The 55131-nt window shown below is 73.5% G+C and carries 57 protein-coding genes, 2 tRNA genes and 1 riboswitch (1 of these 60 cut by a window edge); of the genes, 23 read left to right on the forward strand and 36 right to left on the reverse strand.

Features of this window, described 5'->3' with window-relative positions; all coding sequences use genetic code 11:
- The 5 genes from IFT45_RS00290 to IFT45_RS00310 form a co-directional block, all read right to left on the reverse strand.
- Positions 1 to 1456: amidohydrolase (locus tag IFT45_RS00290; protein WP_192126129.1), on the reverse strand; the 1456-nt coding region annotated here is incomplete at its 3' end.
- On the reverse strand, positions 1453 to 2070 hold the full coding sequence (locus tag IFT45_RS00295) for an FMN-binding negative transcriptional regulator (protein ID WP_192126131.1): 618 nt from the start codon (positions 2068 to 2070) through the stop codon (positions 1453 to 1455). The genes IFT45_RS00290 and IFT45_RS00295, both read right to left, overlap by 4 nt.
- Before the next feature lie 13 nt (positions 2071 to 2083).
- On the reverse strand, positions 2084 to 3058 hold the full coding sequence (locus tag IFT45_RS00300) for an Fpg/Nei family DNA glycosylase (protein WP_192126133.1): 975 nt from the start codon (positions 3056 to 3058) through the stop codon (positions 2084 to 2086).
- A 9-nt stretch (positions 3059 to 3067) separates the two neighbouring features.
- The gene (locus IFT45_RS00305) at positions 3068 to 3553 is read right to left on the reverse strand and encodes a ribose-5-phosphate isomerase (protein ID WP_056056463.1); all 486 of its coding nucleotides are present in this window, start codon (positions 3551 to 3553) and stop codon (positions 3068 to 3070) included.
- Between the two features lie 21 nt (positions 3554 to 3574).
- Positions 3575 to 4201, reverse strand: a complete 627-nt coding sequence (locus tag IFT45_RS00310) for a DsbA family protein (protein WP_056056464.1) — start codon at positions 4199 to 4201, stop codon at positions 3575 to 3577.
- 134 nt (positions 4202 to 4335) lie between these two features.
- Between IFT45_RS00310 and pepN the strand changes: the two genes are divergently transcribed.
- The 3 genes from pepN (at position 4336) to IFT45_RS00325 (ending at position 8531) form a co-directional block, all read left to right on the forward strand.
- Complete coding sequence (gene pepN, locus IFT45_RS00315; RefSeq protein ID WP_192126135.1) at positions 4336 to 6876, forward strand: aminopeptidase N; 2541 nt, start codon at positions 4336 to 4338, stop codon at positions 6874 to 6876.
- Positions 6877 to 6993: 117 nt separating this feature from the next.
- On the forward strand, positions 6994 to 8007 hold the full coding sequence (locus tag IFT45_RS00320) for a mechanosensitive ion channel family protein (RefSeq protein ID WP_244637578.1): 1014 nt from the start codon (positions 6994 to 6996) through the stop codon (positions 8005 to 8007).
- Positions 8004 to 8531 carry a globin gene (locus IFT45_RS00325; protein ID WP_192126137.1) on the forward strand — a complete coding sequence of 176 codons (528 nt, stop codon included), beginning with the start codon at positions 8004 to 8006 and terminating at the stop codon, positions 8529 to 8531. Before IFT45_RS00320 ends, IFT45_RS00325 begins: the two co-directional genes overlap by 4 nt.
- A gap of 82 nt (positions 8532 to 8613) precedes the next feature.
- On the opposite strand, the gene IFT45_RS00330 is transcribed toward IFT45_RS00325, so the two are convergent.
- Positions 8614 to 9285: a hypothetical protein gene (locus tag IFT45_RS00330; RefSeq protein WP_056056467.1), complete on the reverse strand. Its 672-nt coding sequence runs from the start codon at positions 9283 to 9285 to the stop codon at positions 8614 to 8616.
- Between the two features lie 21 nt (positions 9286 to 9306).
- Between IFT45_RS00330 and IFT45_RS00335 the strand changes: the two genes are divergently transcribed.
- Positions 9307 to 10197, forward strand: a complete 891-nt coding sequence (locus IFT45_RS00335; RefSeq protein ID WP_185233175.1) for an acyl-CoA thioesterase II — start codon at positions 9307 to 9309, stop codon at positions 10195 to 10197.
- Between the two features lie 43 nt (positions 10198 to 10240).
- On the opposite strand, the gene IFT45_RS00340 is transcribed toward IFT45_RS00335, so the two are convergent.
- The 6 genes from IFT45_RS00340 to msrA form a co-directional block, all read right to left on the reverse strand.
- On the reverse strand, positions 10241 to 10714 hold the full coding sequence (locus tag IFT45_RS00340; RefSeq protein ID WP_056056469.1) for a thioesterase family protein: 474 nt from the start codon (positions 10712 to 10714) through the stop codon (positions 10241 to 10243).
- A 1-nt stretch (position 10715) separates the two neighbouring features.
- Positions 10716 to 12401, reverse strand: a complete 1686-nt coding sequence (ettA, locus tag IFT45_RS00345) for an energy-dependent translational throttle protein EttA (RefSeq protein ID WP_056056470.1) — start codon at positions 12399 to 12401, stop codon at positions 10716 to 10718.
- A 98-nt stretch (positions 12402 to 12499) separates the two neighbouring features.
- Positions 12500 to 12964, reverse strand: a complete 465-nt coding sequence (locus tag IFT45_RS00350) for a hypothetical protein (protein WP_056056471.1) — start codon at positions 12962 to 12964, stop codon at positions 12500 to 12502.
- Positions 12965 to 13073: 109 nt separating this feature from the next.
- Entirely contained in the window at positions 13074 to 13664 is a 591-nt protein-coding gene (locus IFT45_RS00355) for a single-stranded DNA-binding protein (RefSeq protein WP_056056472.1), read from the reverse strand.
- A 114-nt stretch (positions 13665 to 13778) separates the two neighbouring features.
- Positions 13779 to 14009, reverse strand: coding sequence for a hypothetical protein (locus tag IFT45_RS00360; RefSeq protein WP_056056473.1), 231 nt, complete (start codon positions 14007 to 14009; stop codon positions 13779 to 13781).
- Positions 14010 to 14058: 49 nt separating this feature from the next.
- Positions 14059 to 14586 carry a peptide-methionine (S)-S-oxide reductase MsrA gene (gene msrA, locus IFT45_RS00365; RefSeq protein ID WP_056056474.1) on the reverse strand — a complete coding sequence of 176 codons (528 nt, stop codon included), beginning with the start codon at positions 14584 to 14586 and terminating at the stop codon, positions 14059 to 14061.
- Between the two features lie 96 nt (positions 14587 to 14682).
- Here msrA and IFT45_RS00370 point away from each other — a divergent pair, with 96 nt between their 5' ends.
- The 3 genes from IFT45_RS00370 (at position 14683) to IFT45_RS00380 (ending at position 17104) form a co-directional block, all read left to right on the forward strand.
- Complete coding sequence (locus tag IFT45_RS00370; RefSeq protein WP_192046053.1) at positions 14683 to 15702, forward strand: aldo/keto reductase; 1020 nt, start codon at positions 14683 to 14685, stop codon at positions 15700 to 15702.
- A 184-nt stretch (positions 15703 to 15886) separates the two neighbouring features.
- Entirely contained in the window at positions 15887 to 16177 is a 291-nt protein-coding gene (locus IFT45_RS00375) for a hypothetical protein (protein WP_082514516.1), read from the forward strand.
- A gap of 60 nt (positions 16178 to 16237) precedes the next feature.
- Entirely contained in the window at positions 16238 to 17104 is an 867-nt protein-coding gene (locus tag IFT45_RS00380; RefSeq protein WP_192046054.1) for a hypothetical protein, read from the forward strand.
- A gap of 95 nt (positions 17105 to 17199) precedes the next feature.
- Here the strand turns inward: IFT45_RS00380 and IFT45_RS00385 are convergent.
- From IFT45_RS00385 to IFT45_RS00395, 3 genes are all read right to left on the reverse strand, one after another.
- Positions 17200 to 17272, reverse strand: a tRNA-Arg gene (locus tag IFT45_RS00385).
- 25 nt (positions 17273 to 17297) lie between these two features.
- A complete protein-coding gene (locus IFT45_RS00390) occupies positions 17298 to 17558 on the reverse strand; it encodes a thioredoxin family protein (protein WP_056056477.1) in 261 nt (86 codons plus the stop codon).
- A gap of 65 nt (positions 17559 to 17623) precedes the next feature.
- The gene (locus IFT45_RS00395; protein WP_192046055.1) at positions 17624 to 17920 is read right to left on the reverse strand and encodes an oligoribonuclease; all 297 of its coding nucleotides are present in this window, start codon (positions 17918 to 17920) and stop codon (positions 17624 to 17626) included.
- A 104-nt stretch (positions 17921 to 18024) separates the two neighbouring features.
- On the opposite strand from IFT45_RS00395, the gene orn reads away from it, so the two are divergent.
- The 4 genes from orn to IFT45_RS00415 all read left to right on the forward strand — a co-directional run bounded on the left by orn (position 18025) and on the right by IFT45_RS00415 (position 19795).
- Complete coding sequence (gene orn, locus IFT45_RS00400) at positions 18025 to 18645, forward strand: oligoribonuclease (RefSeq protein WP_056056479.1); 621 nt, start codon at positions 18025 to 18027, stop codon at positions 18643 to 18645.
- 40 nt (positions 18646 to 18685) lie between these two features.
- A tRNA-His gene (locus tag IFT45_RS00405) sits at positions 18686 to 18758 on the forward strand.
- A gap of 349 nt (positions 18759 to 19107) precedes the next feature.
- Positions 19108 to 19383 (forward strand): hypothetical protein, encoded by a 276-nt coding sequence (locus tag IFT45_RS00410; protein WP_192126139.1) that lies wholly within the window; start codon positions 19108 to 19110, stop codon positions 19381 to 19383.
- A gap of 94 nt (positions 19384 to 19477) precedes the next feature.
- Complete coding sequence (locus tag IFT45_RS00415) at positions 19478 to 19795, forward strand: metallopeptidase family protein (protein WP_192046344.1); 318 nt, start codon at positions 19478 to 19480, stop codon at positions 19793 to 19795.
- 57 nt (positions 19796 to 19852) lie between these two features.
- Here the strand turns inward: IFT45_RS00415 and IFT45_RS00420 are convergent, their stop codons facing one another.
- The 4 genes from IFT45_RS00420 to IFT45_RS00435 form a co-directional block, all read right to left on the reverse strand.
- A complete protein-coding gene (locus IFT45_RS00420) occupies positions 19853 to 20476 on the reverse strand; it encodes a hypothetical protein (protein WP_244637579.1) in 624 nt (207 codons plus the stop codon).
- The gene (locus IFT45_RS00425) at positions 20469 to 21263 is read right to left on the reverse strand and encodes an energy-coupling factor transporter transmembrane protein EcfT (RefSeq protein ID WP_185233186.1); all 795 of its coding nucleotides are present in this window, start codon (positions 21261 to 21263) and stop codon (positions 20469 to 20471) included. The genes IFT45_RS00420 and IFT45_RS00425 overlap by 8 nt, the downstream gene beginning before the upstream one ends.
- Complete coding sequence (locus tag IFT45_RS00430) at positions 21260 to 22738, reverse strand: ATP-binding cassette domain-containing protein (protein ID WP_192126143.1); 1479 nt, start codon at positions 22736 to 22738, stop codon at positions 21260 to 21262. Before IFT45_RS00430 ends, IFT45_RS00425 begins: the two co-directional genes overlap by 4 nt.
- A 19-nt stretch (positions 22739 to 22757) precedes the next feature.
- A complete protein-coding gene (locus tag IFT45_RS00435) occupies positions 22758 to 23414 on the reverse strand; it encodes an ECF transporter S component (RefSeq protein WP_056056482.1) in 657 nt (218 codons plus the stop codon).
- Positions 23406 to 23516, reverse strand: a riboswitch (TPP riboswitch). Its footprint overlaps the gene before it by 9 nt.
- Before the next feature lie 68 nt (positions 23517 to 23584).
- On the opposite strand from IFT45_RS00435, the gene IFT45_RS00440 reads away from it, so the two are divergent.
- Both IFT45_RS00440 and IFT45_RS00445 read left to right on the forward strand, forming a co-directional pair.
- Positions 23585 to 23788, forward strand: coding sequence for a ribbon-helix-helix protein, CopG family (locus tag IFT45_RS00440; RefSeq protein WP_192126145.1), 204 nt, complete (start codon positions 23585 to 23587; stop codon positions 23786 to 23788).
- Positions 23785 to 24177 carry a type II toxin-antitoxin system death-on-curing family toxin gene (locus IFT45_RS00445; RefSeq protein ID WP_192126147.1) on the forward strand — a complete coding sequence of 131 codons (393 nt, stop codon included), beginning with the start codon at positions 23785 to 23787 and terminating at the stop codon, positions 24175 to 24177. Before IFT45_RS00440 ends, IFT45_RS00445 begins: the two co-directional genes overlap by 4 nt.
- Here the strand turns inward: IFT45_RS00445 and IFT45_RS00450 are convergent.
- Positions 24164 to 25123, reverse strand: coding sequence for an NAD-dependent epimerase/dehydratase family protein (locus IFT45_RS00450; RefSeq protein WP_192126149.1), 960 nt, complete (start codon positions 25121 to 25123; stop codon positions 24164 to 24166). The two genes, IFT45_RS00445 and IFT45_RS00450, sit on opposite strands and share 14 nt — an antisense overlap.
- A 271-nt stretch (positions 25124 to 25394) precedes the next feature.
- Between IFT45_RS00450 and IFT45_RS00455 the strand changes: the two genes are divergently transcribed.
- The 4 genes from IFT45_RS00455 (at position 25395) to treZ (ending at position 33459) form a co-directional block, all read left to right on the forward strand.
- Positions 25395 to 26915, forward strand: coding sequence for a S8 family serine peptidase (locus IFT45_RS00455; RefSeq protein WP_192126151.1), 1521 nt, complete (start codon positions 25395 to 25397; stop codon positions 26913 to 26915).
- 140 nt (positions 26916 to 27055) lie between these two features.
- Positions 27056 to 29254: a glycogen debranching protein GlgX gene (gene glgX / locus IFT45_RS00460; protein ID WP_082514519.1), complete on the forward strand. Its 2199-nt coding sequence runs from the start codon at positions 27056 to 27058 to the stop codon at positions 29252 to 29254.
- Positions 29251 to 31593, forward strand: a complete 2343-nt coding sequence (treY, locus tag IFT45_RS00465; protein WP_192126153.1) for a malto-oligosyltrehalose synthase — start codon at positions 29251 to 29253, stop codon at positions 31591 to 31593. The genes glgX and treY overlap by 4 nt, the downstream gene beginning before the upstream one ends.
- A 108-nt stretch (positions 31594 to 31701) precedes the next feature.
- Complete coding sequence (gene treZ / locus IFT45_RS00470) at positions 31702 to 33459, forward strand: malto-oligosyltrehalose trehalohydrolase (protein ID WP_056056486.1); 1758 nt, start codon at positions 31702 to 31704, stop codon at positions 33457 to 33459.
- A gap of 84 nt (positions 33460 to 33543) precedes the next feature.
- Here treZ and IFT45_RS00475 read toward each other — a convergent pair whose 3' ends face one another.
- From IFT45_RS00475 to IFT45_RS00500, 6 genes are all read right to left on the reverse strand, one after another.
- The gene (locus IFT45_RS00475; protein WP_167259698.1) at positions 33544 to 34353 is read right to left on the reverse strand and encodes a polyprenol monophosphomannose synthase; all 810 of its coding nucleotides are present in this window, start codon (positions 34351 to 34353) and stop codon (positions 33544 to 33546) included.
- Between the two features lie 121 nt (positions 34354 to 34474).
- Positions 34475 to 35197 (reverse strand): class F sortase, encoded by a 723-nt coding sequence (locus IFT45_RS00480; RefSeq protein WP_192126155.1) that lies wholly within the window; start codon positions 35195 to 35197, stop codon positions 34475 to 34477.
- Positions 35194 to 36363, reverse strand: a complete 1170-nt coding sequence (locus tag IFT45_RS00485; RefSeq protein ID WP_192126157.1) for a glycosyl hydrolase family 8 — start codon at positions 36361 to 36363, stop codon at positions 35194 to 35196. The genes IFT45_RS00480 and IFT45_RS00485 overlap by 4 nt, the downstream gene beginning before the upstream one ends.
- 73 nt (positions 36364 to 36436) lie before the next feature.
- On the reverse strand, positions 36437 to 37363 hold the full coding sequence (locus IFT45_RS00490) for a DUF4397 domain-containing protein (RefSeq protein WP_192126159.1): 927 nt from the start codon (positions 37361 to 37363) through the stop codon (positions 36437 to 36439).
- Positions 37364 to 37455: 92 nt separating this feature from the next.
- Positions 37456 to 39453: a glycosyltransferase family 39 protein gene (locus IFT45_RS00495; protein ID WP_192126161.1), complete on the reverse strand. Its 1998-nt coding sequence runs from the start codon at positions 39451 to 39453 to the stop codon at positions 37456 to 37458.
- Entirely contained in the window at positions 39450 to 40964 is a 1515-nt protein-coding gene (locus IFT45_RS00500; RefSeq protein ID WP_235491244.1) for a glycosyltransferase, read from the reverse strand. Before IFT45_RS00500 ends, IFT45_RS00495 begins: the two co-directional genes overlap by 4 nt.
- Before the next feature lie 265 nt (positions 40965 to 41229).
- Here IFT45_RS00500 and IFT45_RS00505 point away from each other — a divergent pair, with 265 nt between their 5' ends.
- Positions 41230 to 42234 (forward strand): aldo/keto reductase family protein, encoded by a 1005-nt coding sequence (locus tag IFT45_RS00505; RefSeq protein ID WP_056056491.1) that lies wholly within the window; start codon positions 41230 to 41232, stop codon positions 42232 to 42234.
- Between the two features lie 202 nt (positions 42235 to 42436).
- A complete protein-coding gene (locus tag IFT45_RS00510) occupies positions 42437 to 42988 on the forward strand; it encodes a YceI family protein (RefSeq protein WP_056056492.1) in 552 nt (183 codons plus the stop codon).
- A 31-nt stretch (positions 42989 to 43019) separates the two neighbouring features.
- On the opposite strand, the gene yidC is transcribed toward IFT45_RS00510, so the two are convergent.
- The gene (yidC, locus tag IFT45_RS00515; RefSeq protein WP_192126164.1) at positions 43020 to 43841 is read right to left on the reverse strand and encodes a membrane protein insertase YidC; all 822 of its coding nucleotides are present in this window, start codon (positions 43839 to 43841) and stop codon (positions 43020 to 43022) included.
- A gap of 72 nt (positions 43842 to 43913) precedes the next feature.
- On the reverse strand, positions 43914 to 44222 hold the full coding sequence (locus IFT45_RS00520) for a DUF6412 domain-containing protein (RefSeq protein ID WP_056056494.1): 309 nt from the start codon (positions 44220 to 44222) through the stop codon (positions 43914 to 43916).
- Between the two features lie 166 nt (positions 44223 to 44388).
- Here IFT45_RS00520 and IFT45_RS00525 point away from each other — a divergent pair, with 166 nt between their 5' ends.
- Entirely contained in the window at positions 44389 to 44946 is a 558-nt protein-coding gene (locus tag IFT45_RS00525; RefSeq protein WP_056056495.1) for a TIGR03086 family metal-binding protein, read from the forward strand.
- 112 nt (positions 44947 to 45058) lie between these two features.
- Positions 45059 to 46759: a long-chain-fatty-acid--CoA ligase gene (locus IFT45_RS00530; RefSeq protein WP_192126166.1), complete on the forward strand. Its 1701-nt coding sequence runs from the start codon at positions 45059 to 45061 to the stop codon at positions 46757 to 46759.
- Between the two features lie 12 nt (positions 46760 to 46771).
- Here IFT45_RS00530 and lepB read toward each other — a convergent pair whose 3' ends face one another.
- The 3 genes from lepB to IFT45_RS00545 all read right to left on the reverse strand — a co-directional run bounded on the left by lepB (position 46772) and on the right by IFT45_RS00545 (position 49374).
- Positions 46772 to 47407, reverse strand: a complete 636-nt coding sequence (lepB, locus tag IFT45_RS00535; RefSeq protein WP_192046069.1) for a signal peptidase I — start codon at positions 47405 to 47407, stop codon at positions 46772 to 46774.
- Between the two features lie 75 nt (positions 47408 to 47482).
- Positions 47483 to 48400 (reverse strand): oxygenase MpaB family protein, encoded by a 918-nt coding sequence (locus tag IFT45_RS00540; RefSeq protein WP_185233218.1) that lies wholly within the window; start codon positions 48398 to 48400, stop codon positions 47483 to 47485.
- Positions 48401 to 48555: 155 nt separating this feature from the next.
- On the reverse strand, positions 48556 to 49374 hold the full coding sequence (locus IFT45_RS00545) for an SDR family oxidoreductase (RefSeq protein WP_371810812.1): 819 nt from the start codon (positions 49372 to 49374) through the stop codon (positions 48556 to 48558).
- Between the two features lie 72 nt (positions 49375 to 49446).
- Between IFT45_RS00545 and IFT45_RS00550 the strand changes: the two genes are divergently transcribed.
- Complete coding sequence (locus IFT45_RS00550) at positions 49447 to 51129, forward strand: long-chain-fatty-acid--CoA ligase (RefSeq protein ID WP_192126170.1); 1683 nt, start codon at positions 49447 to 49449, stop codon at positions 51127 to 51129.
- Between the two features lie 103 nt (positions 51130 to 51232).
- On the opposite strand, the gene IFT45_RS00555 is transcribed toward IFT45_RS00550, so the two are convergent.
- The 5 genes from IFT45_RS00555 to IFT45_RS00575 form a co-directional block, all read right to left on the reverse strand.
- Positions 51233 to 52909, reverse strand: coding sequence for an AarF/ABC1/UbiB kinase family protein (locus IFT45_RS00555; RefSeq protein ID WP_056058831.1), 1677 nt, complete (start codon positions 52907 to 52909; stop codon positions 51233 to 51235).
- Positions 52910 to 52980: 71 nt separating this feature from the next.
- Complete coding sequence (locus IFT45_RS00560; RefSeq protein WP_244637581.1) at positions 52981 to 53514, reverse strand: PadR family transcriptional regulator; 534 nt, start codon at positions 53512 to 53514, stop codon at positions 52981 to 52983.
- A 179-nt stretch (positions 53515 to 53693) separates the two neighbouring features.
- Entirely contained in the window at positions 53694 to 53948 is a 255-nt protein-coding gene (locus tag IFT45_RS00565) for a hypothetical protein (protein ID WP_185233231.1), read from the reverse strand.
- The gene (locus IFT45_RS00570) at positions 53945 to 54244 is read right to left on the reverse strand and encodes a hypothetical protein (protein ID WP_156370048.1); all 300 of its coding nucleotides are present in this window, start codon (positions 54242 to 54244) and stop codon (positions 53945 to 53947) included. The genes IFT45_RS00565 and IFT45_RS00570 overlap by 4 nt, the downstream gene beginning before the upstream one ends.
- A 47-nt stretch (positions 54245 to 54291) precedes the next feature.
- Positions 54292 to 54741, reverse strand: coding sequence for an SRPBCC domain-containing protein (locus IFT45_RS00575; protein WP_192126172.1), 450 nt, complete (start codon positions 54739 to 54741; stop codon positions 54292 to 54294).
- 232 nt (positions 54742 to 54973) lie between these two features.
- Here IFT45_RS00575 and IFT45_RS00580 point away from each other — a divergent pair, with 232 nt between their 5' ends.
- Positions 54974 to 55131, forward strand: the 5' end (the start) of a protein-coding gene (locus IFT45_RS00580) for a DUF4184 family protein (protein ID WP_192126174.1). The gene runs 655 nt beyond the window's last position; the window shows 158 of its 813 coding nt (coding positions 1-158); it begins with the start codon at positions 54974 to 54976; the stop codon falls past the right edge of the window.

The raw sequence follows: 55131 nt of genomic DNA on the forward strand, positions 1-55131 counted from the left end.
CGACCGGGAACCCGCGCAGGTCGTCGGCCGCGAGCGGGTCGGCCTCCGTGACGACGAGGTCGGCGACACGGCCCCCACGGACGAGCCCCTGCCCGTCGACCGAGGCGAGCAGCGCGGCCCGTGCCCCGATCCGCTGCTCGGGGTGCCAGGCGGCACGGCCGTCGCGCGACCGCGAGACGGCGGCCGCCATCGTCACCCACGGGTCGAGCGGAGCCACCGGGGCGTCCGACCCGAGGCGCAGCTCGACGCCGGCCGCGACGAGCGACGCCAGCGCGAAGGCACGATCGGTGCGGCCGACCCAGAGGGCGTCCGCGACGTCGCGGTCGTCCATCGCGTGCTCGGGCTGCACGCTGGCGACGACGCCGAGGCATGCGAACCGCGCGACGTCGGCCCCGCTCAGCAGCTGCGCGTGCTCGACGCTGCCGCGGCAGCCCACGGCCTCGAACGCGTCGAGGGCCCGCTCGTTCGCCCGGTCGCCGATCGCGTGCACGGCCGGCACGAGGCCCGCCGAGGAGGCGCGGCGCATCCACGCGACGAGGTCGCCCTGGTCGTAGCTCGCGACCCCGCTCGCGCCCGGACCGCTCAGCCCCGGGTACGGGTCGTGGCACCACGCGGTGCGCGTGTTGAGCGACCCGTCGGTGATGATCTTCGCCGGCCCCACCGTGACGAGCCCCCGGGTGCCCGGTACCACGTCGCCCGTGCGGAGCCCCCGCTCGACGGCCGCCTCGAGGTCGTGGGGGTAGACGCCGCAGCGCACCCGCAGCTGGTCGACGCCGCCCCGGACGCGACGGGCCCAGCGGTCGAGCGAGAACGACATCTCGAGGTCGACGACGCCGACGACGCCGCGCGCCGCCGCGGCGGTGACGGCGTCGCCCACCCAGCCGTCGAGGACGGCGTCGCTGACCGCGCTGACGGCGGTCGACACGGCGAACGCGTCCTGCTCGCGCAGCAGGCCCGTCTCGTGGCCGGCGTGCCCGTGGGCGGCCAGCGCGGCGCTGTCGAGCCAGGCCGCGTGCAGGTCGGCGCTGACCAGCACGACCGGCACGTCGCCGCTGACGGCGTCGAGGAGCGCCCGGTGCGGCTGGTCGGGCCAGAGCGCGTCACGGAAGCCGTAGCCGACCAGGGGCTCCCCGGGCGCGGGCGGCGCCTCGCGGAGGCGCGCCCCGACGAGGGCCGCGGCCTCCGCGGCGCTGGTCGCCCCGCCGACGTCGAGGCGGCGGCGCACGAGCGCCCACTGGTCGAGGTGCGCGTGGGAGTCCCAGAGGCCGGGGCCGAGCCACCGGCCCTCGAGGTCGACGACCTCGGCGCCGACGGGCGACGCGAGCTCGCCCCGGGGCGCGAGCTCGACGACGACCCCGCCGTCGAGGAGGGCGTCGACGGGAGCGGAGCCGTCGGTGCCGACGAGGCGGGCGTTCGTCAGGAGGACGGCCCGCGCCTCCTCGGGCTCTGGGCTCATCGGGGGTGCACCCGGCGCATCTCGGCCGCGAGCGCCGGCTGCGCGTAGTGCTCGCCGTGCTCGAGCTCGGCGACGATGCGGTCGACGACCTCGGGCGGCTTGTTCTGGCTGAGCTTCAGGCGGGCGTCGAACCGGGTCACGCGGAGTCGGACGCCCACCGTGCCGCGGGCGACCCGGCGCGCCCCCTCCTCGTCGAGCTGCAGCGAGCTGGGCTCGGGCATCACGCGCTCGAAGTGGTCGACGAGCTCGCCGAGCACCCGGAAGTTCTCGTCGTCGGAGAGGATCTCGGGGGTGGCCCACAGATGGGCGGTGACGTGGTTCCAGGTCGGGATGATCTGCTCCGCCGGGTACCAGCCGGGCGAGACGTAGCCGTGCGGGCCCTGGACGATGATCATCACCTCGCCCTGGCCCAGCTCGAGGCTGCGCTCGTCGGGGCGGCCGACGTGGCTGACGAGCGAGAGCGACCCGTCGTCGGTCTCCTCGAGGACGACCGGGTAGTGCGACGCGACCAGGCCCTCCGCCGTGTGGGCCACGATCGTCGCCCAGGGGTTCTCGCGCACGAGGCGCGCGACCTCGGCGACGTCGGACAGCACGAAGTGCGGGGTGTGCCTCATGCGACCGAGCCTGTCAGACCTGGTCGACCGGGCACCAGTAGAGCTTCCGCCCCGCGGCCATCTCCATCACGACGTTCGTGCCGCAGACCCGGCAGGGCAGGCCCTCGCGGTGGTAGACCCAGTGGCGGTCGGCCCGGCTGCGCAGCGCCTTCGCGTGCTGCGCCTTCGTCAGGCCGTCCATCGTCATCATCTGGCCGAGCTCGACGCCGCTCTTCAGGAGCTTCGTCCAGTCCTTGTACAGGGCCCTCAGGACGTCCTCCGGCACCTGGTTGCCGGGGGTGTGCGGGTCGAGACGGGCGCGGAAGAGCAGCTCGGCCCGGTAGATGTTGCCGATGCCGCTCACGACGCTCTGGTCCATCAGCAGCAGGCCGATCGGCGTGCGCTTCTTCCGCACCGTCGTGACGAACCGGTCGCTGCCCTTCTTCGGGGAGTCGACCAGAGGGTCGGGGCCGAGCTTCGCGACGGCGGCGTCGACGCCCGCGTCGTCGAGGACCTCGCACTTGGTCGGGCCTCGCAGGTCGCCGACCGCCGTCTCGCTCAGCAGGCGCACCCGCACCTGGCCGACGGGCTCGGGCGGGAACGACTCGATGTCGTCCTCCGCCTTCTCCTGCTCGGCCATGCGCACGCGGCTGCGGCGCGGCGCCCCGATGCTCGCCATCGAGTGCTCGCCGTCGTCGTCGGGGGCGTTCTCGGCCTTGCGGGTGGCGGAACGCCGCGTGCGCGACTCCGCCATGGAGGCGCCGGTCGCGATGTCGCCCGCGAAGTCCCAGGCACCGTAGAGCCCGAGGTGCACGTGCAGCCAGAGCCCGTTGTCGAACTCGAGGAACATCTGCTTGCCGACCGCCTTCGCGTCGACCATGGTCGCGCCGTCGAGCCTCTCCGCACCGGCGGTGAAGCGGCCCTGGGGCGAGCTCACCGCGACGCGGTGGCCGACGAAGGTCTGGGCGAACTGGTTGGCGATGCGGTGGACGGAGTGGCCCTCGGGCACGCGTCGCCCCTAGTCGACCGGGTGGCCGGCGATGGCCCCGGTCGTCTCGTACTCCGCGAGCTGCGCGATGCGGCGGACGTGGCGCTCGTCGTGCGTGAACGGCTCGGCCACGAAGGCGTCGATGAAGGCCAGGGCCTCCTCCTCGGTGTGCTGGCGCGCACCGATGGCGATGACGTTGGCGTCGTTGTGCTGACGCGCCAGCTTCGCCGTGGAGTCGTTCCAGACCAGCGCGGCCCGGACCCCCTCGACCTTGTTCGCGGCGATCTGCTCGCCGTTGCCCGACCCGCCGAAGACGACGCCGAGGGCCTCGTGCCCCGCCCGCTGGTCGCGAACGACGGCGCGGGCCGCGGCGATGCAGAAGGAGGGGTAGTCGTCGAGGGGCTCGTAGCTCGTCGGCCCGTGGTCGGTGACGTCGTGGCCGGCCCGGCTCAGGTGCTCGATGACCGTGGTGCTGAACTCGAGACCGGCGTGATCGGTCGCGACGTGGATGCGCATGACCTCGATCCTAGGACGGCGTCAGTCGAAGATCGGACCGACGGTGCGGGTCCGCTTGATCTCGAAGAAGCCGGGGTACGAGGCCGCCGCGACGACGCCGTCCCACAGGGTCAGCGCGACCTCGCCCTTCGGGGCGGGCGAGATGACCGGGCCGAAGAACGCCGTGCCGTTCACCGCGATGACGGGCGTGCCGACGTCCTGCCCGACGCGGCCGATGCCGTCGAAGTGGCTGGCGCGCATCTGCTCGTCGAACTCGTCGGTGTCGGCGTGCCGGGCGAGGTCGGCGGGGAGGCCCACCTCGGCGAGCGCCGCGGGGATGACGACGTCGGCGTCGGTCTCGCCGCCCGGGTGGATGCGCGTGCCGAGCGCGTCGTAGAGGGGCTTGACCACCTGCTGGCCGTGGAGCTCGCCGGCCGCCGTCACGAGGCGCGTGTAGCGGAGCATCCGGGCGAACATCGAGCGGTACTCGTCGCTCACATCGGCGTCCTCGTTCAGCACCGCGAGGCTCATGACGTGGAAGGTGACGTCCAGGTCGCGGTGCGCGGCGACCTCGTCGACCCAGCGGCTCGTCATCCAGGCCCAGGGGCAGGAGGGGTCGAACCAGAAGTCGACGGTGGTGTGGGGGGCGGGGGCGACGGTGTCGGTCATTCGCCCAGTCAACACCTGTGCCGGAGGGCGCACCTCCGGGGGCCGGCGGCGCCCGCCGGGCCGCGGGCCCCAGGTCTAGGCTCGTCGGCGGACCACGAGTCCGCCATGGACACCTGAAGACGGATGGAGCAAGCGTGCCCGGAGAGAACCTGACCCGAGTCGAGGCGCAGGAGCGCAGGAGCGTCGTCGACGTTCAGTCGTACGAGATCGAGCTCGACCTCACGCGGGGTGCCGAGGTCTTCGGCAGCTCGACGACCGTGCGCTTCACCGCGACGCCCGGTGCCTCGACCTTCATCGACGCGCTGACGCGCACCGTCCACTCGGTCACGCTCAACGGCGCGGCGCTCGACGTGGCCGCGGTGAACGACGGCGTGCGGATCCAGCTCGCCGACCTCGCGGCCGAGAACGAGCTCGTCGTCGTCGCCGACGCCGAGTACACGAACACGGGTGAGGGCCTGCACCGCTTCGTCGACCCCGTCGACGGCGAGGTCTACCTGTACTCGCAGTTCGAGGTGCCCGACAGCCGCCGCGTCTTCGCGGTGTTCGAGCAGCCCGACCTCAAGGCGACGTTCCAGTTCACCGTCACCGCGCCGGCCCGCTGGGAGGTCGTGAGCAACCAGCCGACCCCCGAGCCCGCCGTCGACGGCGACGTCGCGACCTGGACCTTCTCCCCCACCCCGGTGCTCTCGAGCTACATCACCGCCGTCGTCGCGGGCCCCTACGACGTCGTGCGCAGCGAGCTCACCAGCTCCGACGGCCGGACCATCCCGCTCGGCATCTTCACGCGCCGGTCGCTCACCGAGCACCTCGACGCGGACTACATCTTCGAGAAGACGCGCCAGGGCTTCGCCTACTACGAGGAGAAGTTCCGGTACGCCTACCCGTTCGAGAAGTACGACCAGCTCTTCGTGCCGGAGTTCAACGCCGGCGCGATGGAGAACGCGGGCGCCGTGACGTTCGTCGAGACCTACGTCTTCCGCAGCAAGGTGACCGACGCCATCAAGGAGCGCCGGGTCGTCACGATCCTGCACGAGCTCGCCCACATGTGGTTCGGCGACCTCGTCACGATGAAGTGGTGGAACGACCTCTGGCTGAACGAGTCGTTCGCCGAGTGGGCCTCCACGATCTCGACGGCCGAGGCCACCGAGTGGACCGAGGCCTGGACCACCTTCCAGGCGATGGAGAAGAGCTGGGCCTACCGCCAGGACCAGCTCCCGTCCACCCACCCCGTCGTCGCGACCATCAACGACCTCGAGGACGTCCAGGTCAACTTCGACGGCATCACCTACGCCAAGGGCGGCTCGGTGCTGAAGCAGCTCGTCGCCTGGGTCGGCATCGACGCGTTCTACGCCGGCGTCGCCGCGTACTTCCAGAAGCACCACCACTCGAACACCGAGCTGAGCGACCTGCTCGTCGAGCTCGAGGCGACCTCGGGCCGCGAGCTCACGAGCTGGAGCGAGAAGTGGCTCGAGACGGCGGGCGTCAACACCCTCCGCCCCGAGATCGAGACGGACGCCGACGGCTTCGTCACGGCGTTCGCCGTCCTGCAGGAGGCGCCCGCCGACTACCCGACGATCCGCCCGCACCGTCTGGCGATCGGCCTCTACGACCTCGACGGCGACGCCCTCGTGCGTCGGCACCGGGTCGAGATCGACGTCGACGGGACCCGCACCGAGGTCCCCGAGCTCGTCGGCCAGCACCGCGGCGCGCTGGTGCTCGTGAACGACGACGACCTGGCCTACGCCAAGATCCGCCTCGACGAGGCCTCGCTGGCCACGGCCCTGGAGCACCTCGCGAAGATCAGCGACCCCCTGGCCCGCGCCCTCGTCTGGGGCTCCGTCTGGGACGCCACGCGCGACGCCGAGACCGCGCCGCGCGACTACGTGCGCCTGGTGCTCGACAACATCGCGACCGAGACCGAGTCGACGACCATCCGCACGACGCTCGCGCAGCTGGCGCAGACGGCGCGGGCCTACGTCGACCCCTCGACCCGCGCCTCCACCGTCACGGAGGTCGGCGACGGTCTCTGGGCGCTGGCGCAGCGGGCCGAGGCCGGCTCGGACGCGCAGTTCCAGTTCGTCAAGGCGTTCGCCGGCATCGCGTCGACCCCCGAGCACGCGGCGACGCTGCAGGGCCTGACGGACGGCTCCGTGGCGCTCGACGGCCTCACCGTCGACACGGATCTCCGCTGGGAGCTGCTCGAGGGCCTCGTGCTGGTCGGCGCCGCGGGCACGGCCGAGATCGACGCCGCGCTCGAGGCCGACAACACGGCCAACGGTGCCCAGGCAGCGGCCCGTGCCCGGGCGACCATCCCCACCACCGAGGGCAAGCTGGCCGCCTTCCGGTCGATCGTCGAGAGCTCGGAGCAGCCGAACGCCATCGTCCGCGCGACCGCCCAGGGCTTCGTCCACACGAACGACCCCGCGATCCTGCAGCCGCTCGTCGAGCCGTACTTCGCCGCGCTGACGACGATCTGGGAGTCGCGGAGCTACCACATCGCCGACACGCTGGTCTCGGGGCTGTACCCGTCGCCCCTGGCCGATCAGGCGCTGGTCGACAGCAGCCGTGCCTGGCTCGAGGCGAACCCGGGCGTGCCGGCCCTGCGTCGCATCGTGAGCGAGAGCGTCTCCGGCGTCGAGCGTGCCCTGCGCGCCCAGGCGGCCGACGCCTCCTAGCCGCGCCGGCCGCTCGCGGCCACCCGTCGGACGGCGGACCCTGCTCACAGGGTCCGCCGTTCGTCCGTCCAGGCCGCACACGGCCGACGTCGGACGGGCGTGCTTAGATCGTCGGCGATGATGCAGACTCTCCTCCTCGCCGCAGCCACCGCCCCCGACGCCCCCGTCGACTTCGACTGGGACGCCTTCTGGGCGATGTGGGGCGTGCCGATCCGCATCGCCGCCATCCTGCTGATCGCCGTGCTGCTGCGGATCGTGCTGCACTTCGCGATCCGACGGGTGGTCGACCAGGTCGTCTCGGGCATCAAGCGGAAGCAGAACGTCGACGACACGCAGGCGCTCGTCGCCTCGCCCCTCGCGGCGGTGCGGGTGGTGCAGCGCACGCGCACGCTCGGCAGCGTGCTGAACAACGTCGTGACCGTCGTCATCTCGGCGGTCGCCCTCGTGCTCGTGCTCGGAGAGCTCGACTTCGACGTCGTGGCGATCGTCGGCGCGGCCAGCGTCGTCGGCGCCGGTCTCGCGTTCGGCGCCCAGAACATCGTGAAGGACCTGCTCAACGGCATCTTCATGGTCGCGGAGGACCAGCTCGGCGTCGGCGACGTCGTCGACGTCGGCCCGGCCGTCGGGGTGGTCGAGGCCGTGGGCATCCGCGTCACCCAGGTGCGCGACGTGAACGGCGTGCTCTGGTTCGTCCGCAACGGCGAGATCCTGCGGGTGGGCAACATGTCGCAGGGGTGGAGCCGCGTCGTCATCGACCTCGCCGTCCCCTACGACGCCGACGTCGACGCCGTGCAGGACGCCATGCTCGCGAGTGCGAACGAGCTCGCGGCGACCCCGAAGTGGAAGCGCTCGGTGATCGACGTGCCCGAAGTGTGGGGCATCCAGTCGATCTCCGACGAGCACGTGGTCATCCGGGTCGTCGTGAAGACGCGCTCGGCCGACCGTGACACCGTCGACCGCGAGCTGCGGGCACGGCTCAAGGCGGCCACCGACGCCATGGGCATCACGCTGCCGTCGCTGACGAGCGTCGTCCTCACCGGCTTCGACAGCGCCTCCTCGGTGCAGGGCTCCAAGCCGCCGCACACCGTGCCGACCCCGCACCAGCCCGCTCCCCGGGGGCGTCGGCGATGAGCGGCGGCATCCCCCTCACCCCGCGCCCTGCCGGTGACGGTGACGGTGTGGTGCCGGGGGCCGGCAGCCCGGCTCAGCCCGCTGACTCGGCACAGCCGGTCACGCTGCGCCGGGGGCTCGGTGACGACGCCGCTCAGGGCGTCTTCTGGGAGCAGATCGGCGGCCGGGCCGCCTTCGAGCGGCTCGTGCGCCACTTCTACGAGGGCGTCCGCACCGACGAGCTGCTCTGGCCGATGTACCCGGAACACGACCTCGAGGGCGCGATCCAGCGCCTCACCGGCTTCCTCGAGCAGTACTGGGGCGGCCCGACGACGTACAGCGACGAGCGCGGCCACCCCCGGCTGCGGATGCGGCACATGCCGTTCACGATCACGCCGGAGGCGCGTGACCGGTGGCTGCACCACATGCGTGCCGCGGTCGACGAGCTCCAGCTCTCGCCCCTCCACGACGCGACCCTGTGGGCGTACCTCGACCGGGCCGCCCACGCCATGGTGAACGCGATGCCGGCGCCCGGCGACCGCTGACGACCGGCGTCGGGCCGACCGGACCTGCGCCGGCCCCGGCGCCGATGCCGTGCTCTGCCCGCGGCTGCGGGTGAGGGTGCGGCTAGAGCAGGCCGCCGCGGCGCTTGACGAGCACGTGGCCCCGGCTCGTCGTGACCCGGGTCCACGGGCCGGTCTCGAGCACGGAGACGGGCTCGTCGTCGCCGAGGAACCCCAGGCTGAGCGCGGCGAACGCGGCCGCGGCGGGGAGGTGCTCCGCGCCGGGGACGGGGCGCGACCACACCTCGGAGCGCACGCGGGTGACGATCTGCTCGCCCGTCTCCGACCCGAGGGCCGTCGCGACCTCGTCGATGCCGGCCGTCGCGGTCTCGCGCAGCTGCGTCTCGTCGGCGGGCGCCAGCCGGCTCCAGCCGCCGCGCGGCGGTGAGATGGCGGCCCAGGTCACCGTGTTCACCTCGACGGGGAGCGTCGCCGTCACCGCGGCCGTGGGGTCGACGACGTCGTTCTGGAGTCGCACGAGGCGCTCGGTCAGCGACCGCACCGGCACCACGGCGTCGAAGCTCGGCCGGTCGACGAGCTGGAAGGTGCGCAGCCCCAGCACGGTCGGGCTCTGGTCGAGCAGCCCCGAGGGGTAGAAGACCGCGACGTACACGGCGAGCACGCCGTCGCCGGCGATCAGCCGGACCGAGCCGTCCTCGACGCGGGCGGCACGCCCCAGGAAGGTCGCGAGGTCGCTCAGGGACAGGGAGTCTGGGAGGGTGAATGTACGGCTCATCGGCCCCCTAAACTACATCGGATGACCGCCTCTCCCCTGCAGAGCCTCCTCTCGACCCTCGACCTCGCGCCGGCCGGCTCGGTCGACGGCCAGGACGTCTTCACGGGCACGTCGCAGCCCGAGCCCCTGGGCCGGGTATTCGGCGGTCAGGTCATGGCCCAGTCGCTCGTCGCGGCCCAGCGCACCATCGGGCCGGAGCGCCCCGTGCACTCGCTGCACGCGTACTTCCTCCGCCCGGGCGACCTCACCGTCCCCATCACGTTCTCGGTCGACCGCATCCACGACGGTCGGTCGTTCGCGACCCGGCGCACCCAGGCGAGCCAGGACGGCGTGCCCATCCTGTCGATGATCGCGTCGTTCCAGACCCCCGACGACGGTCTCGACCACCAGGTCGACATGCCGGAGGGGCTGCCGGGCCCCGACGACGTGCCCAGCGACTCCGAGCTGCTCTCCGTCGTCGACCACCCCATCGCCCAGGCGTGGGCGAACGACCGCCCCTTCGACATGCGGCACGTGCCCTCGCCGGTGTACTTCCGCGTCGACGGCGCCCGGGTGGCGCACCAGGCCGTGTGGCTGCGCGCCACGGCGCCGATGCCCGACGACGCCGACCTGCACCGCGCGGCCCTGCTCTACGCGAGCGACTACTCCATCCTCGAGTCCATCTACCGGCGCCACGGCGTCGCCATGGTCACTCCGGGCCTCAAGGCCGCGAGCCTCGACCACGCGATGTGGTGGCACCGCGAGGCGCGCGTCGACGAGTGGCTGCTGTACGTGCAGGAGTCGCCGAACGCGATCGGCGGCCGGGGGCTCGCCCTGGGTCGCATCTACGACCGTGCCGGGCGGCTCGTCGCGAGCGTGGCCCAGGAGGGCATGGTCCGGGTGCCGCGCCGTCAGGTGGCGCCGGAGGCGTGACCTCGGGGTCAGGAACGACCCAGGGCTCAGCGCCCGCCGGTGATCAGCGTCGCCGGAAGCTCAGGGGCTCCTCCAGGTACGGCGACCAGGCCTCCCGCTCGACGTCGGAGATGCGCCTCGGCCGGTTCGTCGCCGAGTCGACGAGCACGATGGTGGTGGCCGCCCGGGTGAAGAGCTGCGCCGGCTCGACGCCGACGGGCGACCAGACCTCGTAGCAGACCTCGAGGCTGGCGCCCCCGAGACGGCCGACCCAGAGCTGGACGTCGAGCGGCGCCCGCAGGTACGGGATCGGCACGAGGTACTCGAGCTCCTGACGGGCGATGAGCGTCATCGTCGCCGCGTCGGGCCGCCCGTCGAGCACGGCGGCGCTCGACAGCTCGTCGATGGTGCCGTCGGGAGACCAGAACGCGTCGATGCGCGCCTCCTCCAGGAGGCGCAGCATCGACGCGTTGTTCACGTGCCGGTACCCGTCGAGGTCGCTCCAGCGGACCCGGGTCGGCACGTGCAGGCGGGTCATCTCAGTCGCGCGTCAGCTTGCGGTACGTGGCGGAGCTGGGCTTCGCCGCGTCGGCGCCGAGACGCTCGATCTTGTTCTCCTCGTACGACTCGAAGTTGCCCTCGAACCAGTACCAGTTGGGGGTGCCGTCGTCGTTCAGGCCCTCCCACGCGAGGATGTGCGTGGCGATCCGGTCGAGGAACCACCGGTCGTGGGTGATGACCACGGCGCAGCCGGGGAACTCGAGCAGGGCGTTCTCGAGGCTGCCGAGCGTCTCGACGTCCAGGTCGTTGGTGGGCTCGTCGAGCAGCAGCAGGTTGCCGCCCTGCTTGAGGGTCAGCGCCAGGTTGAGGCGGTTGCGCTCACCACCGGAGAGGACGCCGGCCTTCTTCTGCTGGTCGGGGCCCTTGAAGCCGAACTGCGAGACGTAGGCCCGCGAGGGGATCTCCGTCTTGCCGACCTGGATGTAGTCGTGCCCCTCGGAGACGACCTCCCAGAGGTTCTTGTTCGGGTCGATGCCGCCGCGGCTCTGGTCGACGTACGAGATGTCGACCGTCTCGCCGACGCGCAGGTCGCCGCCGTCGAGCGGCTCGAGGCCGACGATCGTCTTGAACAGGGTCGTCTTGCCGACGCCGTTCGGGCCGATCACGCCGACGATGCCGTTGCGGGGCAGCGTGAAGGTGAGGTCGTCGATCAGCACGCGCTCGCCGAACTGCTTGTGCAGCTTCTTCGCGTCGATGACCTGCGAGCCGAGGCGCGGCCCGACGGGGATGACGATCTCCTCGAAGTCGAGGACCCTCGTGCGCTCGGCCTCGCTCGCCATCTCCTCGTAGCGGGCGAGACGGGCCTTGGACTTCGCCTGGCGGCCCTTGGCGTTGCTGCGCACCCACTCGAGCTCGGACGCGAGGCGCTTGGCCAGCTTGGCGTCCTTCTTGCCCTGGACCTGGAGGCGCTCGCCCTTCTTCTCGAGGTACGTCGAGTAGTTGCCCTCGTAGGGGTAGAGGCGACCACGGTCGACCTCGGCGATCCACTCGGCGACGTGGTCGAGGAAGTACCGGTCGTGGGTCACGGCGAGCACGGCGCCGGGGTACTTGCTGAGGTGCTGCTCGAGCCAGAGCACGCTCTCGGCGTCGAGGTGGTTGGTGGGCTCGTCGAGGAGGAGCAGGTCGGGCTTCTGCAGCAGGAGCTTGCAGAGGGCGACGCGGCGCTTCTCACCGCCGGAGAGGTTCGCGACCTCGGCGTCGCCCGGGGGCGTGCGGAGGGCCGACATCGCCTGCTCGAGCTGGGAGTCGAGATCCCACGCGTCGGCGGCGTCGATGTCCTCCTGGAGGGAGCCCATCTCGGCGAGCAGGGCGTCGAAGTCGGCGTCGGGCTCGGCCATCGCGGCCGAGACCTCGTTGAACCGGTCGAGCTTCTGCTTGATCGGGCCGACGCCCTCCTGCACGTTCTCGAGGACGGTCTTGGTCTCGTCGAGCTCGGGCTCCTGCATGAGGATGCCGACGGTGTAGCCGGGCGAGAGCTTGGCCTCGCCGTTGCTGGGGGTGTCGAGCCCCGCCATGATCTTGAGGATCGTCGACTTGCCGGCTCCGTTGGGGCCGACGACGCCGATCTTGGCGCCCGGGATGAAGGACATCGTGACGTCGTCGAGGATCAGCTTGTCGCCGACCGCCTTGCGGGCACGGACCATCGAGTAAATGTATTCGGCCATGGTGTCCAGTCTATGGGTCGAGCCGTGAGGCGCCGGGGGCGGGATGGGAGAGGTTCGGGGGCCGACCCCTGGGGGCCGGAGCGAGGAGGAGCGGGTCGTCACCAGTCGATGGCGCGGGTGGTGCCGACGAGGCAGCTGCCGTTGCCGAGCACCGGGGCGAGCTGGCTGCTGTAGCCCGCGCCGCTGGTCTGGCCGATGAGGCAGTCGCTGCCCCAGAGCACGGAGAACTGCACGGAGTCGGCGGCCCGGCCGATGGACGTGGAGTCGGGGGTGACCTCCATCGCCGCCTTGTCGAAGCCGGCGGCCACGAGGGTGTCGACCATCGAGCGCCCGTCCTTCGCGCCGTTCGCGTCGACGTGCCCGCGAGCCACGAGGTCGAAGTACGCGTAGGCCTCGTCGCTCGTCGAGTCGGGGGTGATCGTCGGGTCGGCGGAGGGCTCGGCGGTCGCGGCGGCGGACGTCGACGGCGCGGGGGCCGGCGCCTCCGTGGTGCAGCCGGTGAGGGCCGCTGCCAGCAGGGCCACGACGCCCAGTCGGAGGGCGACGGGTCGCGATCGGCTCACGGGGCACCTTCCTCGCCGCGGACCCGGGCCGGGTCGCTCTCGACCGATCGTAGCGGTCACCGGTGGCGCGGGCCCCGGCGGCACGGTGCGGGGTCGCCCGCGGCCGGAGCTAGAAGGGCGGCTCGTCGCCGCCCTCGGCGGGGTCGGAGGAGCCCGCACCTCCCCCGGCCCCGGCCGGGACGAGGGGCCCGTCCTCACCGACGGCGCCCCCGCCGGCCGACGACTCGTCGGGGCGCGCGGCGGCGACGGACGCCCAGCCCGGGGCCGCGGTGCCCCCGGCGACCGCCTCGGGGTCGGCGGGGGCCGGCGCGTCGCCCGCCGCGACTCCCGCCGGCGTCGCGGAGGCGAGGGCCCTGCTCCAGGACGACCGGCCCCAGCGCAGGTCGTGGCCGACCGCGTCGGCGTCGACCTCGACGGTCGTGCCCGACTTGTCGCTCGTCTCCCAGGGGCGGATGCGGAGGCGGCCCGTGACGACGAGCCGCTCGCCCTTGTGGACGGAGGCGCCCACGTTGGCGGCGAGCGCCCGGAAGGCCGTGACGGTGTACCAGTTCGTGTCGCCGTCGACCCAGGCGTCACGGGCCCGGTCGAAGCGGCGCTGCGTGCACGCCAGGCGGAAGCTCGTGATGTCGAGCCCGGCCTCGGTCGTGACGAGTCGGGGGTCGGTGGCGACGATGCCGGTGAGGGTGATGGTGTCTGTCATGCCGGGAGTCTCGCGAGGGCGGGCGGGCCCCACGGCCGGGCCCGCGCCTCCCTGGGGACGGCGCGGGCCCGGGCCGCCCCGGGGAGGGACGGTCAGTGGGGTTCCCCCCGCCGGCTAGTGCTCGCGGAACTCGGGGTACTCGGCGCCCGGCCCGAGCGCGGCGAACAGGGCGCTCTTCGCGACGGCGAGGGTCGGGTACTCCCCGCTGAACTCGTCGCGGCCGGCGAGGCGCACGGTGAAGCCGTGGCTCGTGCGGTGGACGGAGCCGACGGCTCCGGCGGGCCCGAGGGCCAGCCAGGACTGCCCGGTCAGCTCGACCCGGTCGGTGGTCATGTGGTCGCTCATCGTCGAGCACCCTTCTCTCGGTGGCGCCCCGCACGGCGTGCGGGGCGGGTCAGGTGGCCAGGGCGTACCGGGCGTAGGCGCGGCGGACGGCGATGACCTTCGGCCGCGCCACCGCCACGCAGTACCCCTGGCCGGGGTTCTTCTCCGCGAAGTCCTGGTGCTCCTCCTCGGCGGGCCAGAAGCGGCCGAGCGGCTCGACGGTCGTGACGACCCCGCCGCCCCAGGTCGCGTCGGCACGCTCGCGGGCGCGCTCGAGGACCTCGCGCTGGGAGTCGTCGGCCGCGAAGGTCGCCGACCGGTACTGCGACCCGACGTCGGCGCCCTGGCGGTCGAGCTGCCGAGGGTCGTGCACCGTGTAGAACACGTCGAGCACGACGTCGGCCGGCAGCACGGCGGGGTCGAAGGTGACGCGCACGGACTCCGCGTGCCCCGTCGAGCCCGTCACGACCTCGTCGTACGTGGGGTCGGGCGACGAGCCGCCCGTGTAGCCGGAGACGACCTCCGTGACCCCGTCCAGCGCGCGGTACACCGCGTCGAGGCACCAGAAGCAGCCACCGGCCAGGACGAACGTCGTCATGGGGCGCACGGTACTCCGCCGACCCGCGATCGACCAGGGGGCGCCGTCCCCCGATCGCTCGGGCCCCCGGGCGGGGCCCGGCCCTAGGGTGAGGTCATGAGATCTCCCTTCACCCCCTACGTCGCCGACGACGAGCGGTACTCGAAGCTGGACTACGTCCGCACCGGTCGCAGCGGGCTCAAACTGCCCCGCATCTCGCTCGGGCTCTGGAACAACTTCGGCACCGACCGTGCCCTCGAGACGCAGCGCGACATCGTCCTCCGCGCGTTCGACCGCGGCGTCACCCACTTCGACCTGGCCAACAACTACGGCCCGCCCTACGGCTCGGCCGAGGAGCAGTTCGGCCGCATCGTGGCCGCGAACCTGGTGCCCTACCGCGACGAGCTCGTCGTCTCGTCGAAGGCGGGCTACGACATGCGCCCCGGCCCCTACGGCGACGGCGGATCGCGCAAGTACCTGCTGAACTCGCTCGAGGCCAGCCTGGAGCGCACGGGCCTCGACTACGTCGACGTCTTCTACTCGCACCGCCCCGACCCCGAGACGCCGATCGAGGAGACGATGGGGGCCCTCGCGACCGCCGTGCACCAGGGCAAGGCGCTCTACGCCGGCATCTCGAACTACGGCCCGGAGCAGACGCAGGCGGCGATCGACGCCCTCGCCGACGAGGGCGTGCCCCTGCTGATCCACCAGCCGCGCTACAACATGTTCGACCGGAAGCCCGAGCAGGGCCTCTTCGAGACGCTGCTCGACAACGGCGTGGGCTCGATCGTGTTCTCGCCGCTCGCCGGCGGCCTGCTCACCAACCGGTACCTCTCGGGCAAGGCGCCGGCCGGGTCGCGGGCGGCCGAGGGCCGCTGGTTCACGGAGGACGCCCTGAGCGAGACCTACCTCGAGCGCGTGCGTGGCCTGAACGACATCGCGGAGGCGCGGGGCCAGTCGCTCGCCCAGCTCGCGCTGACGTGGGTGCTCCGTCAGCCCGCCGTCACGAGCGCCCTGATCGGTGCGTCGTCGGTCGCCCAGCTCGACGACAGCCTCGACGCCCTGAACGGAGCCGAGCTGACCGACGACGAGGTCGCGGCCATCGAGCCGTTCGCCGTCGACGGGACGGGTCGCTGACGGAGCGGACACGGGCCTGACGGGCTCGGCGTCGGAAGAGGGGCGGGCCCGGTCGGGTCCGCCCCTCCTGCCGTCCCCGGCGCCGTCGTCGGGCTCCCGTCCCGGGTCGAGGCGATGTCGGTGGCAGCTCGTAGCGTCAGCCGTGTTCTCGACAGCATCGGCCGGATGACCTCAGGAGCACCTCATGACCAGCACCTCCGCGACCACCCTCCTCACGCCCCCGGCGACGCGTCCGGCGACGCAGCACCTCCCGCTCGCCGAGACCCGCGGGGGCCTGCGCCTCGTCCAGGTGCGCGACGACCTCTCCCGCGTCACGACGGCCTCGGGCGAGGTGCTCGGCTACGTCGAGAGGCACGACGACCCGCAGGGCGACCGGTGGCGGGCGAAGAGGTTCCTGGCCCGTCAGCGGCGCTTCGTCGAGATCGGCGACTTCTGGAGCCGCAGCGACGCGACCGACTGCTTCCGGTTCGCCTGAGCCGCGGCTCGCCCGCGACCGGGCCCCGGCAACCTTCGACCTCGGCTGTAGAGTTCGCGCATGCAGTGGTGGAACAGTCTCGTCCGGTGGGTCCAGAGCGATGACGGGTGGCGCGTCGTCTCCGAGGCGGTGGTGCCGTTCGTGGCGATCCTCGTCGCCGGCGTCGTCGCCGCCCTGATCGGGAGGGCCGCCCTGAAGCGCGTCGTCCGCCTGCACGACGACGAGGCGAAGGCCTCCGCGATCGCGGGCATCGTCGCGGCGTCGCGCAAGGCGGCGACGTGGAGCTCGCTCGGGGCGGAGGAGCGCACCTTCACGGACCACCTCGCCCAGGAGGCGGAGGTCCGTCTGCGCCTCCTGCCCGTGACCGGCTCGGGCCTCGCCGCCTCGTGGGCCGAGCACCAGCTCGGCGAGATCAAGCGTGACTCCGCCAGCTACGGCCACCAGCCCGAGCAGTCGCTGGCGGAGTTCCGCGACCGCCTGCTCGACTGGCAGAGCCGCCCGTCGCGGGCCAAGAAGCTCTTCCGGGCGGACCTGGAGCGGTGGCGCTACGAGGACGCCGAGCAGGCGACCGAGGCCGCACAGCGTCAGCGCGACTGGAAGGCCGAGCGCGACGGGCAGAGAGCGGCACCGGCCTCCGGCTCAGGCCCCGCCGCCGTCGCCCGTCGGGCAGACGAGCCCGTCGAGGTCACGCCGTTCGTGCCGGAGCGACGGACGCCGACGGCGCCCACGCCGCTGACCGACGAGCACGCCGCCTTCCGCCCGACGTCGCCGGCCCGTCACGAGCCCGTGCGGCCCCGCGAGCAGGCGCCCACGGAGGCGATGCCCGCCCAGCGGGACTCGTCCGACGACGGGGACGACGACACCGACCGCTACGGCGACCCGGTCAGCGCGACGCAGGTCCGCGACCGGACGACGCCCGACGCGTAGCGGGTGCCCTCGGCAGGGCCGTTGTTCACGGTGCCCTCGGCAGGGATCGAACCTGCGACCAAGAGATGAGAAGCACCACGAAGAACCTGTCACGGTGCCCTCGGCAGGGATCGAACCTGCGACCAAGAGATTAGAAGGCTCCTGCTCTATCCGCTGAGCTACGAGGGCGTGGGCCCCACGATACCGTGCCCGCTCAGACGGCCAGGGCGAGCGCGCCGAGCAGCTGGTCGAGCCGCGGCACCCCGGCGGCGCGGAACACCTCGCTGCCGGCCCGGTCGAGCACCACGATCGTCGGCGTGCTGCGGACGTCGCGGGCCTCCGCCTCGTCGGGCCGGGCGACGACGTCGGCCTCGTCCACCTCGAGCAGCGGCACCAGGGCCGAGGCCTCGGCCACGACGGCGCGGGCCGCGTGGCAGGGGCCGCAGAACGCGGACGTGTACAGCTCGACCTTCATGCCCCCGTACAACGAGGAGGCGCGGGGAGATGTTCCCCGCGCCTCCTCGTCCACCTGCCGTGGCGTCAGAACGTGCCGAACTCGTCGGTGCGGTCGCCGCGGTTCTCGAGGGCGTCGACCGGGTCGCTGTCGGCCTCGTCGAGCTTGTAGTGCACCTGCAGCTGCTCGCCGTTCATCTTCGCCTCGCGCACCTTGTACACGAAGCCGGTCTCGATGCCCTCGACGAGCACGTAGTCGACGATCTCGTCCTCGTAGGAGCCGTCGAAGCTGGTGCGGGTGTCGGTGCTGCCGTCGCTCGGGCCGCCCTCGAAGAAGACGACGTACTCGGATCCCTCGGCCACGGTGGGCTTGCTGTCTGTCATGCCACCCTTCTACCAGGAGGCGCGGACCGAGCGCCCAGGTAGGTCGCGCCTCCGGGGCGGCGCCCGAGCCCGAGCGTGTCGGCCCCCGACGCTAGAGTGGCGGCATGGCTTCCACGAACGACCGGCTGGTCTGGATCGACTGCGAGATGACCGGGCTCGACATCGCGGTCGACGAGCTGGTCGAGGTGGCCGTCGTCGTCACCGACTTCGACCTCACGCCCGTGCACCCCGGCTTCACGATCGTGATCAAGCCCGACCAGTCGGCGCTCGACAACATGAACGAGTTCGTCACCGACATGCACACCTCCTCCGGCCTGCTGGAGGAGATCCCCGGCGGCGTCAGCCTCGCCGAGGCCGAGTACGAGGTGCTCGAGTACATCCTCAAGTACGTCCCCACCGAGCAGCACGCCCCCCTGGCCGGCAACACGATCGGCACCGACCGCGCCTTCCTCGCGAAGTACATGCCGCGGGTCGACGGTCACCTGCACTACCGCAGCGTCGACGTCTCCTCCATCAAGGAGCTCGCCCGCCGCTGGTTCCCTCGCGTCTACTTCAACGCCCCGCAGAAGCACGGCGGCCACCGGGCCCTCGCCGACATCCTCGAGTCCATCCGCGAGCTCGAGTACTACCGCCGTGCCGGTTTCGTCGCCGACCCCGGGCCCACCACCGACGACGTCCAGGCGATCTCGAAGGCCGTCGTGGACGAATGGGCCTCCCGGCTGTAGTAGAGTCTTCTCGTTGCGATCGCTCCGGCGGCCGCACATGGTGGGTATAGCTCAGCTGGTAGAGCGCCTGGTTGTGGTCTAGGAGGCCGCGGGTTCAAGCCCCGTTACTCACCCAAATAGAAAGGCCCTGCCCTACGAGGCAGGGCCTTTTTTGGGTTCCGTGCTTGTTTGGTCTCAGATGCGCGAGCGCATCTGAGACGCCAAATGGGAAGGCCCTGCCCTACGAGGCAGGGCCTTTTTTGGGTTCCGTGCTTTTTGGTCTCAGATGCGCGAGCGCATCTGAGACGCCAAATGGAAAGGCCCTGCCCTACGAGGCAGGGCCTTCTTTGGGTTCCGTGCTTGTTCGGTCTCAGATGCGCGAGCGCATCTGAGACGTCGTCGATGGTTGCGAGGAGCGAGAGCGTGGCGGGAGGACCGCCTGCTCGGTGGGCGCGGCGGGGGCGGGGGCGGTAGAACTACGGGGTGAAGGACGCACGGGGGGCGGGGCGCGAGGCGCCGGCGTCGTGGTGGGGGCTCGTCGTCGCGGGGGTGGCGTTCATCGCGCTCGGGGTCGGGGCGTTCTTGACGTACAGCTACTGGGGGTGGGACGGGCGCATCTCTGGCCTGATCTTCATCGGCCCGGTCCTGGGCGTCTGGTTCATCGTGTGGGGCGTGGGCAAGGGGGCCCGGGAGGCGGCGCACCGGATGCGCGTGGCGCGTGCGGCCGATCATCCGCCCGACCCGATGGGGGTCGACTGAGGGCTCAGGCGGGGTGTGGGAGCCTGAACGGGTGAGCGACGACCGAGCAGCCGGCATCGACCCGTCCGAGGTGAGCGCCGAGCAGTTCGACGACATGGTCGTCGCCGAGCTCGATCTCCTGCCCGACGACATGGTCGACGGCCTCGACAACGTCGTCTTCGTCACCGAGGACCGCCCGGAGGACGGCACGCTCGACCTGCTCGGCCTCTACGACGGCGTCGCCCTCACCGAACGCGGCAGCTACGGCTTCGGCGAGCTGCCCGACCGCATCGTCCTCTACCGCGAGCCCCACCTCGCCACCGTCGACCACGTCGACGAGCTGCGCGACGAGATCCACGTCACGCTCGTGCACGAGATCGCCCACTTCTACGGCATCGACGACGACCAGCTGCACCAGCTCGGCTGGGCCTAGCTGCGCCTCCCCGTGCCCCGATCTGGGCCCTGACGCGCTGCGAGGGCCCCGGACGGGTCACCTCGACGGAGACGGCGACGACGACGGCACCGTCGGCGGCGCCGGCACCGGCGTCACGGGCACCCGGACGACCACGTCGGCGAGCGCGCGCGGCCGCTCGGCCGCGAGGTGCGCCTCCTCCTGCCCGGCCCAGACCTCCCACCACGGCTCGTAGGCCGCGCCGTCGCGGGCCAGCGCCCGTCGTCGCCGCTCCCCCGCGTCGAGCTCCAGCCACACCGACAGGGTCGCCAGCCCCGAGGAGGCGCGGGTCAGCGACCCGGCGCCCTCCACCACCACCGAGACGGCCGGGTCGAGCGTCCGCCGCTCCCCCGGCACGTCGGCGTCCCAGTCCCACGTGGTCCAGCCCGGCTCGCGCCCGACGAGCAGCGACTCCTCGACGACCCGGGAGGCCGCCGCGAGGCCGTGCCAGCCGGGGTAGACGTCGTCGAGGTGCACCAGCTGGACCGGCCCGGCACCGGGCCACGCCGCGACCAGGCGACGCGCGAGCGTCGTCTTGCCCGAGCCGGAGCGGCCGTCGACGAGCAGCACCACGCGGTCGGCGCCGACCCGCGACTCCTCGGCTCGCCGCAGCAGGGCGCCCACGAGGGCGTCGTCGACGACCGCCGACCACTCCTCAGGCAAGGACGAACTCCCAGGTGCCGGCCACGACGGCCGCGGCGACCGCCGCCGCCGCGATGAGCACCCCGATCGCGACGAGCACGAGGTCGCGGCCCGCGACGCGCGACGGCCGGGCCCAGGTGCGCTCGGCGTCGGAGCCGAAGCCCTTCGCCTCCATCGCCGTCGCCAGCTTGCTGCCGCGGCGCACCGACAGCACCAGCAGCGAGAACGCCTGCCCGCCGAAGCGGCGCGCCGCCGCGACGGGGCCCCGGCCGTCCGCGACGCCGCGCGCCCGCCGGGCGAGGGCCAGCTGCCGCCAGTCGTCGGCGAACAGCCCGGCGAGCCGGAGGCCGGCGAGGCCGCCGAGCACGAACCGCGCGGGCAGGTGCAGCACCTGCGCCAAGCCGTCGGCCAGGTCGGTGGGGTCGGTGGTCGCGAGCAGGACGATGCCCGGCACCCCCACCGCGAGGATGCGGAGGCCGATGGCGAGGGCCAGTGAGAGCGACCCGTCGGTCACGCTGATCCACCAGACCTGCAGCAGCACGGCCCCCTCGTCGCGGCCGTAGAGGGCCGTGACGAGCACCGACGTCGGTGCGGCGATCCACAGCGGGGCGGTGCGACGCAGCAGCTGCCGCGCCGAGAGCCCCGCCCACGGCAGCAGCAGCAGCTCGAGCACGAGGGCGACCCCGGCCGAGACGGCGTCGATCGAGAGCAGCAGCACGAGCGACACGACCAGCGCCGCGAGCAGCTTCGCCACCGGGTTCAGGCGGCCGACGAGCCGGTCGGTCTCGACGGCCGCGAGCAGGCTCACGCGACGGCCTCGCGCCCGACGGGCCGCTCGAGGGCGACGACGTCGTCGGCGAGGGCGGCGACGAACTCGGCGTCGTGCGTCACGGCCACCACCGAGCGCCCCTCGTCGACGAGCTCGGCGAGCAGCGCGACGAGCTCACGCCAGGTGCGGGCGTCCTGCCCGAAGGTCGGCTCGTCGAGCACGAGGAGGCGCGGCCGCGACGCGAGGACGGTCGCGACGCTGAGCCGCCGCTTCTCGCCGCCCGAGAGCGTGAACGGGTTGGCGCCGGCGAGGTGGTCGAGGCGCAGGCGGGCCAGGAGCTCGTCGACCCGGGAGGCGACCTCCGCGGGCGACTCGCCCAGCGCCTCCGGCCCCACCGCCAGCTCACGGCGGACGGTCGCGGTGAGGAACTGGTGCTCAGGGTCCTGGAAGACCGTGCCGACCCGCGACAGCAGCTGCCGCGAGCGCCACCGGGCAGGCGACGGCCCGGCGCCGGCGGCGAGCAGCTCGGTCGCCCGGAGCGCACCGCCCGCCGGAGACAGCAGCCCGGCGAGGGTCAGGGCGAGGGTCGACTTGCCCGCGCCGTTCGGCCCGGTCAGCACGAGGGCGCGCGCGTCGTCGACGACGAGGTCGACGCCGGTCGCCACGGCGGGCCCGCGGGCCCCCCGGCGCCCCACGGCGAGGCCCGAGGCCTCGAGCAGGGGCCCGGACGAGGAGGCGCGGTGCCGGTGGGGCAGGGCCGGCGCGGCCCCCGGCACCCACACCCCCGCCTCCGTCAGCCGGACGCGCTCGTGCCCGAGCACGTCGTCGGGCCGGCCGTCGGCGAGCACGCCGCCCCCCGCGGCGAGCACGACGACCCGGTCGACGACGGGCAGCCAGACCGAGACGCGGTGCTCGACGACGACGAGGGTCGCGCCCGTGGCCTCGACGACGCGGGCCACGGCGTCGCGCACCTCGACGACCCCCTCCGGGTCGAGGTTCGCCGTCGGCTCGTCGAGCAGCACGAGGCCGGGCCTCATCGCGAGGGCCCCGGCGAGCGCGAGGCGCTGCTTCTGCCCGCCGCTGAGCTGGGCGGTCGGCCACGAGCGCGGCAGGTCGAGCCCGACCGCGTCGAGGGCCTCGTCGACCCGACGCCAGGTCTCGTCACGGGGCACGCCGACGTTCTCGCAGCCGAAGGCGACGTCGTCGCCGACGCGGGCGAGCACGACCTGCGAGTCAGGGTCCTGCAGCACGAGGCCCACCCGCCCGCGCTGCTCGGCCGGCGGGCGGCCGTCGACCAGCAGCTCACCGGTCGCGTCCCCCTCCTCGTCGCCGCCCAGCACGCCGGCGAGGCCCGCGAGCAGCGTCGACTTGCCGGCGCCGGAGGCCCCGAGCAGCAGCACGCGCTCCCCGGGCTCGACGACGAGGTCGAGCCCGGAGACGGCCGGTCGCAGCCGGCCGGCGTGGCGCCACCCCCAGCCGCGGGCGTCGACCCGGGCCCCGGAGGCGGTCGTCACGTCGTCGGCAGCGGTCGGCTCAGACGCGGGCCTCGGCCGAGCGGCCCGAGGCGAAGCGGCTGAGGGCGCCGGTGCGGGCGAGGCCCCGCGCCGCGAGCCACGAGAGCAGGCCGGCGAGCAGCACGCCCGAGACGACGGCGCTGACGCCGTAGACGACCTTGTACTCGATCGCGGTGGCGGCGATCGACGAGAACGAGGTGTCGAGCAGCGCGACGACGACGCCCGCGCCGGCGCCGGCGAGCAGGGCCACGTGGAGGCGCCAGGTCGTGTACAGGAACGCCGCGAGCACCAGCTCGGCCCCGAGGCCCTGCAGCACGCCCCAGATCAGCGTCGAGAAGCCCCACTGCGTGCCGATCAGCATCGAGACGACGGCGGCCATGACCTCGGTGTAGATCGCGGCGCCGGGCTTGCGGATGACGAGCCCGCCGAGCACGCCGGCGAAGAGCCAGCCGCCGGCGAGGAGGCCCGAGAGCCCCGGCAGGAACGACAGGGCGCTGTCGAGCGGGGTCCAGGCGAGGCCCCAGGCCCAGAAGACGACGCCGCAGGCGACGCCGATGACGCTCGCGACGACGATGTCGACGACGCGCCAGCGGCGCGACGGCTTCCTCGGCGAGGTGGCGGCCGGACGTTCGTCGCGGCTCGAGGACGACTCGTTCGCGGACACGGAAACAGACATGTTCTCTCCTCCCTGCGCTGGCATGATCCAGATCAGGTTCGACGGTCGAAGCGTGGATCGCTTCCTCTCAGCCCGGATCACCGGACTCCCGTGTGTGTGCCGCCGAGCATAGCCCAGTCGAGAGGGTCTGCTCGTTGCCATCTGGTATCACAGCAGATACCGTCGACTGCATGCCCATGACCCTCCGACTCGACGACCACGAGGCCGACGCGCTCCGCCGCCGCGCGGCGCTGGAGTCCCGGTCCATGCAGGACGTCGCACGCCAGGCCGTGAGGGAGTACGTCGACTCCCACAGCCGGGCCGACCTCCTGGACGACGTCCTCGACGACGAGCTCCCTCACTACGCCGAGGCTCTCCGCCGACTCGGCGAGTGATCCACCTCACCTACGGCGAGCTGCTGCACGTCGCACGGCGCGCTGTCGCTCCCGACGTCGTCGTGCGCGACGCCGGCCTGCTCGAGTCGGCCCTCGCGAGGCCGCGGGCCTCCGTGCTCGGCGCGGACGCCTACCCGACCCTGGAGGAGAAGGCCGCGGCCCTCGTGCACTCGCTCGTCGACAACCACGGGTTGGTGGACGGGAACAAGAGGTTGGGGCTCGCAGGCCTGATCGCCTTCCTCGGCCTCAACGGTCGTCGGCTGACGATGACCGAGGACGGCGCCTACGACTTCATCGTCCAGATCGCCGAGGGCGTGCTCGACGACGTCGAGGCGATCGCTGAGTGCCTCGTCCAGCACACCGAGCCCCGCCGGGTCAGGCGAGGGTGAGCTGCCCGTCGGCCCGCAGCCACTCGAGCCCCTCGAGCACCGCCTCGACGGTCGTCCAGCGCGGCGCGTAGCCGAGCAGGCGACGGGCCTTGTCGATGCTCATCGAGTGGCTGCGCGAGAGGTGCTCCCACGAGGCGTCGGCCGAGGCGGGGTCGCGCTGTGCGCGGAACTCGTCGAACGTCGCGAACTCGAGCCGCGCCTCCTGCCCGAAGGCCCTCGCGACCTGCTGGGCGAGGCCGCGCAGCGTGACCGCCCGCTCGCTGACGACGTGGAACGACTCGCCGACTGCCTGGGCCGGCCGCTCGACGGCGCGCTGGAACGCCTGGGCCACGTCGTCGGCGTGCACGTGGTGGACGGTCTCGAGGCCGAGGCCGGGCATGACGACCTCGCGGCCCGTCGCGAGCGCCTCCCAGACGTCGAGGTCGAGGTTGCCGACCGGGTTGATCATCGGCCAGCCCGGCCCGGTGATGTGGCCGGGGTGCAGCACCGTGCTGGGCACCCCGCCGGGGCGACGCGACTCGGCGAGCAGCAGGCGCTCGATCTCGGCCTTCTGCGTGCCATACTCGCCGAACGGCGTGCGCCGCGCCTCCTCGGTGACGGGCACCTCCTCCGACGGGCCGTGCACCCAGATGGTGCCGCAGTGCACGAGCACGGTGCCCGTGCCGCGCAGGGCCTCGACGAGGGAGAGCGCCGAGGCGGGGGTGAAGCAGATCATGTCGACGACGACGTCGGCCCCGAGCTCGGCGACGCGTCGGCCGAACGAGCCGTCGGCGTCGCCCGCCTCGCGGTCGAGCTGCACGCGCTCGACCTGCTGCCAGGCCGGGTGCTCGCGGTAGGGGGCGGATGCGCCGCGGCTCACGGCGACGACGTCGTGGCCGGCGAGCACGAGCCGCGGGACGAGGAACCCGCCGACGTGGCCGGTCGCCCCGATCACCACGACCCTCACGAGCGAGCCGCCCCGGAGGCGGCACCGAGGAGGCGCGGTGCGGGCGAGCAGGAGGCGGTGGCTGCCGACGTCGGCAGCGGTGCGGGCGTCATGCCCTGACGCTACCCGTCGGTCGGCGCCGCCGGGCCTGGCCCCCGACCGGGGGTCAGCGACGGTCCCCCCAAGTGCCCACTATCCGGTCACCCGCCGTTCTCCCTATGTTCAGCCTGAGCCGTCAGCGACGCCCGTCGTCCGCACCGACGTCGCCCGGCCCCACCCGACGAGGAGAACGATGTCCTTCAGCCCGATCACCGCCCGCACGCGCCGCCGCGTGCTCTCCACCTGTCTGGCCGTCTCGCTGGCGACGGGCCTCGGCCTCGCCGGCGCCGGCGTCGCGGTCGCCGCGCCCGGCGACGGCTCGGTCGTCGCCGCCCAGCCGGCCCCGGCCCTGCCCGTCGTCACCGGCCAGGTCATGAACTACGCCGTCAACGTCACGAAGGCCAACAACGGCCAGACCCGGAAGGCCGAGCGGGCCGTCACCGCCGCCGCCGGCACCGTCGTCGCGTCGTGGCCCGAGATCGGCGTCGTCATCGCCCAGTCCGACAACGTGAACTTCGCGGCCTCCGTCCGTGCCGACAAGTCGGTCGCCTCGGTCGGGGCGACCCGCACGGCGCCCGTCGCCGCCTCCGACCCGACGTGGAAGGGCGCGCCCGACACAGCCGCGCTGCAGCGCACCGGCGGCTCGGCCTCGCAGCAGTCCGTCGCCGAGCAGGAGGGCCTGGAGGCGGCCACCGCCGTCACGGCCGACCCGCTCGAGGCCCGCCAGTGGGACATGACCGCCATCAAGGCGGACCAGGCCCACCAGGTCACCGACGGCTCGAAGAAGGTGCTCGTCGCCGTGCTCGACTCGGGCATCCAGGGCGACCACCCCGACCTCGCCGCGAACATCGACCAGGGCCGCTCGGCCGGCTGCCTCAGCGGCACGCCCGACACCTCGTACGCCGCCTGGCAGCCCACGACGAGCGACCACGGCACCCACGTCGCGGGCACCATCGCGGCCGGCCGCAACGGCGTCGGCATCGTCGGGGTCGCCCCCGCGTCGAAGCTGAGCTCCGTCAAGGTCGTCAACGACGACGGGTTCATCTACGCCGAGGCCGCGATCTGCGGCTTCATGTACGCCGAGGCCACCGGCGCCGACGTCACGAACAACAGCTACTTCATCGACCCGTGGGAGTTCTGGTGCGGCTCCGACGTCGACCAGGCCGCCGTCAAGACGGCCGTCGACCGCGCCGTCCAGTTCACGCAGCGCAAGGGCGTCGTCAACGTGGCGGCCGCCGGCAACAGCGCCGTCGACCTCGCGAACAAGACCGTCGACACCGGCAGCCCCAACGACACCGTGCCGGTGACCCGCCAGCTCGACGAGACCTGCACCGACATCCCCGCCGAGCTCGACGGCGTCGTGACGGTCTCCTCCACCACCTCGACCGGCACCAAGTCGTCGTTCTCGAACTACGGCGACGGCGTCAGCGACGTCGCGGCCCCCGGCTCGAGCATCCTGTCGACCGTGACCGGCGGCGGCTACGGCACCAAGTCGGGCACCTCGATGGCCAGCCCGCACGTGGCCGGCGTGCTCGCGCTGCTCAAGGCGACGCACCCCCGCGCCGAGGGCACGCAGCTCACCGACCTGCTGTACGCCCAGGCCGACGACGTCGCCTGCCCCGCCACCGCGGCGACCTGCGTCGGCACCCCGGCCGACAACGGCTGGTTCGGCGAGGGCCTCGTCGACGCGCTCGACGCCGTGACGGCGCCGTGACCCGTCGCTGAGCCGACACCCGCACCGCCGGAGGGCGCCCCGTCGACGACGGGGCGCCCTCTGCCGTCCGAGGGCCGCCCCCGGCGGCCCTCGGGCGGCCGCGGCCCCTAGGCTGAGCCGAGTTCTAGACGGAGGATCGATTGCACACCTGGCCAGGCAACCCCTACCCGCTCGGCGCCACCTACGACGGCGGCGGCACGAACTTCGCGATCTTCAGCGAGGCGGCCACGAAGGTCGAGCTGTGCCTCTTCGACGCCCAGGGCGTCGAGACCCGCGTGCCCCTCACCGAGGTCGACGCCTACGTCTGGCACGCCTACCTGCCGACGGTGCAGCCCGGCCAGAAGTACGGCTACCGCGTGCACGGCGAGTACGACCCGGCCGCGGGCTGCCGCGCGAACCCCGCCAAGCTGCTGCTCGACCCGTACGCGAAGGCCACGAGCGGCGACATCGACTGGGACGAGGCGCTCTTCGCCTACGACTTCGGCGACCCCGACTCGCGCAACGACCGCGACAGCGCGCCGCACATGATGCTCGGCGTCGTGATCAACCCGTTCTTCGACTGGCAGGGCGACCGCCCGCCGAAGTACAGCTACGACGAGACCGTCGTCTACGAGGCCCACGTGAAGGGCCTGACGCAGACGCACCCCGAGATCCCCGACGAGCAGCGCGGCACCTACGCCGGCGTCGCCCACCCGGCGATCATCGAGCACCTGCAGAAGCTCGGCGTCACGACGCTCGAGCTGATGCCCGTGCACCAGTTCGTGCAGGACAACACCCTCCTCGAGAAGGGCCTCAGCAACTACTGGGGCTACAACACCATCGGCTTCTTCGCGCCCCACGCCGCCTACTCGGCGACCGGCGACACCGGCCAGCAGGTGCAGGAGTTCAAGACGATGGTGCGGGTGCTGCACGAGGCCGGCATCGAGGTCATCATCGACGTCGTCTACAACCACACGGCCGAGGGCAACCACCTCGGGCCGACCCTGTCGTTCAAGGGCATCGACAACGCGGCCTACTACCGCCTGATGGACGACGACGCGACGTACTACATGGACTACACGGGCACCGGCAACAGCCTGAACGTCCGTCACCCGCACTCGCTGCAGCTGATCATGGACAGCCTGCGGTACTGGGTGACCGAGATGCACGTCGACGGGTTCCGCTTCGACCTCGCCGCCTCCCTCGCCCGCGAGTTCTACGAGGTCGACCGCCTGTCGACCTTCTTCGAGCTCGTGCAGCAGGACCCGATCGTGTCGCAGGTGAAGCTCATCGCCGAGCCCTGGGACGTCGGGCCCGGCGGGTACCAGGTCGGCAACTTCCCGCCCCAGTGGACGGAGTGGAACGGCAAGTACCGCGACACCGTCCGCGACTTCTGGCGGGGCGAGCCCTCCACCCTGGGCGAGTTCGCCAGCCGCATCACCGGCTCGGCCGACCTCTACGAGCGCGACGGTCGCCGCCCGGTCGCGAGCATCAACTTCGTCACCGCGCACGACGGCTTCACCATGCGCGACCTCGTCAGCTACGACGAGAAGCACAACGACGCGAACGGCGAGGGAGGCGCGGACGGCGAGAGCCACAACCGCTCCTGGAACTCCGGCGTCGAGGGCGAGACCGACGACCAGGCCGTGCTGGCCCTCCGCGAGCAGCGCCAGCGGAGCTTCCTGGCGACGCTGCTGCTCAGCCAGGGCGTGCCCATGCTGCTGCACGGCGACGAGCTCGGCCGCACCCAGCGCGGCAACAACAACACCTACGCCCAGGACAGCGAGATCAGCTGGATCGACTGGGCGAGCGCCGACCGCGAGCTGATCGAGTTCGTCGCCGAGGTCATCAAGCTCCGGCACGACCACCCCACGTTCCGTCGACAGCGGTACTTCAACGGCCGCCCGGTCACCCGCGGCGAGGGCGAGCCCCTGCCCGACATCGTCTGGCTGACGCCCGAGGGCGACGCGATGCAGGAGGGCGAGTGGAACGAGTCGTACGCGAAGTCGGTCGGCATGTTCCTCAACGGCGACGGCATCCGAGGCCGTGACCACCGCGGCGGCCGCATCACCGACGTCAACTTCGTCCTGTACTTCAACGCCAGCGAGGAGACCGTCACGTTCGTGCTGCCTCCCGACGAGTACGCCGAGGGCTGGGAGGTCGTGGTCGACAGCACCGTCGCGCCTCCGGTCGCCCCCGCCACCGCGCCTCCCCGGTCGCTGCAGGCAGTCCGTGCCGCGACCACCCCCCAGCCCCCCTCCTCCCCTCAGGTCGTCCCGGCCCTGAGGGCCGGCGACCAGCTGCCCGTGGCCAGCCGGTCCCTGGTCGTCCTGCGCGCCACGGCTGAGGACCCTTCGTGACCCGACGCGACCACCCCCGCTCCACCTACCGCCTGCAGATCCGCGAGGCCTTCGACCTCGACGCCGCCGCCGCGGTCGTGCCCTACCTGCGCGACCTCGGGGCCGACTGGGTCTACCTGTCGCCCGTGCTCGAGGCCGAGCCCGGCAGCGACCACGGCTACGACGTCGTCGACCATAGCCGGGTCGACCCGGCCCGGGGCGGCGCGGCCGGGCTCGACGCTCTGTCGACCGCCGCGCACGACGCCGACCTCGGCGTGCTCGTCGACATCGTGCCGAACCACGTGGGCGTCGCGACGCCGAAGGCCAGCGTCTGGTGGTGGGACGTCCTGACCCACGGCCGCGAGAGCCGCTGGGCCGAGGCGTTCGACGTCGACTGGGCGGCCGGCGGCGGGAAGCTGCTGCTGCCCGTGCTCGGCGAGCCGGCCGCGGCCGACGGGACGATCGAGGGCCTCGAGGTCGTCGGCGACGAGCTGCACTACTACGACAACGTGTACCCGATCGCTCCCGGCACGGCCGCCGAGGGCGACGACGCGGCCGCCGTCCACGCCCGCCAGTCGTACGAGCTGGTGCACTGGAAGCGCGCCGACACCGACCTGAACTACCGCCGCTTCTTCGCGGTGAACACCCTCGCGGGCATCCGCGTCGAGATCCCCCGCGTCTTCGACGAGTCGCACGCCGAGATCGGCCGCTGGTTCCGCGAGGGGCTCGTCGACGGCCTCCGCGTCGACCACCCCGACGGCCTCGCCGACCCGGGCGGGTACCTCGACCGCCTCGCCGAGCTGACCGGCGGCGCGCACGTGCTCGTCGAGAAGATCCTCGAGGGCGACGAGCGCCTCGCCGAGGACTGGGCCACCGACGGCACCACCGGCTACGACGCCCTCGCCGACCTCGACCGGGTCTTCGTCGACCCCTCGGGCGCCGAGGCCCTCGGCGCGCTGGACTCCCGCCTCCGCGACGGTGACGGCCCCGACGACTGGCACGAGATGATCCTCGGCACCAAGCGGGGCATCGCCGACGGGATCCTCGGCAGCGAGATCCGGCGCCTCGCCCGGCTGCTGTCGGACGACGGCCGCGCTGACGACCGCGTCGTCGACGCCCTCGCCGAGCTCGCCGCGGCCTTCCCCGTCTACCGCAGCTACCTGCCGCAGGGCGCGGAGCACCTCGACGAGGCCGCCGAGGTCGCCACCGCGCACCGCCCCGACCTCGCGGCCACGATCGCCGAGGTCGTCGCCGTGCTGCACGACGCCGAGCACCCGGCCGCCGTGCGGTTCCAGCAGACGAGCGGCATGGTCATGGCCAAGGGCGTCGAGGACACCGCGTTCTACCGCTACAGCCGCCTCGCGACGCTGACCGAGGTCGGGGCCGACCCCGCCGAGTTCTCGCTCACGCCCGCGGAGTTCCACGACCGCCAGCAGCTGCGCCTCGCCGAGCGCCCGTTCGGCATGACGACCCTCTCGACCCACGACACCAAGCGCAGCGCCGACGTGCGCGCCCGCGTCTCGGTGCTCGCCGAGGTCGCCGAGGAGTGGGCCGCCACGCTCGAGCGGCTGCGGAGCCTCGCACCGGTCGGCGACGGCCCGTTCGAGAACATCCTCTGGCAGACGGTCGTCGGCGCCTGGCCGGCGTCGCGCGAGCGCCTGCACGACTACGCCGAGAAGGCCTCCCGCGAGGCCAGCAGCTCCACCACGTGGACCGACCGCACCCCCGAGGCCGAGGCCTTCGAGGAGCGCATGCACGCGGCGGTCGACGCTGCGTTCGACGACGACCAGGTGCGCCACGAGGTCGAGCGCATCGTCGACGTGCTGCGCCCCGCGGGCTGGAGCAACTCGCTCGGCGTCGCGCTGCTGCAGCTCACCGGGCCGGGGAGCCCCGACGTCTACCAGGGCGGCGAGCTGTGGGACTTCTCGCTCGTCGACCCCGACAACCGACGTGAGGTGGACTTCGAGGCGCGCCGCCGCCTCCTCGCCGACGTCGTCGCGGGCACCGTGCCGCCCGTCGACGAGACGGGGGCGGCCAAGCTGCTCGTCACGCACCGCGCGCTGACGCTGCGCCGCGACCGGCCCGAGCTGTTCACCCGGTACGCCCCGCTGCCCGTGCTCGGCGAGCGCCGCGACCACGTCGTCGCCGCCGACCGTGGCGGCGCTCTCGTCGTCGCCACGCGCCTCCCGGTGTCGCTCGAGCAGGCCGGCGGCTGGGACGACACCGTCGTGCTCACCCGCGGCGGCGCCTGGGTCGACGTGCTGACGGGCCGTCGCCACGAGGGCGGCCACGTCCGCGTCGCCGAGCTGCTCGAGACGTACCCCGTCGCGCTGCTCGTCCCGGCGGACAGCCAGGTCTAGCCGGGCGCCGCACGACTACCGTCGACCCCTGCGGGTCGGCGGTCGTCGTCGTGCCCGCACCCCGCACCTCCCCCGCACACCGACCACCCGACACCTCCGAGGAGACCGATGAGCGTCTACGACGTCTGGGCCCCGACCGCCACCACCGTGCGACTGCACCTCGACGGCGAGGTGCTGCCGCTCGCGGCCGAGCCCGCCACCGGGTGGTGGCGCGCGCCCGCCGACCTCGACCGCGGGCCGGGCCACCGCTACGGCTTCCTGCTCGACGACGGCGACACGCCGCTGCCCGACCCGCGCTCGCGACGCCAGCCCGACGGCGTGCACGGCCTCAGCGAGACCTTCGACCCGGCGGCCTTCGCCTGGACCGACGAGGCCTGGACGGGCCGCCAGCTCGGCGGCGCGGTGATCTACGAGCTGCACCTCGGCACCTTCACCCCCGAGGGCACGCTCGACTCGGCGATCGAGAAGCTGCCGCACCTCGTCGAGCTCGGCGTCGACCTCGTCGAGCTGCTGCCGGTGAACGGCGTCAACGGGCGCTGGAACTGGGGCTACGACGGCGTCGACTGGTTCACGGTGACCGACAACTACGGCGGGCCGGAGGCCTACCAGCGCTTCGTCGACGCCGCGCACGCCGCGGGCCTCGGCGTGGTGCAGGACGTCGTCTACAACCACCTCGGCCCCTCGGGCAACTACCTGCCCGTCTTCGGCCCCTACCTCTCGAGCAAGCACGCCAACACCTGGGGCGACAACGTCAACCTCGACGACGACGGCGCGCACGAGGTGCGAGAGTTCATCCTCGACAACACGGCGATGTGGTTCACCGACTACCACGTCGACGCGCTGCGCCTCGACGCCGTGCACGCGCTCCGCGACGACTCGCCGGTGCACCTGCTCCAGGAGATGGCCGAGCGCACCGCGGCGCTGAGCGCCCACCAGCGGCGCCCGCTGACGCTGATCGCCGAGAGCGACATGAACGACCCGCGCCTGATCACCCCGCGCGACGGCGGCGGCTCCGGCCCCGACCACCGCCAGGGCTACGGCCTCGACGGGCAGTGGAGCGACGACTTCCACCACGCCCTGCACGTGGCGCTGACCGGCGAGACCACCGGCTGGTACGCCGACTTCGCGTCGCTCGACTCGCTCGCCAAGGTGCTCACGAAGGGCTTCTTCCACGACGGCACCTGGTCGTCGTTCCGCGAGACCGACCACGGCTTCCCGATCGACGTCGAGCACATGCCCGGCTGGCGCCTGGTCGTGGCGAACCAGAACCACGACCAGATCGGCAACCGCGCGATCGGCGACCGCCTCGCGGCCACGCTCGACGACGGCCAGCTCGTCATCGCCGCCGCCCTCACCCTGGCGTCGCCGTTCACGCCGATGCTCTTCCAGGGCGAGGAGTGGGCCGCGTCGACCCCGTGGCAGTTCTTCACCTCGCACCCCGAGGCCGACCTCGGCGAGGCGACCGCGAAGGGCCGCATCGCCGAGTTCGCGAAGCTCGGCTGGGACGAGTCGACCGTGCCCGACCCGCAGGACCCGGAGACCTACCGGCGCTCGAAGCTCGACTGGTCGGAGGTCGAGCAGGGGCGGCACGCCCTCGTGCTGAGCGCGTACCGCCGCCTGGCCGCCCTGCGACGCGCCGAGCCCGACCTGACCGACCCGCGCCTCCCCCGCGTCTCGGTCGAGCACGACGCCGACGCCCGCTGGCTCGTGCTGACGCGCGGCTCGCTGCGGGTCGCCGTCAACTTCGCGGAGCAGGAGGCGCGCGTCGCCGTGCCCTGCACCGAGGTGCTGTTCACGAGCGACGACGCCGTCACCGCCGGCGAGTCGCTGCTGCTGCCGCCGCACTCGGTGGCGATCGTCCGCTGAGGCAGCCGGCCCGCGGGCCGGAGGAGACGAGAGGAGGGGCGGGTCGTGTCGCGACCCGCCCCTCCTCTCGTCCGTCCGCGGCGGCTAGCGCGCCCGGAGGCCCGCCAGCTCGCCCGGCCGCACGCGGTGCGAGGTGGCCCGCACGCTCGGCAGGCGACGGTGCCGCAGCACGAGCTCGACGACCGCGCGGCTGCGCCGGGTCAGGCCCCACCTCGTGACCTTGACCAGCGACTCCCGCACGATCGACCCGCTCATCTTGGACGCGCCGTGCACGCGCTCGGTGAAGGTGATCGGCATCTCGACGACGCGGAGGCCGGCCTGCAGCGACCGCCAGAGCAGGTCGACCTGGAAGCAGTAGCCGCGCGACTCGACCTCGTCGAGGTCGATGCGCCGGAGGGCCTCGGCCCGGAAGGCCCGGAAGCCTCCGGTGGTGTCGGCGACCGTGATGCCGAGGGCGCCGCGGGTGTACCAGCTGCCGCCGCGGCTGAGCAGCCGCCGCCGGAGCGGCCAGTTCTCGACGCGGCCGCCGGGCACCCAGCGCGAGCCGAGCACGAGGTCGTCGTCGGCGAGCAGGGCGATCAGGGCGGGGAGGTCCTCCGGGTGGTGGGAGCCGTCGGCGTCCATCTCGACGAGGGCCGCGTAGCCGCGCTCGAGCCCCCAGGCGAAGCCGGCCAGGTACGCGGCGCCGAGGCCGGCCTTGCCGGTGCGGTGCAGCACGTGCACCCGGGGGTCGCGGGCGGCCCACGCGTCGGCGAGGTCGCCGGTGCCGTCGGGCGAGCCGTCGTCGACGACGAGAACGTCGACGGCGGCCCCGCTGTCGAGGGTGCGGCCGACGATCCAGTCGAGGTTCTCTCGTTCGTCGTAGGTCGGGATGATGACGAGTGCGTCGTTCACGGGGTGGTCCTTCCAGGTCGGGTGGGAGGGAGCGGGTCGGGTCGGGTCGGGTCGGGTCGGGTCGGGTCGGGTCGGGTCGGGTCGGGGGCGGTGCGGGGGCGGTGCGGGTGGTCCGCGCCGGTCAGGTGGCCGACACGAGGTCGGCGAACACGATGAGGTTGTCGACGTAGTGGCCGGTCGAGCGGTCGAACGTGCCGTCGCAGGTGATGAGGCGGAGGCTCGCCGTCGGGGTCGCCCCGTAGACGTCGCTGGTCGGGAAGGTCGCCTTGGGGGTCCGCTCGCTGCCCGTCACGCGGAAGGTCTCGACGCTGCCGGTCGAGAGCGTCACCTGCACCTCCGCGCCCACGGCGAGGTCGGCCAGGTCGACGAACACGGCGGGGCCGCTGCCGGAGTCGACGTGCCCGGCGATGACCGCCGGACCGACGCCGCCCGGCACGACGCCGTCGCGGTACCAGCCGGCCGACATCCACTCGCGGGGCGGCTCGAGCTCGCCCTGCGCACCGAGGCCGAGCGACTCGAGGCCGGAGTCGACACCGATCGAGGGGATCTGGACCCGCACCGGGGTCGAGCCTGCGGGAGGCGCGGTGACGTACGGTGCCGCCGGGTCCTGGAACGAGCCGGCGGCCCCGCTGCCGGGGTCGAGCGCCGGGTCGGTGGCGGCCCCGCCCGGGGCGGCCTGCGAGGCGCCGGCGCCGGCCTCGGCGCCCGTGCCGGTCGAGCTGCCCCGGTCGGGCTGCGCCGCGACGGCGCCGACGGTCACGCCGGCCGCGACGAGGAGGACGACCGCGACGCCGACGGCGACGGCGGCCCGCCGGTGGGCGGAGATGCGCTGCGCGAGGCTCATCGGGCCACCTCCAGCGGCGAGCACGCGCCGAGCGCGGACGCCTCGACCTGGAGCGCCGCGAGGGCGGCCCACGCGGTGCCGTAGTAGGTCGGGGTCGACTGGGCGAGGGCGTCGGCGCGTCGCAGGTCGGCGGAGGCCTCCTCGTGCTGACCCGCGCTCGCCTCGGCCGCGGCGCGGGCCGCGTAGGCGAGCGGGCTCTGGTCGGCACCGATCGACTGCCCGCCGAGGTCGAGCTGCATCGGCAGGTCGTCGTAGCGCTGCAGCACCGGCGCGAGCCGGGCGGCGAGGGCGACGTCGTCGGGGGTGCACGACTCGGCGTAGCGGAGCGCGAGGCGGGCCGCGTCGTAGCTGTACTGCACGGTGCCCGACGTGCCGTCGGCGCCCGGCAGGGGCACGACGCTGCCGTCGCGGCGCACCTGGGCCCAGTCGCTCGGCAGGGCCGTCGCGTCGAGCACGGCGGTCGTCACGGCGCGCGAGCCGGCCTCGAGCTCCGACCAGCGCGGGTCGCCGCTGGCCTCGGCCAGCTGGGCGAAGCTCGCGGGCGACGCGTACGAGGGGTTGTACGACCACGGGCCGTCGCCGGCCGCCCAGGGGCCGGGCAGCAGGATCCGCCCCACGTCGGTGACGGCGGTCATCTCGTCGAGCACGGCACCGCCGAGGTCGACGCCCTGCTCGGTGAGCGACGGGTCGCCGAAGGCCTCGCCGGCGAGCACGAGGGCCCGCGCGGCGTCGACGTCGGCGTCGCTGGCCGGCATGTCGTCGACGACGGCGCCGTCGGCCCAGCGCCAGGCCAGCAGGCCGTCCTCGCGCACGAGGTTCTCGCGGGTCCAGCGCCAGATCGCGTCGAAGCGCTGCTCGTCGCCGACGCCGACGGCGACGAGCATGCCGTAGGCCTGCCCCTCGCTGACGGTGTCGTCGCCCTGGTCGCGGCGCACGACGCGGCCGTCGTCGTCGACCCAGTCGTCGAGGAAGCCCTCGCCGATCTCGGTCGCCGTGCGGGCCTGCGGGGTCGGGGTGCCGGCGCCGGGCGTGCCGGTCGCGTCGGCGGCCGGCTCGTCGGACGACGGGCCCGAGGGGCCGCCGACGACGAGCCAGGCGACGCCGGCCGTGAGGGCGACGGCCACCACGACGACGACGGCCAGGAGGGCCTTCGTTCTGCGGGTCATGCTGCTCTGCTCTCTGCTGGTGGGGCGGTGCGGTGCGGGAGCGGTGCCGGGAGGCGCGGCGCGCCTCCCCGGGTCACGCCCCGAACCAGCCGAGGACGGTCGCCCAGAAGCCCCGGGGCTGGTCGCCGTCGGCCGCGTCGGCCGTCGCGTCGGCCGCCCGGTGCTCGGCGAGCCAGCCGCCGCCGGTCTGGACGCCGCCGACCGGTGCCTGCGCCGTCGCGGCGCTGTCGACGACGGGGACGACCGTGAGGCCGCCGTCGGAGTCGTCGAGCACGAAGAGCGTGCTGATGCTGCCCGCGGCGAGGTCGACCGAGCCGGAGCCGGTCACGTCGTCGCCGGTGAGCGAGAGCCGCCACGGGCCGGCCGCGACCTGCGCGTACTGGCTGGCGCTGCCGAAGGGCGCGTCGGCGGCGATCGTCGTGCCCGTCGTCGTCGCGACCGAGACCTCGTCGCTGACCGTGGCGGCCTGCACGAGGCGCACCTTGGCCTGGCCGTCGGAGGGCGCGGTCAGGTCGTCCTTGAACACCTGGGTGCGCAGGTCGTCGTTCGGGCCGTACGCCACGGTCGTGATCGGCTGGCCGCTGTCGACCGTCACGTTCGTCGTGATGACCGGCTTCGTGCGGGCCGGCGAGTCGGCGGCCGTCATCGAGACCACGTAGGTGCCCGCGGGCAGCGCCTGGTAGGCGCTGACCTGGCCGTAGGTGACGTCGTCGAGGTCCATCACGACCTGCCCGCCCGAGAGCGAGGTGAGGGTGACGTCGACGGCCTTCGTGTCGGGCGACAGGTGGCCGACGCGCACCCAGCCGTCGCCGTCGGCGGCCTGGGCGGGCGAGGCGGCGACGAGCGACCCGGCGAGGGCGACGGCCGCCGCGGCGGCGAGGGCGAGCGGTGCCGCGAGGCGGCGCCGCGACGGGGTCGCCGCGGTGCCGACGGGGGTGCCGGGCGTGCCGGGGGCGGTGCGGGAGGCGGTGGTGCGGAGGGAGCGGATCGTGCGGATCACGGTGGTTCCTATCCGGTCGGGGTGCTCCGCCCTGGCGGGCGGAGCCGGTCTGGAGGGTCGAGGCCCGCGGGGTGCGGGCCTCGACCGGGCGGTCACGGGGCGAGGAGCCCCTCGGGCGGCACGGCGGAGAAGGTCACGCGGAGGGCGTCGCCCTCCTGCTCGACCGACTGCGGCGCGTACACGTCGCCGAGGCCCTCGAGGGTGGCTCGGAGGTCGGTGAGGGACTCGCCGCCGCCGGGCGTCACGACGAACTGGCGGAAGAGCGACTCCTGCTCGCCGGGCAGCCCCTCGGGGTCGGCGACGGAGACCGGGGCGATGGCGGCCAGCTGCCCGAGCACGATCACGGCGCGCGGGTCGAGGCGGCCGTCGGTCAGGGCCTGGTCGAAGGTCGACGACACCTGCAGGCCGGGGTTCTGCGCGAGCTCGGAGCCCGCCCGCGACCGGGCCGCGGCGGCCTCGTCGGCCGTGCGCTGGGCCTCCGCGGCCCCGTCACGGTCGATGCGGCGGACGGCGACCTGCTGGTCGCCCTCGCCGAACGAGGCCACGACGGTCGAGCTCTCGAGCGCCTGCCGGACGTCGGCCGAGGCCAGCCCCGAGGTGCGGACCGACTCCGTCTCGAACAGGTAGTCGCTGTCGCGCCAGCCGTTCGGCGACTGCGCCTGGACGGCGCCGTCGGTGTCGATCTTGTAGAACCAGATGACGTTCTCCCGGGCGAACCCGGCGTTCACCAGGTCGACCCAGACAGCGTCGTCGACGAGCAGCCGGCTGTCGGTCGGCACGTTCTGCTCGACCCAGGTCTCGGCGTTCCGCATCGGGGCGTCGAGGTCGGCGTCGACGAAGCCGCGCAGCTGCACGGCCCAGAGCGGCACGACGGCGACGACGGCGACCGCCGTGACGGCCAGCCACGCGACGGCGCCCGTGCGGGCGGCGACGGTGGACGCGCGCCCGGCGCGGCGGGCCCGGACGGCCCGGACGGCGTCGTCGGTGGCGGCCGCGATGAGCAGGGCCGCGAACGGCAGCAGCATGATGACGTAGGGCACGGGCAGGTACCCGCCGGGGCGGAACATGAACGCGACCAGGAAGACGAGCATCACGGCGATCGGACGGACGCGACGGAGGAAGAGTCCCACCACCGCGGCCACGACGCCCAGCACGATCAGCACCGGGTCGAGCTGCCACCACTGCGAGACGGTCGCGAAGAAGAGGCTGCCGGTGTCGAACACGGAGCCGCTGGCCTCGCGGGTCGCGAGCTGGAACTGCACGCCCTCGAGCAGGCTCACCCGCCCGGCGCCGGGCAGCAGCTCGCCCTTGACGGCGGCGAGGGCGACGTACCCGAGGCCGACCAGCACGAGGAGGCTCGCGGCGATCGAGAGGGTGTAGCGGCGCGTCGACCGGTCGGCCCCGCGCCACATCGTCCACGCCAGGAAGGGCAGGGCGAGGAGGTACGTCTCCTTGCTCAGCACGGCGATGCCGAAGGTGAGCGAGGCGGCAGCGTACCCGGCCAGCTGGTAGCGCCGGCTCAGGGCGAAGACGAAAGCGGCGAGCAGCCACGGCGTCGCGATGTTGTCGAGGTAGACGGTGCGGTGGAACTGCAGCGCCAGGGGCGAGACCGCGAACACCAGGGCCGCGACGGCCGCCGCCGGCCGGCTCAGGCCGAGCTTGCGACCGAACAGCCAGACGAGCACGACAGCCACGAGGGTGAACGCGAGCACCGCCTCCCGGGCGGCCAGCACCGCGATGTCGTAGCGCGAGAAGGCGCCGGTCAGCGAGGTGTAGGCCGCGATCTGCAGCCAGCCCACCGGCGGGTGGTCGTACCAGTAGGTGTAGTGGGTCAGCTCGCCGAGGTGCTGCACGGCCCAGGCCTGGGCCGTGTAGGTGCCCTCGTCGTCGATGCGCTGCGGCGACCCGGCCATGTTCCAGGCCTGCACGGTCGCGGCGATCGCCAGCACCGGCAGCAGCCAGGCGAGGCTCCGGCCGTGGCGACGGAACCACTCGCCGACGGGGGTCCGCCCGCGGCCCGGAGCGGGCTCGTGGACGCGGGGCACGGCGGGGCGGACGGGGGCGGCGGGCCGCTCGATCGTGGCGGTCATCGGTCGCTCCCCACGGTCGCGAGGGCGTCGACGGGCTGGCCGACGACGACGGGCGGCGAGCTCGGGGCACCGCTGACGGAGGCGCCGGGCGCGACCGCGGGACGGTGCGTGCCCGAGTGCTCCGTCTTCTCCCACGCGTTCATCCCGCGCAGCTGGCGCCAGACGGCCCGCACGGCGGCGAGGGCGAGGAAGATCTGGTAGGGCAGGAGGCCCCAGACGAGGCGGGCGTAGTCGCGCACGCGGACCTTCTGGCCGTACGTCTTGCCGAACTCGTGCAGCCCCGTGAACTCGACGGCCAGCAGCACCAGCGTGGGTGCGAGCGGCACGAACGAGACGAGCGCGATGGCCGTCGGCACCTTGACGGTGAGGATGAGCACGACGCTGATCGGGATGAGCAGGCCGGTGGCCGCCTGGATGAACGGCATGGTGAGCAGGTAGCGGGCCATCAGGCGCTGACGCAGGGTCGGCAGCTGACGCCACTCCCCCTTGCCGTAGACCTGCATGAAGCCCTGGTTCCAGCGGGTGCGCTGCTTGAGCAGCGAGACGAAGGTGCCGGGCGTCTCCTCACGGGTGACGACCTCGGGGCTGTAGGCGACGACGACCTTCGCGCCGGCGCTCGACAGGCGCACGCCGAGCTCGCAGTCCTCGGCGAGGCACGAGGCGTCCCAGCCCTCCGACCAGTCGAGCCACTCCTTGCGGACGAAGACCGTGTTGCCGCCGAGCGGGATGAACTTCTCCTTGGCGTGGAAGTGCAGGCGCGAACGGAACCAGAAGTAGTACTCGAGCACGTTGCGGAGGCTCCACCAGCTGGACTGGAAGTTCATCAGCTGCACGCCGCCCTGGACGACGTCGGCGTCGGTCTCGGTGAAGCGCGAGTCGACGAGGGTCAGCAGGCGCGGGTGCACGTCGTCCTCCGCGTCGAAGACCCCGACGATCTCGCCCCGCGAGGTCTGCAGCGCCAGGTTGAGCGCCTTCGGCTTGTTCTTCGGCACGCTCGAGTCGACGATGACGCGGATGAGCTCGGGGTGCCGGGCGGCGGCCTCCCGGGCGACGCGCTCGGTGCCCGGGTCGTCGTGCCCGACGATGGCGATGATCTCGAAGTCGGGGTGGTCCTGCTGGGCGAGGCGGTCGAGCGTCTGGCCCATCACCTCCTCCTCGTGGCGCCCCGGGACGAGGAGCGTGAACGAGTGCGCCGCGTCGAGCGGCGAGTCGCTGAAGCGGCTGCCCTCGAGGGTGTCCTTGGAGCGCCAGGCGTGGAGCATCCACCACAGCGTCGAGACGGCGACCGCGGTGAGGAGGACGGTCACCAGGACGAGGCCCGAGTAGCCGATCCACTCGAGCGGGCTCCAGTCGGGCAGCGAGAAGCCGGGCACGCCGTCGCCGAGCCCGGAGGTGCTGCCGCGGTTGGGCAGCACCTGCGAGGGGTCGGCAGGCGCCTGGGGCGTCAGCAGCGGTTCCGGCTCGCCGGCGGCGAGGACGGAGGTCGCGAGGTGGGTCAGGGGGGACGGCACGGGTCGGTCTCCTGTCGGGTGTCAGGGTCGGGGGGAGTCGCGTCCACGTCGTCGGGGACCAGGTCGGGCGCGCTCGGGTCGGGTCGAGCGGTCGGGTGGGTCAGGTCGTGGTTCGGCGGCCCCCGGTCGGGGGGTTGGGTGCGGGGTACGGGATCCCGGCGAACTGCCAGGTGCCCGACACACGGCGTTCACACGGCCCCCGGCCGGGGGGCAGGGCGTCGACACGCGCCTCCACGGAGCGTCGGGTGGCGCGTACGGTGACGACATGGAATTCCGACACCTCGGCCGCAGCGGCCTCAAGATCTCCGAGATCACCTACGGCAACTGGCTCACCCACGCCTCGCAGGTCGAGAACGACGTCGCGACGCAGTGCGTCCGTGCCGCCCTCGACGCGGGCATCACGACCTTCGACACCGCCGACGCCTACGCGAACACCGCCGCGGAGCAGGTGCTCGGCGACGCCCTGGCCGGCGAGAGGCGCGAGAGCCTCGAGATCTTCACGAAGGTCTACTGGCCCACCGGCCCGCGCGGCCACAACGACGTCGGGCTGAGCCGTAAGCACGTGCTCGAGTCGATCGACGGGTCGCTCCGCCGCCTGGGCACCGACTACGTCGACCTCTACCAGGCGCACCGCTACGACAGCGCGACTCCCCTGGAGGAGACGATGCAGGCCTTCGCCGACGTGGTGCGGCAGGGCAAGGCGCTCTACATCGGCGTCAGCGAGTGGACGGCCGAGCAGATCCGCGCCGGCCACGAGCTCGCCCAGCAGCTCGGCGTGCAGCTGATCTCGAACCAGCCCCAGTACTCGATGCTGTGGCGCGTCATCGAGCAGGAGGTCGTGCCCGCCAGCGTGCAGCACGGCGTCAGCCAGATCGTCTGGTCGCCGGTCGCGCAGGGCGTCCTGAGCGGCAAGTACGCACCGGGAGCCGAGCTGCCCGCGGGCAGCCGGGCCACCGACGCCAAGGGCGGCGCCGACACCATCAAGCGGTTCATGACCGACGAGGTGCTCACCGGCGTCGCGGCCCTGAAGCCGGTCGCCGACGACCTCGGCCTCACGATGGCCCAGCTCGCCGTCGCGTGGGTGCTGCAGAACGACAACGTCGCCTCGGCGATCATCGGGGCTTCCCGCCCCGAGCAGGTGGCCGACAACGCCGCCGCCGCGGGCGTCCGCCTGCCGGCCGAGGCCATGACCGCGATCGACGCGGCCGTGGGCCACCTCGCCGAGACCGACCCGGCGAAGACGGTCTCCCCCGCCGAGCGCCCCGCCTGACCCTCGGCCCGGTCTCCCGGTCGGCCGCCGCCCCGGCGACGGCCGACCGGGTCACAGCACCTGCATCGACGCTGTTCACCGATCAGCCACGCGGATCGGGAATGCTCGACCTGTCGATGCTCTTGCATATACTCGTACCACCTTCGGTGACACGTCACCGATCCACGACCACCTCACACGTCACCACCTCAAGGAGAACACCATGGCCATCACCGCAGAGAAGATCCCCGCCGGCACCTGGACCCTCGACCCCACCCACAGCGAGGTCTCGTTCAGCGTCCGCCACCTCGCGATCAGCAAGGTCAAGGGCTCGTTCGAGCGCTTCGACGCGAGCCTGGTCACCGACGACGACCACACCGCGAGCAAGGTCACGGCCTCGATCGACGTGGCCTCGATCAACACGAACCAGAAGGACCGCGACGGCCACCTGCAGACCGGCGACTTCTTCCTCGCCGAGGAGCACCCGCAGATGACGTTCACCTCGACGAGCATCGAGGAGAAGGGCGACGACGCCTTCCTCGTGCACGGCGACCTGAGCCTCCGCGGCGTCACCAAGCCCGTCACCCTCAAGAGCGAGTTCGGCGGCCTCGTCGTCGACGGCTACGGCCAGACGAAGCTCGGCTTCTCGGCCACGACGAAGATCGACCGCACCGAGTTCGGCGTCAGCTGGAACGCGGCGCTCGAGGCCGGCGGCTTCACGCTCGGCAACGACGTCACCGTCACGCTCGAGATCCAGTTCGTGCTCTCGGCGTAGTCACGACGCTCCCCGGAGGGCCCGCACCTGCTCAGGCAGGGGCGGGCCCTCCGTCGTTGCCTCTGACGGCCACCGCGCCTCCCCCGGTCCGCGGCGCCAGGGCCCGGCGGAGCACCGCCCGTTCGAGCAGGGTCCAGGAGGCGCTGGTCACGAGGTAGAGCGCGGCGGCCAGCGGGGCGAAGGCCGCGAAGACGACGCTGACGAACGGCAGCACCCGCAGCAGCCCCGTCATGCCCGGCACGGCGGCGGGGCCCGCGGCACCGGCAGCACCGGCAGCACCGGGCAGCGGTGCCGCAGTCGGCCCCGCCGCCCGCAGCGAGGCGCGCCGGGTCAGCTCGACGACGACCGCGAGCACGGCGAGCAGCACGAGGTACGGCCACACCGTCGCGAGGCCCGCGCCGAGGGCCACGGGCAGGTTCGCCCCCAGCACGGCCCCGCCCAGGGTGTGGCTGAGCAGCTCGTTCGCGTGGCCCGCGATCGTCGGGTGGGCGAAGAGCGAGTAGACGGCCGTCAGCACCGGGGCCTGGGCGAGGGTCGGGAGGCAGCCCGCGAGCGGCGAGACCTTCTCCGACGAGTACAGCTCCATGAGGCGCCGGCTGCGCTCCTGGGGGTCGGTGACGCGGCGGGTCAGCTCGGCGACGCGGGGCGCGAGACGGCGTCGGCCGATCTCGGCGCGCACCTGCGAGACCCCGACGGGCACCAGCACCAGCCGGACGACGACGGTGAGCAGGACGACGGCGAGCGCCGACGAGAGGTCGCCCACGGCGGGCTCGACCAGGGCGGCGAGCAGGGCGACGAACGAGTGGAGGCCGTCGAGGACGACGGCGACGGGCGGGAAGGCGGACAGGTCCACGGAGGGGCTCCTCGGTCAGAGAGACGGGTGACGTCGTCTGGCCGCCGCGACGGGTCGCGGGTGAGCGTCGGGTCAGGCGGCCGGGAGCGCCCGGCCCGGAGCGCGGGCGCGCACGTGTCCGTCCGCGTCGGGGTCGCGCTGGAACACGAGGAGGCGCACGTCGGCCCCCTCGCTCAGCACCCGTCGCGCTGGTGCGGGCGCGAGGCCGCACAGCGCCAGCAGGGCACGGCCCAGCCCGGTCGCCACGAGCACCGTGGCCGCGCCGAGCAGCGAGACGACGACCGCGGCGGAGGCCGGGTCGCCGCCCTGGGCGGCGAGGGCCTGCACCACGTGCTCGAGCGGCGCGAGCACGCGCGCCAGGAGCTCGAGCAGGGTCGTCATGCGAGCGACCCTAGCCGGTGAGGCGCTACCGTGGCGACTGTTCCGCTGAGGGCCGACCTCGGGAAGGCCGCCGCGCCTCCGGCGGTTGGGCCCCAGCAGACCGCGACACCGCTCCGCCGCCGGCGCCGTCGGTGGTCGTGACGCCCCTGCCTCGAGAGGACGCCCCATGACCGTCGACTGGATCACCCTGCAGCAGCGCGCGCACGACGAGTTCGCCCGACGGGTGGAGGCGGTGGCCGACTGGGACGCCCCCACGCCCGACACCGAGTGGCGGGTCCGTGACCTCGTCCGGCACGTGACCCGCGAGCAGCAGTGGGTGCCGCTGCTGCTCGACGGCGGCGACCCGTCGGCCTCCGAGCGCTCGATCGAGCCGCTCGACGACGACCTCGTCACCGCGTGGCACCGCTGGTCGTCGGCCGCGACGGCCGCCTGGGCCGAGGCCGACCCCGAGGCGCCCGTCCGCCTGAGCGCCGACGTCGTGCCGGCCCGGGAGTACCTCGCCGAGCAGGTCGCCGACGTCACCATCCACACCTGGGACCTCGCCCGGGCGATCGGCGCCGACGAGAGCCTCGACGACGAGCTCGTGGCGGCCGTGTGGACGGTCTTCGAGCCGCAGGCCGACGCCCTCGAGGCCTCCGGGCTGTTCGCGAGCCCCGTGCCGGTCGACGACGACGCCCCGCTGCACGTGCGGCTGCTGGCGCTGACCGGGCGCGACGCGCGCTGACCCGGCGCGACGCGCGCTGACCCGGCGCGACGCGCGCTGACCGAGGCGCAGTCCCGGTCCGCCCTCGGCGACCACGCAGCTTCCCCCGCCCCCCGGCTGGTTCGATGGCCGCATGAGCTCCGACACCGCGCCCGACCGCCCCTGGCTGCACAGCTACGCCCCGGGCGTCCCCGCCGACATCGAGCCCGTCACCGGCACCCTCGTCGACCTCATCGACGACGCCGTCGCCGCGCACCGCAACCGCACGGCGCTCGAGTTCTTCGGGCGGGAGACGAGCTACCGCGACCTCGGCGACGAGATCGCCCGGGCCGCCGAGGGCCTCCGCAAGCTCGGGGTCGGGGCCGGTGACCGGGTCGCGATCCTGCTGCCCAACAGCCCCCAGCACGTCGTCGCGTTCTACGCGGTCCTGCGCCTCGGCGCGGTCGTCGTCGAGCACAACCCGCTCTACACCGACCGCGAACTGCGCCACCTCTTCGAGGACCACGGCGCGACCGTGGCGATCGCGTGGGACAAGCTGGTCGACCGCCTCCGGGCGCTGCCGAGCGACATCGGCTTCCGCTCGGTCGTCTCGGTCGACGTCACGCGGGCGATGCCGCTGGCGACCCGGCTGGCCCTGACCCTGCCGGTGCCGGCGGCCCGGAAGTCGCGCGAGGCGCTCACCTCCCGCACCCGCGGCGACCTCACCTGGCCCGAGCTCGTCTCGTCACGCCCGCTGCGGCGCCGGCACCCCCGTCCCGCCCTCGACGACGTCGCCCTGCTGCAGTACACGAGCGGCACGACCGGCTCGCCGAAGGGGGCCGTGCTGACGCACCGCAACCTGCACAGCAACGCCGTGCAGGGGCGCACCTGGGTGCAGGGCATCCGCGAGGGCGAAGAGACCGTCTACGGCGTGCTGCCCTTCTTCCACGCCTACGGCCTCACCCTGTGCCTCACCTTCGCGATGAGCATCGGCGCCCGCCTCGTGCTCTTCCCGAAGTTCGACGTCGACCTCGTGCTCAAGGCCGCGGCGAAGCACCCGCCGACGTTCCTGCCCGCCGTGCCGCCGATCTACCAGCGCCTGGCCGAGGCGGCGGCGGAGCGCGGCGTCGACCTGAGCAGCGCCCGCTTCGCGATCTCGGGGGCGATGAACCTGCCCCTGTCGACGGTCACCGCGTGGGAGGGCGTGACGGGCGGGATGCTCGTCGAGGGCTTCGGCCTCACCGAGACGTCTCCCGTCGCGCTCGGCAACCCGATGGGCCCGACGCGACGCCCGGGCACCGTCGGCGTGCCGTTCCCGTCGACGGAGGCGCGGGTCGTCGACCGTGACGCCCCCGACCCCGAGCGCCCGGTGACGCCGGGCGCGGCCGGTGAGCTGATCCTCCGGGGCCCCCAGGTGTTCCAAGGGTACTGGAACCGCCCCGACGAGACCGCCGAGGCCTTCCTGCCCGGCGGCTGGTTCCGCACCGGCGACATCGTCAGCATGAGCGCCGACGGGTACGTCACGATCGTCGACCGCATCAAGGAGCTCATCGTGACCGGCGGCTTCAACGTCGCCCCCTCCGAGGTCGAGGAGGCCGTGCGCGGCGCCGCGGGCGTCGCCGAGGTCGCGGTCGTGGGCATCCCGCGCGCGGGCGGCGGCGAGGACGTCGTCGCGGCCGTCGTGGCGAGCCCGGGCGCGACGATCGACCCCGAGGCCGTCCGCGACCACGCCCGGGAGCAGCTCGCCGCGTACAAGGTGCCGAAGCGCGTCGTCGTCGTCGACGAGCTGCCGCGCTCGCTGATCGGCAAGGTGCTGCGCCGCGAGGTGCGCGACTCCCTCATCGCCGGGCGCTGAGCCGGGGCTCGGCTACAGCCCGCCCCAGCGGGAGATCGGCCAGACGATCACGAACGCCCGCCCGACGACGTGGTCGAGCGGCACGAACCCGTCATAGGGCCCGCTCTGGTGCAGCCGGGAGTCGGCGGAGTGCGCGCGGTTGTCGCCCATCACCCAGATCGCGCCCTCCGGCACGGTCACGTCGAACGGGATGGTCGACGCGGGCCCGTCGGGGTCGGCCAGGTACGGTTCGTCGACCGGTTCGCCGTTCACGAGCATCCGCCCCTCGGCGTCGCAGCACGAGACGGTGTCGCCCGGCAGCCCGACCACGCGCTTGATCAGCTCGTCGTCTCCCCCGACGCTCCCGCCGGGCAGCCAGCCGCCCGGGTCGTGGAAGACGACGACGTCGCCGCGGTCGAGGTCGACGAGGTCGGGCACGAGCTCGTTCACGATCACCCGGTCGTCGATCATCAGCGTGTCCTCCATCGACGCCGACGGGATGTAGAACGACCGCACCAGGAAGGTGCGGACGCCCCACGACACGAGCAGCGCCACGAGGACCACCACGACGAGGTCGCGCAGCCAGCGCCACGACGAGCCGGGGCGGGCGGGAGGCGCGGCACCGGCCCCCGAGGTCGCTGCCGTCCCCGGGCCTGCCGTCTCGCTCATGCCGTCATCCTGCCAGGGCGGAGCCGCCCGCCGGCTGCGCGCCTGACGAGCCCGGACCACGCCGCACGGCGATGCTCAGGCGGCGGTCCAGCCGAGCCGCTCGAGACGCGCCAGAGCGTGCTCCTCCGCCACCGGGCGGGCGCCGAGAACGCCGCCGATCGCCCCGAGCATCGCCTGCGCCGGGCCGGCGGTCGGCAGCGCGACCGGGCCCAGGTGGGGAGGCTGCAGGTCGAGCAGCTCGCGGAACCGCGGCTGCAGGGTGCCGACGGCTCCGTTGAACAGCACGGGGTAGCCGAGCCGCAGCACAGGGAAGAGCGGCGGTCGCCGGATGAACCGGACCACCTCGTCGGTCCGCGCCGTGCACTCGAGCACGCCCCGGCGGTCGAACTCCATCAGCTGGTGCTGCATCTCGGCGACGGTGCGGGGCGGGTCGACGACCCCCATCAGCTCGCCGGCCGTGGCCCACTCGCGCACGTAGGCGTCGGGGCCGCCCGGCACCTCACCGTGCCCCCACTGCTGGAACGCCGCGAGGAAGGAGTCGGCGAAGGCCATGTGCACCCAGCTGAGCAGCTCGGGGTCGTTGGCCGCGTAGTCGTGGCTCACGCCGTGGCGGTCGTCGTACTGCCCGACGACCTTCGTGTGCAGCCGCGTGACCCAGCCCGACGCCCGCGTCGCCGCCTCGCGGCTGCCGTACGACACGGTGTAGATCCAGCGGATCGTGCCGGCCAGCCGCCCCAGGGGGTCGTCGCGGAACCGCGAGTGGTCGTGCACCCCGGCGAGCGCCCCCGGGTGGAGGGCCTGTACGAGCAGCGCACGGACGCCCGCGGCGATGGTCGACATCGAGCCGTGCACCGCCCAGACGGCCGACCCGGGCAGGAAGAACCCCTCGTCGTCGCCCTTCTCGAGGTCGGTCACCCACTCGGGCGTGCCCGTGTACTGGCCGTTGAACGTGTACTGCAGGCGGGCGCGGAGCGGCTCGGTGAGGGCGGGCATGCACCGATCATGCGCCGCACGTCTGGGCGCGGGGGCCACGCGGGCGCCTTCTGTCTCGACGTCGAACCGCCTGGCCGGCACCGCGCCTCCTCGACGGGCCCTCCGCGGTCGTGCGGGAGCCCGCGAGGAGGCGCGGTGCAGGAGGAGCGGCCGGCTCAGTTCCCGTGCGCCTCCTCCGCGACGGGCTGCCACTCGCGCCAGGTCGCGAGGCGCTGCTCGTAGTCGGCCTCGGCGATGCCGAGGGGCGCCTTGCCGAAGAAGACGCGCAGGGGCGGCTGCTCGGCGTCGACGACCTTGAGGATCGCGCCGCGGGTGGCGTGCGGGTCGCCCGGGTCGGCCGCCGACGGTCGCTCGGACGCAGCCTCGCGCACCTCGGCGTAGGCCTCGAGCTCGTCGCTGCGGGAGGCCGACGGGCCCGACCAGTCGGTCGAGAAGCCGCCGGGCTCCACCAGCGTGACGTGCACGCCGAAGCCGGCGACCTCCTGCGAGAGCGCCTGGCTCATGCCCTCGAGCGCCCACTTCGACGCGTGGTAGATGCCGACGGTGGGGAAGGCGCTGACGCCTCCGATGCTCGAGACCTGCACGACGTGGCCGCTGCTCTGGGCCCGGAGGATCGGCAGGGCGGCCTGCGTGACCCACAGCGCGCCGAAGAAGTTCGTCTCGAGCTGGGCCCTGGCCTCCTCCTCGGTGAGCTCCTCGACCATGCCGAAGTGGCCGTAGCCGGCGTTGTTGACGACGACGTCGAGCCGGCCGAAGTGCTCGGCGGCACGCTGCACGGCGGCGACGTCGGCCTCGCGGTCGGTGACGTCGAGCTCGATCGGCAGGAAGGCGTCGGGGTACTGCTGCACGAGTGCGTCGACGGTCTCGAGCCGGCGGGCGGTGCCCGCCACGCGGTCACCGCGCTCCAGCGCGGCCTCCGCCCACTCGCGGCCGAAGCCCTTCGACGCCCCGGTGATGAACCAGACCTTGCTCACGGTGTTCCTCTCGTCGTGGTGACCGCCTCGGGTGGGGGCGGCCCCGATCATCCAACGCCGTAGAGTGGCCGGGTGACCATCGAGACCCCGCGTCCCTGGCTGACCTCCTACGCTCCCGGCGTCCCCCACGACATCGAGCCCGTCACGGGCTCGCTCCTCGACCTGGTGGAGGGCTCGGCGAAGAGCTACCCGCGGGCCGTGGCGCTCGAGTTCTTCGGGGCGACGACGTCGTACTCCGAGCTCGTCGAGCAGATCAGCCGGGCCGCCGAGGGCCTGCGTGGCCTGGGCGTCCGCCACGGCGACACCGTCGCCCTCGTCATGCCCAACAGCCCGCAGCACGTCGTGGCCTTCTACGCGGTGCTGCGCCTCGGGGCGATCGTCGTCGAGCACAACCCCCTCTACACGCCGCGCGAGCTGCGCCACCAGTTCGAGGACCACGGCGCCAAGGTCGTCGTCGCGTGGGACAAGGTGGTCGAGACCCTCCAGGACTTCCCCGCCGACGTCGCCCCCGACGCGATCGTGTCGGTCGACGTGACGCGCGGCATGCCCCTCGCCACCCGGGCGGCCCTCCGCCTGCCGATCTCGAAGGCCCGGGAGTCGCGCGCCAAGCTGACCACGAGCGTCCGGGGCACGACGCCGTGGGAGAAGATCGTGGGCTCGTCGCGCATCAAGGCGAAGCACCCGGCGCCCTCGACGGACGACCTGGCGGTCATCCAGTACACGAGCGGCACCACGGGCACCCCGAAGGGCGCCCAGCTGACCCACCGCAACCTGCTCGCCAACGCCGCGCAGTCGCGCGCGTGGGTGCCGACGATCGAGCGCGGCCGCTGCACCGTCTACGCGGTGCTGCCGATGTTCCACGCCTACGGCCTCACGCTCTGCCTCACCTTCGCGATGAGCATGGGCGCCCGCCTCGTGCTGTTCCCGGCCTTCGACCCGGCCCTCGTGCTCAAGGTCATGAAGAAGCGGCCGCCGACCTTCCTGCCGGCCGTCCCGCCCATCTACACGCGCCTCCGGAAGGCCGCCGACGACGCCGGCGTCTCGCTGCAGGGCGTCGAGGTCGCGATCTCGGGCGCGATGCCCCTCTCGGCCGAGGTCGTCGAGCCGTGGGAGGCCGAGAGCGGCGGCTGGCTCGTCGAGGGCTACGGCCTGTCGGAGTGCTCGCCCGTGCTGATGGCGAACCCGGTCGGGCCCACGCGCCGCGCCGGCACGGTCGGCCTGCCGCTGCCCGGCACCGAGGTGCGCGTCGTCGACCCGGAGAACCCGACCGTCGACGTGCCGGCCGGCGAGAGCGGGGAGCTGATCGTGCGCGGCCCCCAGGTGTTCAGCGGTTACTACCGCAAGCCGCAGGAGTCGAACGAGGTCTTCGTCGACGGCGACTGGTTCCGCACCGGCGACATCGTCACGATCGACCCCGACGGGTTCGTGCGCATCGTCGACCGCATCAAGGAGCTCATCATCACCGGCGGGTTCAACGTCAGCCCCTCCGAGGTCGAGGAGGTGCTGGTGCGCTTCGACGGCGTGACCGAGGCCGCCGTCGTCGGGCTGCCGAGCCCCGGCGGCGAGCAGGTCGCCGCGGCCATCGTCGTCGAGCCGGGCGCGAACGTCGACGTGCAGGCGCTCCGCACCTTCGCGCGGTCGCACCTGACGCCGTACAAGGTGCCCCGCCGCATCGTCGTGGTCGACGAGCTGCCGAAGTCGCTGATCGGCAAGACGCTGCGCCGCAAGGTCCGCGACCAGCTCGCCGACCGCTAGCCCGGGGCTGGCCGGCCAGCCCCGGGGCTGGCCGGGCAGCCCCGGGGCTGGCCGCGCAGCCGGGCGCTGGCGGGCAGCCCGGGGCTGACCGAGCAGCCCGGCGTCAGCCGGGTAGCCGGCCGGCGAGCAGGGCGTAGAGCAGCGGCACGGCCGACGCGGCCATGAGCACCGTGCCGAGGCCGTCGTCGTCGGTGCGCAGCACGGCGCCGGCGATGAGCAGGCCCGCGAAGAGCACGGCCGCGAGCACCCGGCGGGCCGTCCGCTCGATGCGACCGAGCTGACGCTCGATGCGCGGGCTGCCGACCTCCAGCGTGCCGTCCTCCAGGCGCGTGACGAGGTGGTCGAGCCGACCGGGCAGCCGGACGGTGACGTCGGCCGCGGCGAGGGCGCGTCGCGCGACGTCCTGCACGGCGTTGCCGCGCTCGTCGCGGACGAGCTGCGCCGCGTAGGGCTCGACGGAGTCCCAGAGGTTGAAGACCGGGTCGAGGGCGCTGGAGACGCCGGAGGTGAGGGTGACGGCGCGGAGCACCAGCAGGAAGTCCTCGGGCAGCTGGAACGGCAGGGCCCGGATCAGGTCGCCGAACTGGCCGGCGAACTCGCGGTACTCCCGAGGGTCGACCTCACGCAGCTCGGCGAACCCCATTCCGCCGAAGCGGGCGAAGGTGGCGCTGACCGCCCGCTCGAGCTCACGGGTGTCGGCGCTGGGCAAGAGCACCCCGAGGTCGCGCATCGCGTTCACCATGCCGCTGCCGTCGCGGGAGGCGGCGGCGATCAGCAGCGTTCGCAGACCGTTCCGGGTGCCGGTGGGCACCTCCCCCATCATCCCGAAGTCGATGAAGGTCAGCCGCCAGGGGCGTTCCCCCTCGGCGGCGGCCACCGGGGTGACGAAGATGTTGCCGGGGTGCGGGTCGGCGTGGAAGAAGCCGTTCGTGAAGAGCTGGTCGAACATCACCGCGGCGAAGACGGGGGCGACCTCGACCGGGTCGATGCCGGCGGCGCGGAGGCCGTCGACGTCGGTGATCTTGATCGCCGAGACGTCCTCGAGCACGAGCACCTTCCGCGTCGAGCGCTCCCAGACGACGTCGGGCACGCCGACCCGGTCGTCGTCGGCGAAGTCGGCCGCGAAGCGCGCCGAGTTCGCGGCCTCGTTGAGGTAGTCGATCTCTTCCAGGCTCGTCCGCGCGAACTCCTCGACCAGGGCAGGGGCGTCGACGCGGTCGGAGACCAGGCGGACGTGGCTCAGCCAGCCGCCCACCTTGCGGAGCGCGGCGAGGTCGACGTCGACGATCCGGTCGATGCCGGGCCGCTGCACCTTGAGCACGACGTGGACGAGCCCGGTGTCGGCGGAGTCGACCGCGCCGAGCGTCGCCCGGTGCGCCTGGCCGAGGGAGGCGGCGGCGATCGGCTCGGGAGAGACGGCGGTGAAGACGCGGTCGAGGGGCATGCCCAGCTCGGCCTCGGCGAGCGCCCGGATCTCGGGGAACGGCACGGGCGTCACCTCGTCTTGCAGACCCTCGAGCTCCTTCGTGATCTCGGGCGGGAGGACGTCCAGGCGCGACGAGAGGTACTGCCCGACCTTGATCATCAGCCCGCCGAGGTCGAGCGCCAGCGCGTGGAAGCCGCGTGCGAAGCGCTGCATGCGTCGGGCGCGGGTACGCTCGGCGACCCAGCGCAGGCCGAACCTCGGCAGCACCAGCTCGAACCACCAGGTCACGGCGAGGTGACGGGAGGCGAACCGGAGGATGCGCCGGTACCGGGCCCGCCCCGCGCGGTCGCGCAGGGCGTCGCCCGGCTCACCGGCTCGGGCTGAGGCTGTGGGGGTCGGGAGGGGGGCGGTCGGTGCCACCCGCGTCAGTCTCGAGCGAGGATCGAGTAGATGCGGCGACGGGCCTCGTCGAGGGCCGCCACCGCCTCGTCGATCTGCGCGGCGGTGCCGGTGCGGCCCACCTGCGCCGTGGCGCGGGCGAGCTCGATGCCGGCCTTGGGCAGGGCGGTGCGACGGTCGCCGGAGGAGCGCGGGGCGGACCACGGGTCGGACGGGTCGACGCCCGCGGCGGCGCGGCCGGTGTCGGTCAGCGAGTAGACCTTGCGGCCGTCGGTCTCCTCCGCGACGACGAGGCCCTCGTCGGCGAGCAGCTGGAGGGTCGGGTAGACGGAGCCGGCGCTGGGCTTCCAGTCGCCGCCCGTGCGCTCCTCGATCTCGTGGATGACCTGGTAGCCGTGCATCGGCCGCTCGGAGAGGAGGGCGAGGATCGCCGCGCGGAGCTCGCCGCGAGGGGCGCGGGCGCCGTCGCGGCGGTCGAAGGTCGACCGGAGCTGGTCCATGGCCTGCCACATGCCGTCGAGGTCGACGGGGAACGAACCGGGTGTGCGCGAGGTGCTCATGATGATCTCCAGTCGAGGGTCGAGCGATGCCCGAACGATATACCTGGCCCCCGACACGGAGCCGGGCGGGCGCTCAGGCTGGCACCGCGCCTCCCGCGCTCGGCCCCGCCGTCGCCCGAGCGGTCACGACCGGCGGCTCTCGCCCCCACCGGCAGCAGTTCGCGACCACTCGGGGGGCCTCAGTCGCTCGGCACGAGATCCCGGTCGGCGTCGGGGTCGAAGCCGTCGTCGTAGCGGTCGACGTCGAGCTCGACGGCCTCGATGCGGAACTGGTCCAGGAAGCGTCGGAAGCCAGGGTCGAGGCGGAGGCGACGGGCGGCTCGGCGGGCCTCGCCCTCCGACCGGAAGAAGCCGATCTGCTTGACGTCGACGAGCGGCCACTCGGTGTGCGACCCCCGCGGGCGGAGGTGCGTCAGCGACCAGACCCTCGTCACTCCTCGCGCCCCTCGGCGTCGTACGAGAAGAAGCCGCCGACCCAGGCGGGTTCATCGACCGGCCACCTCTCGATGCGGAGGGGCTCCACCTCGTCGACGGCGCCGAGGCGCCCGTCGAAGCCCCGCTGGGTCCGGGCGCGGTCAGCAGCCGCCCGGGCACGTGCCCTCGTCGAGTACACGCCGAAGAGGCGGGGGAAGGCGACCTCCTCGTAGTCGTGCACCGTGGCGGTCCAGTAGTGCACGACGGCCCACACGAGGCGCGGTCTCGGCGCAGCGGGCTCGGCGGGTCGGCTCATGCGCCCAGGGTAGGGCGACGACGCGGCGGGCGACGACGGAGCGTGGGCTACGACGAGGGCAGGCCGGCGGCGAGCTCGTCGAAGAAGCCGGCCCAGCCGGCGGCGGTCGCGTCACGCTGCTCGGCCGAGAAGCCCGGCGTCTGCTGTGTGAAGCGCATGCGGGTGGCGCCGTCGACCGCGGCGAGCTCGACCACCATCGTCGCGCGAGCGGGCGACGCCGGGTCGTCGGTGAGCGTCAGGACGAGGCGCTCGTCGGGCGCGACCTCGACGAACTCGCCGGCCCAGCTGAGGGCGTTCCCGTCGGGCAGCACCATGGTCGCCGACCAGGCCCGCCCCGCGACGGCCTCGTAGTCGAGGGCGTCGAGCGGCACGTCGACGGCCGGTCCGCCGAACCACCGCGCGAAGTCGGCCGCGGTCGTCCAGGCCGAGAACACGGCGGCGGGAGGCGCGGTGAAGGTCCGGACGATCTCGATGCCGTCGGCAGCCTGGTCGCTCATCGGGGGTGCTCCTCGGTTCGGTGGCGGAGGCCCGGGCGGGCGACCGGCCGGAGTCGGTGGTCGGCCCTCGCGGGCCTGGTGGCAGTGTCCCAGGCCCCGGCCGGCCGCGCCAAGGCCGCGCGACCGCAGGTGCCCGCGACCGCGGGCGCCCGCGCCCAGCTCCGCCCCAGGGCGGACACGGTCCCGCCCTGGGGAGGACGACTCCGGGCCGCCCGGCCCGCGACCATGGGCCGTGCCCTTCACCCCCAGCCACGCGGTCGTCGCCCTGCCGTTCGTCCGGAGCCCGCTGCCCTTCGGCGCCGTCGCCGTCGGCTCGATGGCGCCCGACCTGCCGCTCTTCTTCCCCGTCGGGGTGACGTACGAGACCACCCACGGCGTCCCGGGCCTGCT

This window comes from Frigoribacterium sp. CFBP 13707 (assembly GCF_014842245.1).
Lineage (GTDB): Bacteria > Actinomycetota > Actinomycetes > Actinomycetales > Microbacteriaceae > Frigoribacterium > Frigoribacterium endophyticum.

What these genes read in the sequence shown, in the direction of transcription:
- IFT45_RS00295 (WP_192126131.1), bottom strand. Translation starts at nt 2,070, where the DNA reads ATGAGGCACACCCCGCACTTCGTGCTGTCCGACGTCGCCGAGGTCGCG.
- IFT45_RS00305 (WP_056056463.1), bottom strand. Translation starts at nt 3,553, where the DNA reads ATGCGCATCCACGTCGCGACCGATCACGCCGGTCTCGAGTTCAGCACC.
- IFT45_RS00310 (WP_056056464.1), bottom strand. Translation starts at nt 4,201, where the DNA reads ATGACCGACACCGTCGCCCCCGCCCCCCACACCACCGTCGACTTCTGG.
- IFT45_RS00320 (WP_244637578.1), top strand. Translation starts at nt 6,994, where the DNA reads ATGATGCAGACTCTCCTCCTCGCCGCAGCCACCGCCCCCGACGCCCCC.
- IFT45_RS00325 (WP_192126137.1), top strand. Translation starts at nt 8,004, where the DNA reads ATGAGCGGCGGCATCCCCCTCACCCCGCGCCCTGCCGGTGACGGTGAC.
- IFT45_RS00330 (WP_056056467.1), bottom strand. Translation starts at nt 9,285, where the DNA reads ATGAGCCGTACATTCACCCTCCCAGACTCCCTGTCCCTGAGCGACCTC.
- IFT45_RS00335 (WP_185233175.1), top strand. Translation starts at nt 9,307, where the DNA reads ATGACCGCCTCTCCCCTGCAGAGCCTCCTCTCGACCCTCGACCTCGCG.
- IFT45_RS00340 (WP_056056469.1), bottom strand. Translation starts at nt 10,714, where the DNA reads ATGACCCGCCTGCACGTGCCGACCCGGGTCCGCTGGAGCGACCTCGAC.
- ettA (WP_056056470.1), bottom strand. Translation starts at nt 12,401, where the DNA reads ATGGCCGAATACATTTACTCGATGGTCCGTGCCCGCAAGGCGGTCGGC.
- IFT45_RS00355 (WP_056056472.1), bottom strand. Translation starts at nt 13,664, where the DNA reads ATGACAGACACCATCACCCTCACCGGCATCGTCGCCACCGACCCCCGA.
- IFT45_RS00360 (WP_056056473.1), bottom strand. Translation starts at nt 14,009, where the DNA reads ATGAGCGACCACATGACCACCGACCGGGTCGAGCTGACCGGGCAGTCC.
- msrA (WP_056056474.1), bottom strand. Translation starts at nt 14,586, where the DNA reads ATGACGACGTTCGTCCTGGCCGGTGGCTGCTTCTGGTGCCTCGACGCG.
- IFT45_RS00370 (WP_192046053.1), top strand. Translation starts at nt 14,683, where the DNA reads ATGAGATCTCCCTTCACCCCCTACGTCGCCGACGACGAGCGGTACTCG.
- IFT45_RS00375 (WP_082514516.1), top strand. Translation starts at nt 15,887, where the DNA reads ATGACCAGCACCTCCGCGACCACCCTCCTCACGCCCCCGGCGACGCGT.
- IFT45_RS00380 (WP_192046054.1), top strand. Translation starts at nt 16,238, where the DNA reads ATGCAGTGGTGGAACAGTCTCGTCCGGTGGGTCCAGAGCGATGACGGG.
- IFT45_RS00390 (WP_056056477.1), bottom strand. Translation starts at nt 17,558, where the DNA reads ATGAAGGTCGAGCTGTACACGTCCGCGTTCTGCGGCCCCTGCCACGCG.
- IFT45_RS00395 (WP_192046055.1), bottom strand. Translation starts at nt 17,920, where the DNA reads ATGACAGACAGCAAGCCCACCGTGGCCGAGGGATCCGAGTACGTCGTC.
- orn (WP_056056479.1), top strand. Translation starts at nt 18,025, where the DNA reads ATGGCTTCCACGAACGACCGGCTGGTCTGGATCGACTGCGAGATGACC.
- IFT45_RS00415 (WP_192046344.1), top strand. Translation starts at nt 19,478, where the DNA reads ATGGTCGTCGCCGAGCTCGATCTCCTGCCCGACGACATGGTCGACGGC.
- IFT45_RS00435 (WP_056056482.1), bottom strand. Translation starts at nt 23,414, where the DNA reads ATGTCTGTTTCCGTGTCCGCGAACGAGTCGTCCTCGAGCCGCGACGAA.
- IFT45_RS00440 (WP_192126145.1), top strand. Translation starts at nt 23,585, where the DNA reads ATGCCCATGACCCTCCGACTCGACGACCACGAGGCCGACGCGCTCCGC.
- IFT45_RS00455 (WP_192126151.1), top strand. Translation starts at nt 25,395, where the DNA reads ATGTCCTTCAGCCCGATCACCGCCCGCACGCGCCGCCGCGTGCTCTCC.
- treZ (WP_056056486.1), top strand. Translation starts at nt 31,702, where the DNA reads ATGAGCGTCTACGACGTCTGGGCCCCGACCGCCACCACCGTGCGACTG.
- IFT45_RS00480 (WP_192126155.1), bottom strand. Translation starts at nt 35,197, where the DNA reads ATGAGCCTCGCGCAGCGCATCTCCGCCCACCGGCGGGCCGCCGTCGCC.
- IFT45_RS00485 (WP_192126157.1), bottom strand. Translation starts at nt 36,363, where the DNA reads ATGACCCGCAGAACGAAGGCCCTCCTGGCCGTCGTCGTCGTGGTGGCC.
- IFT45_RS00495 (WP_192126161.1), bottom strand. Translation starts at nt 39,453, where the DNA reads ATGACCGCCACGATCGAGCGGCCCGCCGCCCCCGTCCGCCCCGCCGTG.
- IFT45_RS00505 (WP_056056491.1), top strand. Translation starts at nt 41,230, where the DNA reads ATGGAATTCCGACACCTCGGCCGCAGCGGCCTCAAGATCTCCGAGATC.
- IFT45_RS00510 (WP_056056492.1), top strand. Translation starts at nt 42,437, where the DNA reads ATGGCCATCACCGCAGAGAAGATCCCCGCCGGCACCTGGACCCTCGAC.
- IFT45_RS00520 (WP_056056494.1), bottom strand. Translation starts at nt 44,222, where the DNA reads ATGACGACCCTGCTCGAGCTCCTGGCGCGCGTGCTCGCGCCGCTCGAG.
- IFT45_RS00525 (WP_056056495.1), top strand. Translation starts at nt 44,389, where the DNA reads ATGACCGTCGACTGGATCACCCTGCAGCAGCGCGCGCACGACGAGTTC.
- IFT45_RS00530 (WP_192126166.1), top strand. Translation starts at nt 45,059, where the DNA reads ATGAGCTCCGACACCGCGCCCGACCGCCCCTGGCTGCACAGCTACGCC.
- lepB (WP_192046069.1), bottom strand. Translation starts at nt 47,407, where the DNA reads ATGAGCGAGACGGCAGGCCCGGGGACGGCAGCGACCTCGGGGGCCGGT.
- IFT45_RS00540 (WP_185233218.1), bottom strand. Translation starts at nt 48,400, where the DNA reads ATGCCCGCCCTCACCGAGCCGCTCCGCGCCCGCCTGCAGTACACGTTC.
- IFT45_RS00560 (WP_244637581.1), bottom strand. Translation starts at nt 53,514, where the DNA reads ATGAGCACCTCGCGCACACCCGGTTCGTTCCCCGTCGACCTCGACGGC.
- IFT45_RS00570 (WP_156370048.1), bottom strand. Translation starts at nt 54,244, where the DNA reads ATGAGCCGACCCGCCGAGCCCGCTGCGCCGAGACCGCGCCTCGTGTGG.
- IFT45_RS00575 (WP_192126172.1), bottom strand. Translation starts at nt 54,741, where the DNA reads ATGAGCGACCAGGCTGCCGACGGCATCGAGATCGTCCGGACCTTCACC.